The sequence below is a fragment of the Vicinamibacteria bacterium genome (genome assembly GCA_035570235.1).
Taxonomy (GTDB): domain Bacteria; phylum Acidobacteriota; class Vicinamibacteria; order Fen-336; family Fen-336; genus DATMML01.
The window spans coordinates 1-57,671 of the sequence record DATMML010000001.1 but is presented as its reverse complement, the minus strand read 5'-3'; the positions used below and the strand labels follow the sequence as shown (position 1 = coordinate 57,671).

At 68.8% G+C, this 57,671-nt stretch carries 48 protein-coding genes (1 of these 48 running past the window's edge); 14 read left to right on the top strand and 34 right to left on the bottom strand.

Annotated elements, in window-relative coordinates; translation table 11 throughout:
* A protein-coding gene (locus VN461_00240; GenBank protein ID HXB53183.1) for an FIST N-terminal domain-containing protein crosses the window boundary here: on the bottom strand, nt 1-873 show its 5' portion. 312 nt of this gene lie to the left of the window's left edge; the window shows 873 of its 1,185 coding nt (coding positions 1-873); the start codon lies at nt 871-873; its stop codon lies beyond the left edge, outside the window.
* 742 nt (nt 874-1,615) lie between these two features.
* On the opposite strand from VN461_00240, the gene VN461_00235 reads away from it, so the two are divergent.
* The 3 genes from VN461_00235 (at nt 1,616) to VN461_00225 (ending at nt 3,753) form a co-directional block, all read left to right on the top strand.
* Nucleotides 1,616-2,734, top strand: a complete 1,119-nt coding sequence (locus VN461_00235) for a sialidase family protein (protein ID HXB53182.1) — start codon at nt 1,616-1,618, stop codon at nt 2,732-2,734.
* A 7-nt stretch (nt 2,735-2,741) separates the two neighbouring features.
* On the top strand, nt 2,742-3,062 hold the full coding sequence (locus VN461_00230) for a MoaD/ThiS family protein (protein HXB53181.1): 321 nt from the start codon (nt 2,742-2,744) through the stop codon (nt 3,060-3,062).
* Nucleotides 3,063-3,219: 157 nt separating this feature from the next.
* Entirely contained in the window at nt 3,220-3,753 is a 534-nt protein-coding gene (locus VN461_00225; GenBank protein ID HXB53180.1) for a hypothetical protein, read from the top strand.
* Nucleotides 3,754-3,802: 49 nt separating this feature from the next.
* Here the strand turns inward: VN461_00225 and VN461_00220 are convergent, their stop codons facing one another.
* The 17 genes from VN461_00220 to VN461_00140 all read right to left on the bottom strand — a co-directional run bounded on the left by VN461_00220 (nt 3,803) and on the right by VN461_00140 (nt 25,682).
* Nucleotides 3,803-4,903, bottom strand: coding sequence for a sugar kinase (locus VN461_00220; protein HXB53179.1), 1,101 nt, complete (start codon nt 4,901-4,903; stop codon nt 3,803-3,805).
* Between the two features lie 61 nt (nt 4,904-4,964).
* Nucleotides 4,965-5,597, bottom strand: coding sequence for a bifunctional 4-hydroxy-2-oxoglutarate aldolase/2-dehydro-3-deoxy-phosphogluconate aldolase (gene eda, locus VN461_00215; GenBank protein HXB53178.1), 633 nt, complete (start codon nt 5,595-5,597; stop codon nt 4,965-4,967).
* A gap of 46 nt (nt 5,598-5,643) precedes the next feature.
* Nucleotides 5,644-7,095 (bottom strand): glucuronate isomerase, encoded by a 1,452-nt coding sequence (gene uxaC / locus VN461_00210; protein ID HXB53177.1) that lies wholly within the window; start codon nt 7,093-7,095, stop codon nt 5,644-5,646.
* Nucleotides 7,096-7,097: 2 nt separating this feature from the next.
* The gene (locus VN461_00205) at nt 7,098-8,393 is read right to left on the bottom strand and encodes an MFS transporter (GenBank protein HXB53176.1); all 1,296 of its coding nucleotides are present in this window, start codon (nt 8,391-8,393) and stop codon (nt 7,098-7,100) included.
* Nucleotides 8,394-8,417: 24 nt separating this feature from the next.
* On the bottom strand, nt 8,418-9,707 hold the full coding sequence (locus VN461_00200; GenBank protein HXB53175.1) for an L-fuconate dehydratase: 1,290 nt from the start codon (nt 9,705-9,707) through the stop codon (nt 8,418-8,420).
* Nucleotides 9,704-10,480 (bottom strand): SDR family oxidoreductase, encoded by a 777-nt coding sequence (locus tag VN461_00195; GenBank protein ID HXB53174.1) that lies wholly within the window; start codon nt 10,478-10,480, stop codon nt 9,704-9,706. Before VN461_00195 ends, VN461_00200 begins: the two co-directional genes overlap by 4 nt.
* A 109-nt stretch (nt 10,481-10,589) precedes the next feature.
* Entirely contained in the window at nt 10,590-11,612 is a 1,023-nt protein-coding gene (locus VN461_00190; GenBank protein HXB53173.1) for a Gfo/Idh/MocA family oxidoreductase, read from the bottom strand.
* Nucleotides 11,613-11,655: 43 nt separating this feature from the next.
* Nucleotides 11,656-12,633, bottom strand: coding sequence for a dihydrodipicolinate synthase family protein (locus VN461_00185; GenBank protein HXB53172.1), 978 nt, complete (start codon nt 12,631-12,633; stop codon nt 11,656-11,658).
* 10 nt (nt 12,634-12,643) lie between these two features.
* On the bottom strand, nt 12,644-13,567 hold the full coding sequence (locus VN461_00180; protein HXB53171.1) for a dihydrodipicolinate synthase family protein: 924 nt from the start codon (nt 13,565-13,567) through the stop codon (nt 12,644-12,646).
* Nucleotides 13,564-15,294: an L-arabinonate dehydratase gene (araD, locus tag VN461_00175; protein ID HXB53170.1), complete on the bottom strand. Its 1,731-nt coding sequence runs from the start codon at nt 15,292-15,294 to the stop codon at nt 13,564-13,566. Before araD ends, VN461_00180 begins: the two co-directional genes overlap by 4 nt.
* Entirely contained in the window at nt 15,291-16,499 is a 1,209-nt protein-coding gene (locus VN461_00170) for an MFS transporter (GenBank protein HXB53169.1), read from the bottom strand. Before VN461_00170 ends, araD begins: the two co-directional genes overlap by 4 nt.
* Nucleotides 16,500-16,540: 41 nt before the next feature.
* Nucleotides 16,541-17,977 carry an NADH:flavin oxidoreductase gene (locus tag VN461_00165; GenBank protein ID HXB53168.1) on the bottom strand — a complete coding sequence of 479 codons (1,437 nt, stop codon included), beginning with the start codon at nt 17,975-17,977 and terminating at the stop codon, nt 16,541-16,543.
* Between the two features lie 90 nt (nt 17,978-18,067).
* Nucleotides 18,068-18,760: a GntR family transcriptional regulator gene (locus VN461_00160; GenBank protein HXB53167.1), complete on the bottom strand. Its 693-nt coding sequence runs from the start codon at nt 18,758-18,760 to the stop codon at nt 18,068-18,070.
* Nucleotides 18,757-20,034, bottom strand: coding sequence for a Gfo/Idh/MocA family oxidoreductase (locus tag VN461_00155; protein ID HXB53166.1), 1,278 nt, complete (start codon nt 20,032-20,034; stop codon nt 18,757-18,759). The genes VN461_00160 and VN461_00155 overlap by 4 nt, the downstream gene beginning before the upstream one ends.
* The gene (locus tag VN461_00150; GenBank protein HXB53165.1) at nt 20,031-20,549 is read right to left on the bottom strand and encodes a DoxX subfamily; all 519 of its coding nucleotides are present in this window, start codon (nt 20,547-20,549) and stop codon (nt 20,031-20,033) included. The genes VN461_00155 and VN461_00150 overlap by 4 nt, the downstream gene beginning before the upstream one ends.
* 109 nt (nt 20,550-20,658) lie before the next feature.
* A complete protein-coding gene (locus tag VN461_00145; protein ID HXB53164.1) occupies nt 20,659-24,003 on the bottom strand; it encodes a carboxypeptidase regulatory-like domain-containing protein in 3,345 nt (1,114 codons plus the stop codon).
* 293 nt (nt 24,004-24,296) lie between these two features.
* On the bottom strand, nt 24,297-25,682 hold the full coding sequence (locus tag VN461_00140) for a putative oxidoreductase C-terminal domain-containing protein (protein ID HXB53163.1): 1,386 nt from the start codon (nt 25,680-25,682) through the stop codon (nt 24,297-24,299).
* A gap of 156 nt (nt 25,683-25,838) precedes the next feature.
* Between VN461_00140 and VN461_00135 the strand changes: the two genes are divergently transcribed.
* Nucleotides 25,839-26,849, top strand: a complete 1,011-nt coding sequence (locus VN461_00135) for an aldo/keto reductase (protein ID HXB53162.1) — start codon at nt 25,839-25,841, stop codon at nt 26,847-26,849.
* A gap of 81 nt (nt 26,850-26,930) precedes the next feature.
* Here the strand turns inward: VN461_00135 and VN461_00130 are convergent, their stop codons facing one another.
* The gene (locus VN461_00130) at nt 26,931-28,175 is read right to left on the bottom strand and encodes a DUF2264 domain-containing protein (protein ID HXB53161.1); all 1,245 of its coding nucleotides are present in this window, start codon (nt 28,173-28,175) and stop codon (nt 26,931-26,933) included.
* A 156-nt stretch (nt 28,176-28,331) separates the two neighbouring features.
* Between VN461_00130 and VN461_00125 the strand changes: the two genes are divergently transcribed.
* Genes VN461_00125 through VN461_00110 form a run of 4 tightly spaced genes read left to right on the top strand, consistent with a single transcriptional unit; the run spans nt 28,332 to nt 33,021 of the window.
* Entirely contained in the window at nt 28,332-29,759 is a 1,428-nt protein-coding gene (locus tag VN461_00125) for a Gfo/Idh/MocA family oxidoreductase (GenBank protein HXB53160.1), read from the top strand.
* Between the two features lie 10 nt (nt 29,760-29,769).
* Nucleotides 29,770-30,855, top strand: coding sequence for a PmoA family protein (locus tag VN461_00120; GenBank protein ID HXB53159.1), 1,086 nt, complete (start codon nt 29,770-29,772; stop codon nt 30,853-30,855).
* Nucleotides 30,852-32,003: an Ldh family oxidoreductase gene (locus VN461_00115; GenBank protein ID HXB53158.1), complete on the top strand. Its 1,152-nt coding sequence runs from the start codon at nt 30,852-30,854 to the stop codon at nt 32,001-32,003. Before VN461_00120 ends, VN461_00115 begins: the two co-directional genes overlap by 4 nt.
* A 7-nt stretch (nt 32,004-32,010) precedes the next feature.
* Nucleotides 32,011-33,021, top strand: coding sequence for an FAD:protein FMN transferase (locus VN461_00110; GenBank protein HXB53157.1), 1,011 nt, complete (start codon nt 32,011-32,013; stop codon nt 33,019-33,021).
* A gap of 34 nt (nt 33,022-33,055) precedes the next feature.
* On the opposite strand, the gene VN461_00105 is transcribed toward VN461_00110, so the two are convergent.
* The gene (locus VN461_00105; protein ID HXB53156.1) at nt 33,056-33,565 is read right to left on the bottom strand and encodes a hypothetical protein; all 510 of its coding nucleotides are present in this window, start codon (nt 33,563-33,565) and stop codon (nt 33,056-33,058) included.
* Nucleotides 33,566-33,689: 124 nt separating this feature from the next.
* Nucleotides 33,690-34,022 carry a hypothetical protein gene (locus tag VN461_00100; GenBank protein HXB53155.1) on the bottom strand — a complete coding sequence of 111 codons (333 nt, stop codon included), beginning with the start codon at nt 34,020-34,022 and terminating at the stop codon, nt 33,690-33,692.
* 230 nt (nt 34,023-34,252) lie between these two features.
* Between VN461_00100 and VN461_00095 the strand changes: the two genes are divergently transcribed.
* The gene (locus tag VN461_00095) at nt 34,253-34,801 is read left to right on the top strand and encodes a putative metal-dependent hydrolase (protein HXB53154.1); all 549 of its coding nucleotides are present in this window, start codon (nt 34,253-34,255) and stop codon (nt 34,799-34,801) included.
* A 76-nt stretch (nt 34,802-34,877) separates the two neighbouring features.
* Here VN461_00095 and VN461_00090 read toward each other — a convergent pair whose 3' ends face one another.
* From VN461_00090 to VN461_00065, 6 genes are all read right to left on the bottom strand, one after another.
* The gene (locus VN461_00090) at nt 34,878-35,351 is read right to left on the bottom strand and encodes a hypothetical protein (GenBank protein HXB53153.1); all 474 of its coding nucleotides are present in this window, start codon (nt 35,349-35,351) and stop codon (nt 34,878-34,880) included.
* 128 nt (nt 35,352-35,479) lie between these two features.
* A complete protein-coding gene (locus tag VN461_00085; GenBank protein HXB53152.1) occupies nt 35,480-36,838 on the bottom strand; it encodes a HEAT repeat domain-containing protein in 1,359 nt (452 codons plus the stop codon).
* 6 nt (nt 36,839-36,844) lie between these two features.
* Entirely contained in the window at nt 36,845-38,539 is a 1,695-nt protein-coding gene (locus VN461_00080; GenBank protein ID HXB53151.1) for an Hsp70 family protein, read from the bottom strand.
* A 145-nt stretch (nt 38,540-38,684) separates the two neighbouring features.
* Nucleotides 38,685-39,071: a hypothetical protein gene (locus tag VN461_00075; protein ID HXB53150.1), complete on the bottom strand. Its 387-nt coding sequence runs from the start codon at nt 39,069-39,071 to the stop codon at nt 38,685-38,687.
* A 111-nt stretch (nt 39,072-39,182) separates the two neighbouring features.
* On the bottom strand, nt 39,183-40,001 hold the full coding sequence (locus tag VN461_00070) for a 3-ketoacyl-ACP reductase (GenBank protein ID HXB53149.1): 819 nt from the start codon (nt 39,999-40,001) through the stop codon (nt 39,183-39,185).
* 11 nt (nt 40,002-40,012) lie between these two features.
* Entirely contained in the window at nt 40,013-41,395 is a 1,383-nt protein-coding gene (locus tag VN461_00065) for a glycosyl hydrolase (protein ID HXB53148.1), read from the bottom strand.
* 131 nt (nt 41,396-41,526) lie between these two features.
* Between VN461_00065 and VN461_00060 the strand changes: the two genes are divergently transcribed.
* On the top strand, nt 41,527-42,978 hold the full coding sequence (locus tag VN461_00060) for an aldehyde dehydrogenase family protein (protein HXB53147.1): 1,452 nt from the start codon (nt 41,527-41,529) through the stop codon (nt 42,976-42,978).
* A gap of 102 nt (nt 42,979-43,080) precedes the next feature.
* Here the strand turns inward: VN461_00060 and VN461_00055 are convergent, their stop codons facing one another.
* The 3 genes from VN461_00055 to VN461_00045 are packed head-to-tail and all read right to left on the bottom strand — an operon-like array spanning nt 43,081 to nt 46,308.
* On the bottom strand, nt 43,081-44,427 hold the full coding sequence (locus tag VN461_00055) for an MFS transporter (GenBank protein ID HXB53146.1): 1,347 nt from the start codon (nt 44,425-44,427) through the stop codon (nt 43,081-43,083).
* 37 nt (nt 44,428-44,464) lie between these two features.
* Complete coding sequence (locus VN461_00050) at nt 44,465-45,250, bottom strand: glucose 1-dehydrogenase (protein HXB53145.1); 786 nt, start codon at nt 45,248-45,250, stop codon at nt 44,465-44,467.
* Complete coding sequence (locus VN461_00045; protein ID HXB53144.1) at nt 45,247-46,308, bottom strand: galactitol-1-phosphate 5-dehydrogenase; 1,062 nt, start codon at nt 46,306-46,308, stop codon at nt 45,247-45,249. The genes VN461_00050 and VN461_00045 overlap by 4 nt, the downstream gene beginning before the upstream one ends.
* 126 nt (nt 46,309-46,434) lie before the next feature.
* Here VN461_00045 and VN461_00040 point away from each other — a divergent pair, with 126 nt between their 5' ends.
* Nucleotides 46,435-47,481: an SMP-30/gluconolactonase/LRE family protein gene (locus VN461_00040; GenBank protein HXB53143.1), complete on the top strand. Its 1,047-nt coding sequence runs from the start codon at nt 46,435-46,437 to the stop codon at nt 47,479-47,481.
* 74 nt (nt 47,482-47,555) lie between these two features.
* Here VN461_00040 and manD read toward each other — a convergent pair whose 3' ends face one another.
* From manD to VN461_00020, 4 genes are all read right to left on the bottom strand, one after another.
* On the bottom strand, nt 47,556-48,764 hold the full coding sequence (gene manD / locus VN461_00035; GenBank protein ID HXB53142.1) for a D-mannonate dehydratase ManD: 1,209 nt from the start codon (nt 48,762-48,764) through the stop codon (nt 47,556-47,558).
* Between the two features lie 213 nt (nt 48,765-48,977).
* The gene (locus VN461_00030) at nt 48,978-50,168 is read right to left on the bottom strand and encodes an FkbM family methyltransferase (protein ID HXB53141.1); all 1,191 of its coding nucleotides are present in this window, start codon (nt 50,166-50,168) and stop codon (nt 48,978-48,980) included.
* A gap of 34 nt (nt 50,169-50,202) precedes the next feature.
* A complete protein-coding gene (locus VN461_00025; protein ID HXB53140.1) occupies nt 50,203-52,536 on the bottom strand; it encodes an FkbM family methyltransferase in 2,334 nt (777 codons plus the stop codon).
* On the bottom strand, nt 52,533-54,995 hold the full coding sequence (locus VN461_00020) for a glycosyltransferase (GenBank protein ID HXB53139.1): 2,463 nt from the start codon (nt 54,993-54,995) through the stop codon (nt 52,533-52,535). The genes VN461_00025 and VN461_00020 overlap by 4 nt, the downstream gene beginning before the upstream one ends.
* A gap of 264 nt (nt 54,996-55,259) precedes the next feature.
* Between VN461_00020 and VN461_00015 the strand changes: the two genes are divergently transcribed.
* The 3 genes from VN461_00015 to VN461_00005 all read left to right on the top strand — a co-directional run.
* On the top strand, nt 55,260-56,027 hold the full coding sequence (locus VN461_00015) for a hypothetical protein (GenBank protein HXB53138.1): 768 nt from the start codon (nt 55,260-55,262) through the stop codon (nt 56,025-56,027).
* Between the two features lie 82 nt (nt 56,028-56,109).
* Nucleotides 56,110-57,084, top strand: a complete 975-nt coding sequence (locus VN461_00010) for a Gfo/Idh/MocA family oxidoreductase (GenBank protein ID HXB53137.1) — start codon at nt 56,110-56,112, stop codon at nt 57,082-57,084.
* Between the two features lie 38 nt (nt 57,085-57,122).
* Nucleotides 57,123-57,671 (top strand): alpha-L-fucosidase (locus VN461_00005; GenBank protein ID HXB53136.1); only part of this gene is annotated, 549 nt, incomplete at its 3' end.

Here is a 57,671-nt window from a genome sequence, read left to right as displayed (position 1 = left end):
CTCGCCAGCGCAGCTGAGGGAGCCGTCCGGGCCCACCGCCAGGGGGGCCCGAGCCCGATGAAGGCGGTCGAAGAAGTAGATTCCCAGCTCATTGCCGATAAGGAAGCTCCCCGCCGACTCCGGGAGGAGCGTGACCCCCCGCTTCGCCGCGTACTCGCGGTAGATCTCGAATGCGGGCCGGCCATCGATCTGGTGCACGACGTTCTTTTCCGCTTTGGTCACCACCATCTTGCCGGTGGTGGGTCGCAGCCCGTGGTCCACACCGACCCCCCAGGGTTTCGGTGAGAAGACGTGCAGTGCGGCGGCGGCGTCCGCGGTCGCTTCGAGGCCGGCCCCCACGTGTGTGGCTCGGAAGGCCCCGTCATCCCCGGCCGCACCGCCAACGACTTGTTGAAAGCGCCGGGTCGCGCTGAGCACCGCGTCCACCAGGCCCTCGCCCGCACCGTTCAGGCCGTCGACGAGAAGCACGGTGCTGGAAGAGGCCCAGCCGCGGTCGGCCGCCTGGCGCGATGTCTCCGCGTAGCCCTGGCACAACTCGGCGGCGGCGCGCGATGGATCGGCCTTGACACTCTTGGCCGTTCGCAGGTCGAAGAGCATCTCATCGGAGACCAGGAGCAAGACCGCCAACCCGCCGCGGGTCAGGCCGCGCTCGGTGATCTCTCCCGCCGTGGTACAGCCCACGAAGGCAGCGTCAGGCGCGGCGCGTCGTGCGGAGGCAAGGGCGGTTACGAGATCATGGCGGGGCGAGGCAAAAATCACACCCAGGGTCGGTGACGAGCCACCGAGTGCGGTCGAGGCCATTTTGAGAGCCTCGGCGATGGCGCCGGCGGTGTCGGGGCGGGTTGAGACGCCTGTAGCAGCGCGAGTGGGCATGAATTCTCCTTATCCAGGGAGGGAATCTATAGCAACCGCCGTGCCAGGCCGCCCTAGAGGCGGTCCTTGACGCAACATGGCCTTCGGAGGGAAGCCGAGATCACCGCGTTTCCGAACTGCCGCCATCTGTCGCTCGGCGCCCTCCAATGGCTGTAGTCGACTCTTTCAGAAAGGCTTAGAGCAGCGACCGGGATGGGGCGGGGCCCGTTACCCGACAGCGTATATTGCGGGGTCAAGTTGCCGAGAACGAACGAGCATCGTGAAGCGAGGGTCTGGAGGCGGGCGGGCCGAGTCTCCTTACCGATAATGAAAGGGCTTACGGCTCTCGTGGGTGTTCTTTGGCCGTGCCCGCGAAATCCAGCCATTTGAACGCCCCTGTGCCACGACTTCGCTGAAAAGCGGGTCGGCGTCAGGTCCTGGAGCATATGTGAGCACTTCAACTGCCCGAAATGTGTGCGTTCCTCGGCGTGCCTACCACTCTACACGGCAGACCGGGACTTCGCTCGCTTTCCCAGTCCTCAAGTGGACGAATCCCCTCCCGAGTCGATGAGCGACCGCCCTGGCGCTGTGAGCCGCTACGTGAAGAGGTCCCAAGGGGGGCCCTACCGCATTTATAATGAGTGGGGGACGAACTCAGATCGAAAAGAGTCCCCGGACAACAAGGACTCCCTGCTTCCACGATTCAAGCAGAGCGACACCGCTGTCTCCTAGTGAATGTGCCGGGTTCTAGGAAGGATAAGGGATGAGCAACGTACGAGTCCTCGTCGGTACACGCAAGGGCGCGTTCATCCTCACGTCGGATGGCAAGCGCGAACACTGGGATGTCAGCGGGCCGCACTTCATAGGATGGGAGCTCTACCACGTCAAGGGATCTCCCGTCGATCCGAATCGGCTCTATGCGGCGCAGTCGACCAGCTGGTTCGGGCAGATGATCCAGCGCTCCAACGACGGGGGGAAGACGTGGGAGCCGGTGGGCAACAAGTTCACCTATGACGGCGTCCCCGGCACTCATCAGCACTACGATGGCACTCTCCGCCCCTGGGAGTTCAAGCGCGTCTGGCATCTCGAGCCCTCGCTCACCGACGCGGACACGGTCTACGCCGGGGTGGAGGACGCTGCGATCTTCCGCTCGACCGACGCCGGGCAGACCTGGCAAGAGCTCCCCGGTCTGCGGGGTCACGGCTCGGGACCGCGCTGGGCGCCCGGCGCGGGCGGGATGTGCCTGCACACCGTTCTTCAGGACCCGAAGGAACCCGGCCGCATCTTCATCGCCATCTCCGCCGCGGGCGTCTTCCGCACCGATGACGCCGGCAAGACGTGGCAACCCATCAACCGCGGGCTGAGGTCCCAGCATATCCCCGACCCCGAAGCCGATGTCGGCCACTGCGTTCACCGCATCGCCATGCACCCGTCGCGGCCGCACACGCTCTTCATGCAGAAGCACTGGGACGTCATGCGCAGCGACAACGCCGGCGACTCCTGGCAGGAGATCAGCGGGAACCTGCCCACCGACTTCGGGTTCGTGATCGACGTTCACGCGCACGAACCGGAGACCATCTACGTGGTCCCGATCAAGAGCGATTCGGAGCACGTTCCGCCGGACGGGAAGCTGCGCGTGTACCGCAGCCGCACGGGCGGCCACGAGTGGGAGGCGCTCACCAAGGGCCTGCCGCAAAAGGACTGCTACGTCAACGTGCTGCGCGACGCCATGGCCGTTGACTCGCTCGATTCCTGTGGCGTGTACTTTGGCACCACCGGCGGGCAGGTGTACGCATCGGCCAATGCCGGCGACAGTTGGGCGCCCATCGTCCGCGATCTTCCGGGTGTGCTCTCGGTCGAGGTCCAGACCCTCCCTGGTTAGGCCGGTGATGATCCGAGTCTTACTACCGGCACCCCTGCGAACGCTGGCCCAGGTCGGCAGCGAAGTGGCCCTCGAGGTCAAGGTCCCGGCCACGCAGCGCTCGGTCCTCGACGCCCTGGAGGCCCGCTATCCCATGCTGCGCGGCACCATCCGCGACCACGTCACCCAGCAGCGCCGACCGTTCTTGCGCTTTTTTGCGTGCGAGGAGGACCTGTCCCATGAGTCGCCGGACGCCCCCCTGCCGGACGCCGTCGTGTCGGGGGCAGAGCCCTTTGTCGTGATTGGGGCCATTGCCGGCGGCTTGGGCGAGGGTGAGTGGACTCCCTGAGCCTGCCGTGGATCGGGGTTGCTCGGCGTTGAATCGCAGCTTCGCGGCGTAGTCAACCGCGCCTTTTGGTTGGTTGGGTCGCTCTGGGCAGTTGAAGCATGGACTCCCTGAGCCCCGCCTGACACTCGTCCACCGCAGGAGTCTAGAGGAGGCGTCCATGGACAATCCTCAACCTCGATTTCTCTCTCTCGCTGCCAAGACCATGGTTTGCCACACCGTCACCTACTTGATCATGGGCGCCCTGGCCGCCTATTTTCTCGACTACGCCGCCTCCATGGCCCGCCCCGACTCTGGCATGCGGCATATGAGCGATCCCTTGGTCATGGCGGGTCCGCTCTTCCAGCCGCTGCGCGGTCTCGTCTTCGCCTTGGTCTTCTATCCCCTGCGGGATCGCCTCTTCGGCCGGAAAGATGGCTGGCTGCTCATGGCCTGGATGCTTTTCGCGCTCGGGATCCTGTCCACCTTTGGCCCCGCCGCGGGATCGATCGAGGGCCTGATTTACACTCCGGTGCCGATCGCGTCTCAGCTCCGAGGCTGGGTGGAAGTCGTGCCGCAAATCCTTCTCCTCTCGGCGCTGCTTTGCTATTGGGTCAATCACCCGGCGAAGAAATGGGTGGGCTGGCTGCTCGGAAGCCTGTTCTTCGTCGGCACGGCCCTGCTGATCCTCGGCCTGCTGACGCGGACGAGATAGAGCGACGAGGGTGGTCCCTACGGCCGGGGACCGAATCTCGGGGCCGGTCCTAGCGCTGGACGCGCGCCCCCCCGCCCTTGATCAGGCTCTCGACCTCAGAGAGCGTGGCCATCGAGGTGTCGCCGGGGGTGGTCATGGCCAAGGCCCCGTGGGCGGCCCCGTACTCCACCGCCAAGGCCAGATCACCCTTCTCCATCAGACCGTAGATGAGCCCGGAGGCAAAGCTGTCACCCCCCCCGACCCGGTCGTAGATCTCGAGGCCCCGGCGGAGGGTGGCCTCGTGGAACTGTCCGGCGCCCCAGGCCACCGCACCCCAGTCGTTGATGGAGGCGGACTTGACCGTGCGCAGGGTGGTGGCGATGACCCGGAGGTTGGGGAACTCACGAGTGACCTCGACGATCATCTTCTTGAAGTTCTCCGTCTCCAGCGAGGACAAGGCGGCGTCGGTGCCGGGAACCTCGAAGCCCAGGGAGGCGGTGAAGTCCTCCTCGTTTCCGATCATGACGTCCACGTAGCGGGCCAGCTTTCGGTTGATCTCCCGCGCCCGCTTCTGGCCGCCAAAGTTCTTCCACAGGCTGGGCCGGTAGTTGAGGTCGAAGGAGATGATCGTTCCGCGTTGCTTGGCCGCGCGCATGGCCTCCTCGATGACCTCGGGGGTGGTCTCGGAGAGGCCGGCGTAGATCCCGCCCGTGTGGAACCAGCGCGCGCCACGGCGGGCGAAGACCTCCTCCCAATCGATGTCGCCCTTGCGAAGCTGGCTGGCGGCGGTGTGGCCCCGGTCCGATACCCCCACCGCCCCCCGCACCCCAAAGCCACGCTCCGTGAAGTTCAGGCCATTGCGGACGTTTCTCCCCAGCCCGTCGTAGGGGATCCACTTGACGAAGGAGGTGTCGACGCCCCCCTGCAGGATGAAGTCCTCGAGGAGGCGACCCACGTCGTTGTCGGCGAAGGCGGTCACCACCGCCGTGCGCAGGCCGAAGCACTTGCGCAGGCCCCGCGCCACGTTGTACTCGCCTCCCCCTTCCCAGACCCGGAAACCGCGCGTGGTCCGGATCCGCATGTCGCCGGGGTCCAGGCGGAGCATGATCTCGCCCAGCGAGACTTGGTCGAATTGGCACTGGTCCTGGGGCCGGATGGTCAGAAGACTCATGGTTCCTCCCCGCGCTCAGGGGGCGGGCGCGTCATGCCGACCGGGGCCCCTTCCCCTGGCCTCACGACTTCTCCCGCACGCGGGCCGTGGCTTCCCCGGCCAGACGGGTGACCTCGGCCAGGTTGCCCGCCTCGAGGAGCTTCGCCGCCACCATCCAGCTCCCCCCCACCGCCAGCACCGTCTTGACGGCCAGGTAGTCGAGGAGCTTCTCGGGACCGATTCCGCCCGTGGGGATGAAGCGCACCATGGAGAAGGGGGCGCTCATGGCCTTCAGGGTCGGCACCCCCCCCAGGGCCTCGGCGGGAAAGAACTTCACGACCTCGATGCCGGCGTCCAACGCCATGGAGATCTCGGTGGCGGTGGCCACTCCCGGGAAGACGGGCACCGACCGCTGCTGGCATCGCTGAACCACCTTGGGATCAAACCCGGGGGTGACGATGTAGGTCGCCCCCGCGTCCAGGGCCCGGTCCACTTGGTCGGGCTTCAGGACGGTGCCGGCCCCGAGGAGGATGTCCGGGTCGCGCGCGATCTCGCGGATGGCCGCCTCCGCGGCGGCGGTGCGGAAGGTGACTTCCGCACAGGGCAGCCCCCCCGCCTTGAGGGCCTGGGCCAGGGGCCAGGCCCCCTCCGCCCGATCGATGACGACCACGGGCACGAGCCGCAGTCGCGCGAGTCTCTCTATGACGGTAGGCATGCTGTGCTGCCCTCCGGCCGCTCCCGGGAGGCCAGGGTCCGCTGGGTCAAGGCCGCTCCCCGGCCGGGGGGCTGGCCCCGCTCCCCAAGGCCCCGAGCTCGAGCCCAAAATAGGCGCGGGCGTTGAAGAAGGCGACGTCCGCAACCAGCCGTCCGAGGAGGGCCCGATCGTCGGGTATGAGCCCCAGGCGGATATCGTTGCCGAGAATGTTGCAGAGCAAGCGCCGGAAGTACTCGTGGCGAGAATAGGAGAGGAAGCTCCGCGAATCGGTGACCATCCCCACGAAGCGGGATAGGAGTCCGATGTTTGAGAGGGCGCGCAGTTGGGCCTCCATCCCGTCCTTCTGGTCCAGGAACCACCAGGCGGTGCCATATTGCATCTTGCCGGGCACCGAGCCGTCCTGGAAGCTCCCGATGATGGTGGCGAAGAGTTCGTTGTCGCGGGGGTTCAGGTTGTACAGGATCGTTCTTGCCAGCTCCTCGGTCTCGTCCAGCCGATCCAGGAAGCGCACGAGGGGACGCGCCATCTCGAAGTCGCCGATGGCGTCGAAGCCCGCGTCCGCGCCCACCTGCCGCCTCAGGCGCGTGTTGTTGTTCCGCAGCGCCCCCAGGTGGTACTGCTGCACCCAGCCCCGGGCGTGATCCATGACCGCGAAGCGGTGCAGGAGGGAGGAGCGGTAACCCAGGACCTCGTCCGCCTCCGGCACCCGCCCGCGGCGCGCCTTCTCGAAGGCGGTCTTGGCCGCGGACTCCAGCGCGGGCGCGGCCAGGAGCTGCTCGAGGCCGTGGTCGGAGGCCCGGCACCCGGCGTCGTGGAAGGCGGCGTGCCGCTTGTCGAGGGCCTGCAGGAGCTCCTCGTAGCTCGCGATCGAAACCCCGGCCGCGCCTTCCAGCCGCTTCACCCATTCGTTGAGAGCGGGCGGGTCGTCCACCCCCAAGGCCCGGTCGGGACGCCAGGTCGGGTAGACGCGGGTGTCGGGGCCCGCGCGCTGGGCCAGGGCCCGGTGGTGCTCCAGGGAGTCGGCGGGGTCGTCGGTGGTGCACACGACCGCCACCTTGAACTGCCGCAGGAGGCCCTGGGTCGTGAACTCCGGCCTCTGCAGGGAGGCGTTGCAGCGGTCGAAGATCGTGCGCGCCGTTTTCTCCGAGAGGAGCTCCTCTACCCCGAAGGGCCGCTTCAGCTCCATGTGCGTCCAGTGGTAGAGGGGGTTGCGGAGGGTGTGGGGCACGGTGCGGGCCCAGGCCTCGAACTTCTCCCAGTCCGACGCCCCCCCGCTGCAAAGCCGCTCGTTCACCCCGTCCGCCCGCATGGCCCGCCACTTGTAGTGGTCGCCCTCCAGCCAGATCTCCGTCAGCGACCGGAATTGGTGGTTTCGGGCAATCTGCTCCACGGGCAGATGGCAGTGGAAGTCGATGATGGGCAGGTCCTTCACGCCCCGGTAGAGCTCCCGCGCCGCCTCTGTCTCCAGCAGGAAGTCGTCGTCGAGGAAGCGTCCCATCGTCACCCCTCCTCCAGGGCGGGGCCGGACAGCCCGGGGGCCAGGAGATGTATCACGAGCAGGGCGAGCAGGTAGGCGGCGGCGGCCATGAGGAATACGGTCAGGTAGCTGCCGGTCCACTGGAGGACGTAGCCCACGACTTTGGCCACCAGCATGCCCCCGACGGCCCCCGCGGCGCCGCCCAGCCCCACCACCGATCCCACCGCGTGCCGGGGGAACATGTCGGAGGCGGTGGTGAAGAGGTTCGCGGACCAGCCCTGGTGGGCGGCCGCGGCTAAGCTCACGATGGCCACCGCTCCCCAGAGGGTCGTCACCCGGGAGGCGAAGGCGATGGGGGTGACACAAAGCGCGCAGAGGAACAGGGTCGTCTTCCGCGCCGTGCTCAAGCTCGCGCCCCGGGCGAGGAAGACGCCCGGAAGCCAGCCCCCCCCCACGCTGCCCACGGAGGAGAGGACGTAGATCGCGGCCAGGGGCAGCCCGCGCGCCCTCAAGTCGAGGCCGTAGGTTCGCTGCAGGAAGTCGGGGACCCAGAACAGATAGAACCACCAGAAGGGGTCGGTCATGAACTTGCCCAGGGCGAAGGCCCACGTCTGGCGGTAGGTGAGGAGCCGCCCCCAGGAGACGCTCCGCGCCGGAGGGTCGGGGGGATCGCTCCGGATAAAAGCCATCTCCGCCGGCGAGAGCCGCGGGTTCTCGTCCGGCCGGCGGTAGAGCGTGTGCCAGACCACGACCCAGAGGAAGCCCAGGGCGCCGGTGAGGATGAATGCCGCCCGCCAGCCCCAGGCCAGGACGATCCAGGGGACGAGCACGGGAGTGACGATGGCGCCCACGTTGGTGCCCGAGTTGAAGAGGCCGGTGGCCAGGGCGCGCTCACGCTTGGGGAACCATTCCGCGACGGTCTTGATGGAGGCCGGGAAGTTCCCCCCCTCCCCCAGCCCGAGGGCGAAGCGGGCCAGGCCGAAGCCGAAGGCGGAGCTGGCGAGGGCGTGGGCCATGGCCGCGAAGCTCCACCAGACGACGGAGAGGGAGTAGCCGAGGCGGGTCCCGATGCGGTCGATCAGCCTCCCCACCAGGAGGAGGCTGATGGCGTAGGCGACGGTAAAGGCCACGACGATGTTCGAGTACTCGATCTCGTCCCAGCCGAGGTCCCGTTGCAGCTCCGGCTTCAGGATCCCGATGATCTGGCGGTCGACGTAGTTGATGGTGGTGGCGAAGAAGAGGAGGGCACAGATCACCCAGCGCACGCCCCCGACGCCGGTGCTCGAGGGGGGCGCGCCTCCGCCCCCGTTGCCTTCCATGCTCTACCTCGCGTCCGCCGCCCTCTAAGCCACCCGCCAGACCTTCCCGGTGGGGAATTCATAGGCGTCGACCGACTCCGGCCTCATGGTGATGCTGTAGCCGGGCCGGGTCGGCGCCATATAGCGGGCATTCCGGATCGTGCAGGGGTCGACGAAGTGCTCGTGCAGGTGGTCGACGTACTCGCACAGGCGGTTCTCGAGGGAGCCGCTCACCGCCACGTAGTCGTAGATCGCCAGGTGTTGCACGTATTCGCAGAGCCCGACTCCCCCCGCGTGCGGGCACACCGGAACCCCGAACTTCTCGGCCAGGAGCAGCACGGCCAGCACCTCGTTCACGCCGCCCATGCGGCAGGAGTCGACCTGCAGGAAGCCGATCGCGTTGGCCTGCAGCAGCTGCTTGAAAATGACCCGGTTCTGGCACATTTCGCCCGTGGCTACGCCGATGGGCGCGATGGCCTTCGCGATGGCCGCGTGCCCGAGCACGTCGTCGGGGCTGGTCGGCTCCTCGATCCACCAGGGGTCGAAGCGGGCGAGCCTCTTCATCTGGCCCACGGCCTCCCCCACATCCCAGCACTGGTTGGCGTCCATCATGAGCTTGCGGGAGGGTCCGATCTCCTCCCGCATCAAGGCCGCCCGGCGCTCGTTGTCGGCGAGGCTCTGGCCCACCTTCATCTTGAAGGCCGTCCAGCCCTGGCCCACCGCCTCCCGGCAGAGCCTCCGCACCTTCTCGTCGGGGTAGCCGAGCCAGCCCGTGGAGGTCGTGTAAGCGGGATAGCCGTCGCGCCTCATCTCGGCTTCCCGGGCCGGCTTGCCGGCCGCCTTCCGCTGGAGGATCTCCAGGGCCTGCTCGGGGGTTAGGGCGTCCGTGATGTACGAGAAGTCGATGGCGGCCACGATCTGCTCGGGAGTCAGGTCGACGAGCAGCTTCCAGAGCGGCTTTTGGGCGCGCTTGGCCCAGAGATCCCACACCGCGTTGATCACCGCCCCCGTCGACATGTGCAGGATTCCCTTCTCGGGACCGAGCCAGCGGAGCTGCGGGTCGACGACGAGATCTCGGTAGAAGCGGCGGGGGTCGGCGGTGATGGCCTCCAGCTCGCGGCCCACCACGTGGTGCTTCAGGGCCTGCACCGCAGCCACGCAGATCTCGTTGCCGCGCCCGTTGGTGAAGGTCAGGCCGTTTCCTTCCAGCCCCTGGTCGGTCTCCAGGATGACGTAGGTGGCGGAGTAATCGCCCAGGTTGAGGGCGTCCGACCCGTCCTTCTCGCGGGAGGTGGGGAACCGCACGTCGCGTACGCGGAGGTCCTTGATCCTCACTGGTTGACCGCGCTGGCCAGGAGCCCTCCGTCCACGCACAAGACCTCGCCGTTCACGAAGCTGGCCGCCTCCGAGGCCAGGAGGACGCAGGCCCCCTGCAGCTCCTCCACCCGCCCGAACCTCCGCAGGGGCGTCCGGAGCAGGAACTCCCGCCCCCGATCGGTTCCCTCGAGGAGGCCCGCGTTGAGGGGGGTGGGGAAGACGCCGGGCGCGATGGCGTTCACGTTCACGCCCCGCGGCCCCCACTCCAGGGCCAGCGATTTGGTGAGGGCGGCCACCGCCGCCTTGCTTGCGGTATAGGCCGCGACCTCGAGGAGGGCGGCGAAGGAGGCGAGGGAGGCGATGTTGACGATCCGCCCGTAGCCTCGGTCCAGCATGTGGCGGCCGAAGACCTGGCAGGCGCGCAGGGTGCCGGTGAGGTTGGTGTCGAGGATGGCGGTCCACTCCTCCTCCGGAAGGTCGAGGGTGGGCGTGCGCTTGGTCCGACCCGCGCTGTTGACCAGAATGTCGACCTTGCCCAGGCCGGCTAGGATTCGCTCCCGAGCCGCCTCCAGCGAGGCGCGGTCGGTCACGTCCGTGGTCAAGCGCAGGGTTCGCCGGCCAAGGCCTTCGATCTCCGCCGCCGCCGCTTCCACTTGCTCGCGCCGGCGCGAGCTCGGGACCACGTCGGCCCCGGCCTCGGCCAGCCCCCGGGCCAGGGCCAGCCCGATGCCGGAGGTCCCCCCCAGCACCACCGCCACGCGGCCCGTCAGGTCGAGGGCCCGGAGCGTCATGGGCGCGCGTTCCCCCTCTGCTTTCGAAGTGATGGTCGCATCGGATTATTTGAGACGACTAGCTATCATCCCTCCCGGGGTTGGTCAAGCAAGCTCGCGGCCACCCCGCTCAGGGCAGGCTCACCACCTCCCCCCGGGCCGCACGGTAGAGCGCCTCCACCACGGCCAGGCTCCGCCGCCCCTCGCGCCCGCTGCACCGGGGTTCGCCCCCCTCGCGTATCGCGCGGAGAAAGTCCTCGAGGGCGGCCCGGTGGCCGCGCACGTCTCCCACCAAGGGTGAGCTCGCGCTCTCGTCCCTGCTCCTTTCGCCGCTGCTCAGAAGCCCCGGCCAGGGCCTCCGCAGGTCGACCCGGAGCAGCCGGTCCTGCTCGATCACCACCGTCCCTTCCGACCCCGTCAGCTCGAGCGCGCGGGGGTAGCCCGGGAAGGCGGCGGTGGTGGCCTCGAGGGTGGCCAGGGCTCCGCCCTCGAATTCCAGGGTGGCGACGAGGGTGTCCTCCACCTCGATGCGATGCAGGGCCGTGGCCGCCCGCGCCCACACCCGGCTCACGTCCCCCAGCAGCCAGAGGAGCAGATCAAGGGTGTGGATGCCTTGGCTCAAGAGGGCCCCTCCACCCTCCAGGGCGAGAAGGCCGCGCCAGCGCGAGTGAGAGTAGTACTCGGGCGGCCTCCACCACTTGACCCGCGCCGAGGCCAGGAAGGGTCGCCCCAGGGCGCCGTCGTCGACCGCTCGCTTGAGGCGCTCGAGGTCCGGCGCGAAACGACCCTGGAAGAAGACCCCGAGCTTGACGCCCGCGTCCTCGCAAGCGGCGATGAGCTCGTCCGCCCGGTGGAGGGTCACGTCGATGGGCTTCTCGACCAGCACGTGCAGCCCCTGCCGGGCGGCGGCGATCCCCTGCTCGGCGTGCCGGCCGGGTGGGCTCCCGATGAGGACCAGGTCCAAGGGACGATGTCGGAGCAGCTCCGCGGTCCCCTCATAGGCGGCCGCGTGGTAGCGGTCGGCCAGCTCCTGGACCTTGGCCGGGTTCTCCCCCGCCACGGCGGCGATCTCGACCCCCTCGATCTCGTGGGCGGCGCGAGCGTGCGCCTCGCTGATGCCGCCCCCGCCCAGGATGCCGACGCAGATGGGCATGGTGAACCCTAGAGGCTCCCGGAGGGAGCCAGAGACGCCCCTATCATCGCCTTTCCTCCGTGGCATTGAGGCGCGCCGCTGGGCGCAGCGCGGCCTCTTCCGCGAGCAGCCCCCGAACGATGGGGAGCAGCGGCCCGCGCTGGTCGTCGCGGAGCGCGGACACGAAGGGCGGTATCGGCCCCGTCCTCGCCACCCCCGCCAGCTCCAGGGCGGCGTGGAGGACGCGGGCCGGACCCCAGGCGTCGCGCCGGTCCTCCAGGGGCAGGAAGGCGGCCCGGATCTTCTCCGCCCGCGCGAAATCGCCCAGGGCGCAGGCATGGAAGAGCTCGCCGCTCAAGCCGGGCGCGAGGCAACCGGAGCCGGTGGTGAAACCGGGGAGGCCGAAGGTCCGCATGTGCGTCGGGGCCGGACGCTCACCGATGCCGCTGATCACGAGGCGCTTGTCCACGCGCGCGAGCAACCGCTCGAGATAGGAGTCCTGCCCCGGGGAAGGACGCACGATCGCGTACTTGATGGCCACGCAGATCTTTGCCTCCACCAGGCGGGCCACGGCGTCCAGGCCGGCCTCGAGGTCGCTCCCAAAGTTGGCCTCCTCTTTAAGGTAGAGGATGAGGGGGAGGCCGGCGGCCTCCGCCACCTCCCGCAGCCCCGCCTCCAGGCCGAGGGCGTCGCGGGGATCGCCGCAGGGCAGGGCCAAGGCACAGGGAAAGCGGTGGCGGCCCAGGAGAGCCGCCTGGTCCCGGGCCCGCCCGTAGGAGGGGCCCAGGCTGGGGATCGCCCAGCAGCCATCGGGAAAGGCGGCCAGCCAGTCCAAGAGCTCCTCGTACTCGGCAAGGCTCAGGTGGTAGAGGAAGGCGTTGCCCCCGTACAGGAACCGGGTGATCCCGCCCGCGATCATGTGGTGCAGAAGCCGGTCGTTCTCGGGGAAATCGAGCGGGCGCGAGGGGGCTTGCTTGCGGGCGAGGGGGGGCACCGCCATCACGCCCTTTAGGTCCTCTGCGGCAACAGCCGTCGTCTTCATCGCGACCCCCTTAGAGCACCGGCTGCCACTTCCGGAGCAGGGCCGCAACCTCCGCCTGGTCCTCGGGGGTCAGGGCGGGAAGGGGGGGGCGCACCGGACCCGCCGCCAGGCCCAGCCCGTTCATCATCTCCTTCATGACCGAGACCTCGTACCCCCGCCGCCGGCTTCGAAGGGCATAGAGGGGCACCACGTAGAGCTCCATGAGGCGGCTCAGGGTCGCGGCGTCACCCCCGGAGGCGGCCTCGTGGAGCTGGAGGGAGAGGCGGGGCGCGACGTTGGCGATGCTCGAGGTGTAGGTTCGGATGCCGATGCTGTAGTAGCCGGGCACGCAGTCGTCGCCCGCGCCCCCGATCCAGTGGAGCCGGTCGCCTAGGCGGGCCATGATCTGCTGGCAGCGCCGGATGTCGCCCTGCCCCTCCTTCCAGGCGGCGAGGGTGGGAACGCGGGCGGCCAGCCGCTCCACCCATTCCGGCCCCGGGTTGACCCAGTCGCGGCTGTAGACGAGGAGCGGGTGGGGGGTGGCTCGGCCGATGGCCTCGTAGTACTTGAGGAGCCCCTGCTCGTCCGCGTTCGGGTAGTAGGGGGGCAGGGCCAGGATGGCCTCCGCCCCCGCGCGCGCGGACGCCTCCGCCATCTCCACCGCGAGGGCGTGGCCGAATCCCACCCCCGCGATGACGGGCACCCTCCCGCGGGTCTCCTCCACCATGGCCGCCACCACCTGGGAGTGCTCGACGGGAGTGAGCGAATAGAGCTCGCCCGTGCCCCCCGCCGCCACCACCGCGCGCACGGGGTGCTCCACGAGGGCCCGGAGGTTGCGGCGCAGGCCGGCAAGGTCGAGCGAGAGGTCCTCGCGGAAGGGCGTGACCGGGAAGGCGATCACCCCCACGAGCTTCGACCGGAACGGGCCGGGGTCCGGGGCGCTTAGCTCCTTCAATGGATCTCCGGCTCGGGCACGGGCGCCGTCCCCTCGAGGAAGTCGAAGTCACATCCCCGGTTCGCTTGGGTGACGTGGCGGGCGTACAGGGCGCCGAAGCCTCGGGGGTAGGGGAAATCGCGGGGCCTCCACTCCGCCCGCCGACGGGCGAGCTCCTCCTCCGGCACCTTCAGGGTGAGCTGCCGGGCGGGAACGTCGAGCTCGATGACGTCTCCCTCCCGGACCAGGGCCAGGGGGCCTCCCACGAAGGACTCCGGGGCCACGTGGAGGACGCAGGCACCGTAGCTGGTTCCGCTCATCCGCGCGTCGGAGATCCGGACCATGTCGCGCACGCCCTGCTCCAAGAGCTTCTTGGGGAGGGGCAGCATCCCCCACTCTGGCATCCCCGGCCCTCCCAGGGGGCCGGCGTTCTGCAGGACGAGAACCGAGTCCGCGGTGACGGCAAGGCCGGGGTCGTCGATGCGGGCCACGAGGTCGTTGTAGTCGCGGAAGACAACCGCCTTCCCCGCGTGCCGGAGGAGGCGCCTCTCCATGGCGGTGTGCTTGATCACCGCCCCGTCGGGGGCGAGGTTACCCCTGAGGACGGCGAGTCCACCTTCGGGCCCCAGGGGCTGCTCCCGGGGGGCGATCACGTTCTGGTTGAAGACCTGCGCTCCTTCCAGGTTCTCGCCCAAGGTGCGGGAGTTGGCGGTCATGGCCCCGAGGTCGAGGAGATCCCCCATCGAGGCCATGAGGCCGCGCAGGCCCCCCGCGTAGTAGAAGTCCTCCATCAAGTACTCGCCCGAGGGCCGGATGTTGGCGAGGAAGGGCGTGCGCCGCGAGAGGGCGTCGAAGCGGTCGAGGCCGAGCCCCACCCCCGCCCGACCCGCCATCGCGACCAGGTGAACGATGGCGTTGGTCGACCCCCCAAGGGCCATCACCACTCTGATGGCGTTGTCGAAGGCGGGCGGGGTGAGGATGTCCCGGGGCTTCAGGTCCGCGAACACCATCTCCACGATCCTCCGTCCGCTGGCGGAGGCCAGCCGGGGGTGGCCGGAGTCGGCGGCGGGGATCGAAGAAGCGCCGGGCAGGGTCATGCCCAGGGCCTCCGCCGCCGCCGCCATGGTGGAGGCCGTCCCCATGGTCATGCAGGTCCCGAAGGAGCGGGCGATCCCTTCCTCCATCTCCCGCCAGGCGCACTCGTCGAGGTTGCCGGCGCGCTTCTCCGTCCAGTACTTCCAGAGGTCGGTCCCGCTTCCGAGGACGCCGCCGCGCCAGTTCCCGCGCAGCATGGGCCCGGCGGGAAGAAAGAGGGCGGGCAGGTTCATGCTGGTGGCGCCCATGAGCAGGCCGGGGACGGTCTTGTCGCAGCCGCCCAGGAGCACGACCCCGTCGACGGGGTTCGCGCGGAGCACCTCCTCCGCCTCCATGGCCAGGAGGTTCCGGTAGAGCATGGGGGAGGGCTTCATGAAGGTCTCTCCCACGGAGAGCACCGGCATCTCCAGGGGGAAGCCGCCCGCCTGCCAGACGCCGCGCTTCACCTCCTCCGCCCGCATGCGGAAGTGGGCATGGCAGGGATTCGCGTCGCTCCACGTGTTGAGGATCGCGATCACGGGCTTGCCCAGGAAGTCCTCCCCCGCAAACCCTTCCTGCTTGGCGCGGGAACGGTGGCCGAAGGAGCGCATGTCGCCCCGGCCGAACCAGCGTTGGCTCCGCAGGTCGGCCACGGCCTTCTTGGGCCCGTTCACGGGCGGACCATCGCTTCCTCCCCCGCCGCAGGCGCGCCGTCCTTGGGGGCAGACGCGGCGACGGGCCGCGGCAGGAGCGCCACCGCCAGCGCACCCAGGGCGGCCAGCCCTACCAGGAGGAGGAAGCCGCTCGCGTAGCTGCCCGCGCGGTCGCGGATCCCGGCCACGAGGACGGGGACCACGGCCTCCGCCACCCCGTCCGCGGTGAGGATGACCCCCATGAGCCGCCCCAGGACCCTCACTCCGAATAGCTCCGCCGCCATCAGGGGGATGATCATATAGTCGCCGCCCAGGCCGATGCCAAAGAGGAGGGCCGCCGCGAGGAGGGCCGGCGGCGAGGCCGCGAAGGCGAGGAGGGGGATGGTGGCGGCCACGATGGCGTAGATGAGCAGCATCACGCGCTTCTTGGCCCAGACGTCGGCCAGCCAGCCCATCAGGAGGCGGCCGGCGATGCTCCCGGCGAGGATGACGGAGAGCAGGGCGGCCACTCGACCCTGGGCGAGCCCGCGGTCGAGGCTCAGGTAGAGCTTGAGGTTCTGCATGGTCCCCCCCACGGCGCCGATCGAGCACATGCTGCCGAGGGCCAGGAGGTAGAAGGCCGGCCGGCGCAGGATGACCCCCAAGGAGACGATTACGACCGCGGGGCCCCCCGCAGCTGGGTCTCCCAAAGGCTCGCGAACGAAGAAGGCGGCGGGGAGAGCGATCACGAGCATCAGGAGGCCCAGGGTTCCCATCGCCCCCCGCCAACCCAAGGACTCGGTAAGGGCGTGGGCGACGAGGGGGACCAGGGCACCGCCCAGACCGATCCCCAGGTAGGCGACGCCCATGGCCTTGCCGCGGCCGGCCTCGAACCAGCGCGAGAGCAGTACCTGGTTGGGGAGCGGTCCGCCGCAGACATAGCCCAGGGCGTTCAAGAAGTAGAAGCCGTAGAAGGCTCCCAGGCTCGTGACGCCGGAGAGGCCCACGAGCGCACCCCCCGCCATCAAGATCCCCACCATCATCACCCGGCGGGGCCCGACGGCATCGATGATCGCGCCGGCTAGGAAGCCGAAGAGCGGCCCCACCAGCAGCTTGCTGAGACCGTTGCCCCACGTCACCTGCGCGCGGGTCCAGCCTAGATCGCGGACCAGGAAATCGTAGAAGAAGGGGAGGCCATAAAGGGCGCAGCCCACGACCGAGAAAAGGGCCAAAAACGCGGTCGCCACCGCCAGCAGCCGGAAGCGGCGCTGGTCGTCCGCGGGCTGGCTCAGACTCGTAGGGCCTCCTTGGCGCGGCGGAGCCGCTCGGCGTCCGGGTGGTCCACATAGAAGGGATCGAGCGGATAGCAACCGGAGACGAGGCCATTGCGGGGGCCGCTGGTGCAATCGCTGAAGGTCCGGCAGAGCTTCTTGCGCCGAAGCGGCACCCCCGCCAGCACGTCGGCGGGCAGCTCCGGGTAGGACAGGACCAGCCGGCCCAGGCCCACGAAATCGGCCCCCCCCGTGCGGATGGTGTGCTGGGCCACGTGGGGGAGCCACTCCTGCAGGTAGCTGTAGGCCGATCCGACCACGGCCAGACCCGGGAACTCCGCCTTGAGGAGGGCGGTGGCCTGGATCTGCCGGGCCACGCCCCGCAGGGGATCCTCGGGGGGCTCATAGCCGTCGCTGGGGGGAAAGAACGCGGGGCGCTGGACGTGGGGGTTGTAATAGGGGCTCCCCGCCGTCGCGCAGATCCAGCGGACGCCCAGGGTTTCCAGGAGGCGAAGCAAGGTGCGAGCCTCCTCGAGGGCCTCCGGGAGCCGCTCGTCCTCCAAGAGGCCGAAGGCCCAACGGTAGCCCGCGGGATCCGCCTCCGGATGTCCCAACCCGTCGCCGCCCTTTCGAAAGGGGACGGTGTCGAAGATCGAGACCCGCACCCCCACCCCCAGCCCCGGGGCCTCCGCCCGGATGCCCGCCACCACCTCACGAAGGAAGCGGGTCCGGTTCTTAAAGGAGCCCCCGTAGGGGCCCGGCCGGTCCCGCGCCGAGAGCAGCTCGTGGCCGAGGTAGCCATGACAGTGCTTGATGTCCACGAAAGCAAAGCCGATGGAGCGGGCCAGGCGCGCGGCCCGCACGAAGTCGCCGGTAAGACGGTCGAGCTCGTCGTCACCGAGCATGCGGATCTCACCGGGGAAGCGCCGGTCGAGCCAGGGGTGCGCATAGGCGGTGCGGGGTTCCGGGCGGTCGGTGGCAAAGGGCCGCGCGAAGCGCCCGGAGTGGGTGAGCTGGAGCCCGACATGGAGGTCGGTCTCCGCGCCCGGCCCGAACTTTTCCAGATGGGCCCGAACCAGCGTTTCCCGGAGCCGGGCGAGGCCGGGCAGCGTCCTCTCCGTGATCAGGAGCTGGTTGGGGTTGGCCCGGCCGTCGAAGCGCACGGCCACCGCCTCCCCGCCCCAGATCAGCTTGGCCCCGCTCACCCCGAAGTTGTGCCAGCGGCGTCCGGTCAACTCGCTGGGCTCGCCTTCCCGGGTTCCGTCCCACCCCTCCATGGGCAGTATGCAGAAGCGATTGCCGACCCGTACGCCCCCGAGCTCGAAGGGGCGGGCCAGGGGCGAGGAGGCGCCGGGCGCCAGCGCCTCGTCGAACTTCAGGAGGATGCCGCTCCGCTCAAGATGCGAGCGAAAGGCGTCCGCGGTCTTGAGCGAGGCCACGCGCGGCCAGTTCAAAGCCCGCTCCTTTCCGTGCCCGAGCCGGGCCGCGGGGGGCGGAGGGGGCCCTGTGCGGGGTCGGCCCCGGAAGGCCCCGCGGGAGACTCGTCATTGCGCGCCTTCCTGCAAGTACTCTGCGTAGGCGAGGAGCGCCCCCTGATTGTGCTGCTTCACCGTCCGCTCCAGAGCCACCAGGTCCTTGGCCTTCATGGCCCGAAGCAGGACGCGGTGCTCCTCCTGGGCCTGCTCGATCCGGCGGACGAGCACCCCGCTGAAGTAGAACCGGCGCACTCGGTCCCAGTGGTCCAGCACCCGCTCCGTCATCTCCTGGAGCATCGGCATCGCGCTCAGGCGGCTGATGGCGAGATGGAAGCGGGAGTTCAGGTCCGCCCACTCCTCGTTGCGACCCGTTTGCAATGCCTCGTCCATGGCGACCGTGATCCCCTCCAGGGTCGCGGCATCCGCGCTCGTGAGGCGAAGGGTGGCGCTGCGGGTGGCCACGATCTCAAGGCCTTCGAGGACGGCGAAGACCTCGTCGATAGATTCCCGGGAGATCAGGCTCACGGTGGCCCCCACGTGGGGGACGCTCGTGACCAGGCCCTCGGACTGGAGGAGGTGGAGGGCCTCCCGGACGGGGATCGCGCTGACCTCGAGCTGTCGGGCCAGCTCGTCGATGACCAGGCGCTGGCCGGGGCGGAGGTCGCAGCGCATGATGGCGCTGCGGAGGGTCTGGTAGACGAGCTCTTGCTTTGTGCGGTAGCGCACCGTGCCGGGTAGAGACAGAGGCGTTCCCGCGGTCATGCCAGAAGGACCCGCGCTTTCTTCTCGATGGCCTCATGTGCGGCCAGACACGCGCGCGCCGAGCCCAGGGCCTTGTCGGGGCCGCAGCGCAAGGGCCGGCCCACGCGAATGGCCGCACAGAACTCGGAAATCTCCAACCGATAGGAGAGCCGCCGGTCGGTCCGGTCCGTGGCCATGACCCCCCGCTTCCCCGCCGCGTCGGGGGCCCGGGTCTCCGAGGCCTCGAGGGCGGGTCCCGAGCCTTTGGGGGTGACCTCGAGTCCGGTCGCTCTCTTGTCCCCCTCCTCGAACAGGTAGACCTCGGTCTCCGCCCGGAGGATGAGCGTGGCCTTGGTCCCCATGAACATCTCGTAGTAGTCGTCGTAGGCATTCGACTCGATCGTCGAGAAGACGGCCGTGCGTCCCTGCGGGTACTCGAAGGTGGCGAAGAGGTGGTCTTCCACCTCCCGCCCGTCCTTGAACCGGTAGACACCTCCCGTCGCCATCACCGCCTCCGGCACCCCCCCGAAGAACCAGTTGGCGGTGTTCAGCTGGTGGCTGCCGAGCTCCGCCAGCAACCCCTTCGAATAGCGCCAGTAAAGCCGCCAGTTCAGGAGCTTCTCGAAGGTGGGATAGCCCCAGCGGGAGGGATCGTAGCCGGGAGCGGGCGGCTCCTCCTGGCGCCGCCAGTTGCCGTTGCGGTGCCAGACGAGGCGGGCCACGTAGACATCCCCCAGCAGGCCGGGCTTGATGATGCCTTCGTAGGCGGCCTGGTAGACCGGGTTGTAGAAGCGCTGATAGCCGATCTCGAGGATCCGGCCGCTCTTCCGCGCCGCCTCCTGCATGCGCCGGCAGCCGTCCAGGTCCCAGGCCATCATCTTCTCGCAGAGAACGTGCTTGCCCGCCTCCAGGCAACCCGAGGCCATCTCGGCATGAAGCCAGAGAGGGGGGGCCATGACCACCGCCTCCAGGTCCTCTTTCTGGAGCATCTCCCGCCAGTCTTCGTAGTGGCGAGCCTGCGGCTTGCCCGCCTTGGCCAGAATCTCGTCCGCCCGGGCCAGGTGCGCGGGGTTGATGTCGCAGAGCGCCCGCACCTCGCCGAAGGCGGGATCCGCCGCCTGCAGGAGGGTGCGGCCCTGGGCGCCCAAGCCCACGAAACCCAGCCGGACGGGGCCCCCGCGTACGGGCCCCTTGAGGGCGGCGGCCGCTCCCAGCGCGACGAGGGCGGGCGTCCCCGCCAGCGCCCTCAGAAAGTTGCGCCGCCCCAGCTCCTGTTGTTCCGGGGTCAAGTTCATGTAGCCGTTCCCTCCGCTTGCCCCCGGGGACGCGCTCGGCCCTCCCAGAGCAGATCCAGGCCCGCGATGCGCTGGGTCCCGAAGGCCATGAGCACGAACACCGCTGCGCCCTCCACCAGGTTCTTGTTAACGAGAAGATAGGCCCCCTCCGTCCCCGCCTGGGGCACGCCCGCGGTCGGGATGGCGGAGACATAGAAGAGCCCCAGCAGGAGCAGCGCCCCCACGCAGCCCGCCCTCGTAAAGACACCGAGCAGGAGCGACAGCCCGACCGCCAGCAGGGCCAGGGGTAGGATGCGGTCTACGGCGGGAAGCAGCCTCGAGCTCGCGAGGCCGTGCAAGAGACCGGCCAGGGGGCCGGTGGCCGCGTGCAGATAGGCTGCGGAGCTCCAGCGCGCGAGGGGCACGCCGTCGCGGCCCCAGGCCGGCCAGGAGAGCTTGAACAGGCCCTCGTAGAAGAAGTGCCACCCCACCAGGGTGCGCAGCAGCACGAGGGCGAGCTGTTGAGGGCCGGTCACGGGGCTCCTTCGGGCCGGGGGTCGGTCAGGGTTGATCAATGGGCCCCCGTCCCAGTACTCCCCTCGTCGGGAGTGTTGCTGGGACGGGGAGCCGTGGGGTAAGCGCCGCCTAGAACCTGAGCTTCATCGACAACTGGATCTGCCGCTCCGTGGTCCCGCACGTGGCGCATGCCGGGTTGGCCAGCATGGCGGAGATGACCCCGAAGCTGGAGGTGCCGAACGTGGTGCCCGGGTCGGCGAACGCCGGGTGGTTCAGGATGTTGAAGGCCTCGACTCGGAGCTCGTGCTCGACGCGTCCGAACTTCGTGAGCTTGACCAGGTTGAGGTCGATGTCGAAATAGCCCGGCCCCCGCATGATGTTCCGGCCCGCGTTGCCATACGTCGCCGTGGTCTCGGGCACCATCTGGAAGGCGGTCGGGTCGAACCACTGGTCGATGGTCGGATTGGCGGCGCGGCCATCGCCGATGCGGTTCGGACGGTTGTTCTGTTGCTGGCTGGCGTTGGTTCCGGTGGACAGTACGGCCTGCGATTGTGTGATGGTCAGGGCGCGGCCGGTCCGCGCATACAGGATCCCGCTGACCTGCCAGCCCCCCCACTTGCTCTCTTTGCCGAAGGGAAGCGCGTAGATCCAGTTCGAGACGAACGTGTGCTTGACGTCGTAGTCCGCGGGGCCGCGGTTGTAGGCCGGGTTGTAGGTGTTGGTCAGGGCCACTCCGCCGTCGTTGTCGGAGGCGAGGTCGATGGCCAGACCGTAGGTGTAGGAGTTCATGAACGAGAAGCCGTTGGCGAAGCGCCGCTGGAACTTGACGAGCAGCCCGTTGTAGTTGAGGAAGCCGATGCTGCTGACCGTCCCCAAGTCGCCCAGGGCAGGATCGATGCTGAAGAAGGGCCGGTTGATGTTGGGGTTGGTCACGCCCAGGACGGGCGGGGCCTGGTTCTCGTTCGTCTTGACCAGCATCTGCCGGGCGCGCGAGCCCACGTAGGCGACCTCCAATACGTAGTCCCGACCGAGCTGCCGCTGCACGTTGATGTTGAAGTTGGTCGAATAGGCGTCGCGGAAGTCGCGATCGAAGACCGACCGCGTGGAGCCGGCGGGGGGAAGGTTCGGGTTGACGCCCGGAGGCAGCGGCAGGCCGTCCGAGACCTTCAGGTTGATCCCGAAGCTGCCATTCCGCAGCGCGGTGGACTGAAGGAACGGCGGATTCTGGGCCTTCGACGAGGACGTCCCTCCGGGCGTGAAGTTCCAGAAGACGCCCACACCTCCGCGGAGTACGGTCTTGCCGTCGCCGGTCAGGTCGTAGGCGAACCCGAAGCGCGGCCCGAAGTCCGTGTTCGAGTAGGTCTGGAGGTAGCGGCCCACGTTGACGCCACCCATCACGGCGTTCGGGGAGGCGAGCACGAACTTGCCGGTGGTCACGTCGAAGTTGGACTGCCGGTCGTTCGCTTCCACCCAGGGCACGAAGAGGTCCCACCGCAATCCCATGTTCAGGGTAAGTTTGCTCGTCGCCCGCCAGTCGTCCTGCGTGTAGAGGGCGTACTCGGGCCGCTTCTCGGTGTAGGTCTTGGCGTCGAAGAGGTTCCGATTCTTCTGGCTGGCGTATCCGAGCAGGAAGCTGGCCACGTCGAACCCGGTTGCCGAGTTCACCTTGCACCCGCTCAGGATGCCGCCGCAGTTGGACGTCGGGTTGTTGTCGAAGACGAACTGGCCGACGATCGTGTCCGCGTTCAGGATCTCCCGTGAGCGCCAGGTGATGCTCCCGCCCGCCTTCATGGTGTGTCGTCCCGAGACCCGCGTGATGCTGTCGAAGATCTGGAAATCGTTCTGGTTCGTGATGAGGGGCACGTTGCTGTTGGCGCCGAGGTCGCGCGCCCCGCCCGAGCCGCGGAAGAGCAACTGCGTCATGGCGGACGTGGACTGGTTGAGGTTGATGCCGGGGATGCCCACCGCGGAGGCGGGGTTGGTCCCGTAGTCGATGGGGGTGTTGAGGAAGCTCACCGCGCTCCAACCGAAACGGAATTCGTTTATGAGGCTCGGGCTGAACGAATGGGCGTCGTTGAAGGCAAGACTCTGGGCCTTGATGTTTCCGTTGCCGGCTCCGAAGGTGAAGCCGGCGTCGCCGTGGGGCAATGTGGCGGGCAGGAAGCGGTGTGTCTTCTCGAAGCTGTAGCGGACGAAGGCGTGGTTGTTGCTGGAGATGTTGTCGTCGAGCTTGACATCGAATTGGTTGTCCTGCCGCTCCAGCACGGGGTTGATGACGTAGTTGCTGATGGTTTGCCCGTTGCTGGCGCGCGTTCCCGCCGAGTTGGCCTGCGGGTAGAGCTGGTTGATGATGTTGGCGGAGGCGGGGTCGAACCTGCTGGTGGGAATGATATTCCCCGGGAACGGCTGGCCCGTGAGGGGGTCGTAGATCACCCGGTTGATCTCCGAGAAGTTTCCCTGCCGCATGAGGTCTGAGGGGACGGTCGAGACGTAGGTCTGGCCCTGGTTGATTCGGGTGCCCTGGTAGTCGGCGAAGAAGAAGGCCCGGTCGCTGATGATCGGCCCCCCCAGGGTCGCGCCGAATTGGTGCTGCTTGAACTCGGGTTTGGCCCGTCCCGCGCGGTTGTTGAAGAAGTTGTTCGCGTCCAGGGCGGAGTTGCGCTCGAAATCGAAGGCGTCGCCGTGGACCTGATTCGCTCCGGACTTGATCTGGATGTTCACGACGCCGCCCAGCGACTTGCCGAACTCGGCCGAGTAAGTGCTCGTCTGCATCTTGAACTCGTCGAGGGCTTCGATGCTCGGGAAGACCACGACGGTTTGGAGCCAGGTCTCGTTGTTGTCGACGCCGTCGAGCAGGTAGCTGTTGTCGCGCGCGCGTTGGCCATTGGCCGAGAAGCCGGATCCCGCCCGCCAGGCCAGCGAACCCGCGCCGTCGATGTTCGCACCCGGGGGCGGCCGCAGCACGCCCGGGATGGTGCGCGTCAGGCTCACGAAGTTGCGCCCGTTCAAGGGGAGGGCCTCGATCTGTGTGTTCGCGACCGTAGTCCCCAGTTCGGAGCTGCTCGTCTGGATGAGGGGGGTCTCGGCCTGGATCGTGACCGCCTCCGACATCTGGCCCAGCTCGAGCTTGACGTCGGTTTTTACCTTCTGGTCGACGCCGACATGGACGTTGGCGACGGTCACCTTCTTGAAGCCGCTCATCTCGCAGGTAACGGTGTAGTCGCCCGTCGGCATGAGCGGGGCTGCGTACTCTCCACTCGCGTCCGTAACGACGGTCCGCGAGAACCCCGTCCCCTCATTGACCAGGGTGACGCTGGCGCCGGCGAGCGCGCCGCCGCTGGAATCCCGCACCGTGCCCAGGACGGTGCCGGTGACCGCCTGCGCCCCCAGCGGAGGGGGCGCGAGGCACAGCACCGCGGCCACCAGGGGCAAGCCAAGGACGAGGAACCTGCAGGCCCATCGGCTTCTCTTCATATCGCGTCCTCCACCGTTTACGTGCGTGATCCTGCGCCGACCCACGCGGGGGCCCCGCGAGAGCTTCTTCCAGCTTGCGTCTCGCCCGGGCCGTATCGCGGCCGGGTCGATGTCATCCGTTAGCGGCGGCATTCACTTTCGGCGGAACTTGTGGGGCGAACCCTAGCGCGAACGGTGGGAGGACGTCAAGGATTTTCATATATCATATCGGCTCGCTTCCAGCCGTAGTGGACCTTGGCGGCAAAGCGTTGATTGCGCTGCTGTTACCGTGGGGTCGTGGTGTCGAGAGCCCCTTAAGGAGCTGCGGAGCGGCTCAGCTCCGTGCCCCCGGTGGTGACGAAGTACTTGGCGAGCATGTTGGCCTTCTCCCAGGCGGGTACGCTCCGGGGGTCCTTTAGGTAGGCCAGGAAACGGGCCGTCACTTGTGCGAAGTGGGACTCGTGGTTCGTTCGCAGGCCGTCGGGCACCAGGACCCGGATCTCCTGGCCCTGATCCTCGATCCCCAGGCCGGGGAAGCGCGCTTGAAGCTGGGCGAGCCTCCTCTCGAGGGCGGTCCGCACCACTCCCTTGTCCGCCGCGCGCGCGGGGACGACGTAAAGCTCGGTCCGGTATTTCTGGTCGGGGCCCTGCCGCACCTCGAGCCGGGCCCGGCTTCCCCGGACGACCGCGAAGTGAGTGTCGCCGGAGCCCTCGGGAGGCTCATAGTTCCAGCGCACCCGAAGCTGCACGTGGACGCCGCGCAGCGTGTAGGACACGTGCGTGTTGGCGCGGTATCGAAGCTCATCGCCCTTGAGCCAGGGGGCCAGGATGGGGGGAAAGCCTCTATCCCCCGTTACCCGCTCGAAGTCGGCGCGGGTGAGGACGGTTGGCCAGCCCCGGGCCGAGAGCAGACGGATATCCCGACGATAGTCCAGGGGCTGCTGCGGGAATAGCATCCACGGAACTAGGTCCACGAGATGGGTGCCGACGTCGGCCAGGGCCTCTCCCTGCTCGCCCGTGTCGAAGAACCAGGCCGGGCGCAGGTTGGGCACTCCGGCCACGGTCTTCATGAGCTGGTGGACGCTCTCCATGAAGACTGCCGGCTCCTGTTCGGTGCCGCTCACGATGCCTCCGCTCACCGCGGCATCGGCCAAGAGCTCCTTTTGTAGGATGGTCGTGATCTCGTACCGCTCGGTCATCACGTCGTAGGCGACGAGGCCCTTCGCTTCCGCGGTGTCCAGCGCCGCCTCCAGCTTGGGAAGGTTGGCGGCCGCGATGATCCAGGGCTTGTCTGCGAGCACGTTGAGCCCCGCGTTCAGGCAGGCCAGGATGCGGTCGATCTTGCCCTGGTTGCGACCGGAAAGGACCACCACGTTACCCGGGCGTTCTTTGAGCATCTTCTCCTGAAAGTCCGGGCCGGTGTGGATTTCCATGCGCCAGCGGGTGGGGTGCTCCCCGCGTTGGTTGAACTGGGAGATCCGCGAGAGGTGCGCGATGAGGTCCGGGCCGAGGGGGGCGTACACGTGGACCGTATCCGACACCTCCGGATACGTGTCCTTCTGGATGAGGGCCGCGTGAAAGTGCCCGGGATCGAGGGTGATGAGGCGGACGGGCGCCTCGGGCCCTCCTTCCGGACCCGCAGCACCGGCGGCGCCCAAGGCAAGCGCGGGCATCGCGGTCAAGAACACCCAGCGGCGCATTGCTCCGCCCATGTTCGGCGCGGAAGCTATATCAGCGACCCGCCTGCGTCAAACGGCTGCCGACAGGCGTGTTGCCGCGGTCCGCCGGGCCCCCTCGCCCCCTCGCTCAACGGGCGAGGTCAGGCCGAGGTAATATCCGGCTCCACGGGGAGGAACCTGACCCTGAAGAAGCGGCGACTCGGGAAAAGCGATCTCGAAATCACCGCCGTTGGCTTCGGGGCTTGGGCGGCGGGGGGCGGGGGCTGGGCCTTCGGTTGGGGGCCCCAGGATGACGCCGCCTCGCGCGCCGCCATGCGCCGAGCCGTGAGCCTCGGCGTCAACTGGATTGACACCGCGGCCGTGTACGGCCTCGGGCACTCCGAGGAACTCGTGGGCCAGGTCCTCCGCGAGCTGCCCGGCCGCGAGCGGCCCTACGTCTTCACCAAGTGTGGCCTGCAGTGGGACCCCCAGCACCCCATGGTGCAGGCCCGGCGCAGCCTTCATCCTGACTTGATTGCCCGCGAATGCGAGGACTCCCTGCGCCGGCTCGGCGTGGAGCGGCTCGACCTTTTCCAGTGCCACTGGCCCGATGCGGGCGGGGTGGCGACCGAGGATTCGTGGGCGGCCATGGTGAAGCTGGTCGAGCAAGGCAAGGTGCGCGCCATCGGCGTCTCCAACTTCCGCGTCCCCCTCCTCGAACGGTGCGCTTCCTTGCGGAGCGTGGACTCTCTGCAGCCCCCCTTCTCGCTCATCCAGCGCGCGGCGGCCGCGGAGGAGATTCCCTGGTGCGCCGCCCACGGTACTGGCGTCATCGTCTACAGCCCCATGCAGTCGGGCCTCCTCACCGACCGCTTCACCGCGGAGAGCGTGGCCGCCATGGCCGCGGATGATTGGCGACGCCGGGGGAGCGAGTTCCAGCCCCCGCGGCTCCATGCGAATCTCGCCTTGCGCGACGCCCTCCGACCCCTGGCCGCGCGGCTCGGGGTCTCCGTGGCTGCGTTGGCCGTGGCCTGGACCCTCTCCTGGCCGGGCGTCACCGGCGCCATTGTGGGCGCCCGCTCCCCGGAGCAGGTGGACGGCTGGATCGGAAGCGCGGACCTCGCTCTGCACGCCGACGAGCTGGACGCGATCGCCGCCCTCGTCGCGGGCACAGGAGCGGGAAAGGGGCCGACCCGGCCCCCGTCCTGACACGCCTCGCCGGCGGTAAAGGCCCGAGTGAGCCGCAGCACACCGCCGGCCGCGGTGGCCTTCTCGTGCCGAAGCCCGAGGTCACTCGGAGAGGGCAGTGTCAATAGGGAACTCCTGCCCCGACCACGCCCGCTTGGAGGTCCATGCCTGGGAGGGCGCGGACCAGAAGACGTCCCCGGGCGGGAGGCCGAGGGGAAGGAGGCCGACCGCGCAAAGATAGAGGCTTCCCGTCGAGATGTACCGCTCGCCAACACCGGGCTGATGCCCGCTGAAGCCAATCCGCAGCCATCCCTGGTCATCGAACGTGCCGGCCGCATCCAGCGAGCGTCGCATCACCGCGGTCAAGGCCGACCGGACCTGCGGAGGGGCAACCGTCGGAGGCAGCTCGCGGCGGAGGGCGACCTGGGCCAGCAGGTGGAACGCCCCCACCCGGTAGGCCAGGGAGCGGCCGATGGCGGGGAAGGTCCCCTCAGGGCAGATCAGCCGCTCGAGCTGGACGGCGTGGCGTCGGGCCCGGGCCAGGGCCGGGCCTTTCATGGCCTGCCAGGCGGGGGCCGCCGATCCACGCGCGTCGAGGATGTCGAGCAGCATGGGCTGGATGACGAAGCTGTTGTAGTAGTCCCAGTGGAAGTCGGGCCCGTCTCCGTAGATGCCGTCGCCCTTGTACCACTGCTGGTGCTCGTGCAGGGCGTAGTCCACCCGCACCGGGTCCCACCATGCCCCCAGCTGGGCCAGGCCCGCCTCCACCATGGCCGGGAAGAGAAGCCAGTTGCTGAAGGCGGGCTGGATGCCGCGCGTTGACTCGAGCGCGCGCACGAGGTTCCCCCGCACGGCGGAGTCGAGGCTCTCGGTGAGGGCGCGCGGCGCGCGCAACAGGCCCTGGGCGAGGAAGGCGGCGTCCACCAGCGGCTGGCGCTCGCGCGTGAAGTTCAAGAAGTCGGGGGAGGAGGGGTCAACGGCGCTGGCCAGGGCGCGCCGGGCCAGGCTCGCGTACTGTGCGCGGAGGGCGCCCTCCGCACTGCTGTCGTCCGCAAGCTCGAGCCAGGGGGCCAGGCCCGCAAGCAGGCGGCCGAACGCCTCCAGGTGCGTCACCGCGCCTCGTCCAGAGCCCGCCGCCTCCTCCACGGGCATCCGCGCCCTCAGGGTACCGTTCGCGAGGTTGGTGAGAATGGGATCGGCGAGCCGTCGGGCCAGTCCTACCCAGTATTCACGGTCGCCCGCCTCGGTAGGCGGGGGGACCCCAGGGACCACGGGCGCGCGCGCCGCGGAAAGGGCAACGCCCGCTAGGGCTCCCAGGAATCCACGGCGGGGGAAAGGCTCACTCATGGGGGGACTCGCGAGGGGCGTCGGGCCGAGCGCGATCCATCCTAGTCGCGGCAACGCTAGTCCCTGGGCGCCGCTCGGTCAAGGCCGCCGGGAGCGCCACCCCCGTCTTGCCATCCTCGATCAGCTCTGCCAAGCTCTGCGGCGCAAGGAGGCGGTATGACGGCACGACGCGATTTCCTGAAGACCACGGTGCTGGGAACGGCGGGCGTTGCCCTCGGGACTACGGCGCGCAGCCAGGCCCGCGTGCTGGGGGCCAACGACCGGGTGGTGGTGGCCTCGATCGGGATCCGCGGGCAGGGCAATGCCCTCAAGCGGGGGTTCGCCCGCCTTTCCGGGGTCGAGATCAAGACGCTCTGCGACGTGGATGAAAACCTCTTTGCCTCCCGGGCGAACGATCCCCGGCTGGCCGACGTTCCCACTTTCCGCCCCCGCTACGAGAAGGACCTGCGCCGGGTCTTCGACGACAAGGACGTGGACGCGGTGATCATCGCCACCCCCAACCATTGGCACGCCCTGGCCACGATCTGGGCCATCCAGGCCGGCAAGCACGTTTTCGTGGAGAAGCCGTGCTCGCACAACGTCAGCGAGGGCCGCCGGATGGTGGAGGCGGCGCGCAAGTACAACAAGATCGTCCAGGTCGGAACCATGAACCGCAGCCGGCCGGCGGTGCGGGACGCCATCCGCTTCCTCCACGAGGGTGGCCTGGGCAAGGTCTACCTGGCCCGCGGGCTCTGCTTCAAGCCCCGCCCGCTGATCGGCCGCTACCCGGACGGCCCCCTCGCTCAAGGAGAGCGCTACCGCTTGAACGTCGAGTCGAAGGAGTACGAGCCCGCCTGGGACGCCGCCTACCTGGCCAAGGTCGACTACGATCTCTGGCTAGGGCCCGCGACCGCCCGTCCCTTCAACCGGAACCACTTCCACTACAACTGGCACTGGCACTGGGACACCGGCAACGGCGACACCGGCAACCAAGGCCCCCACCAGTTCGACATCGCGCGCTGGGGCCTGGGCATCGCCACTCATCCTTTGCGGATTTCCTCCTCCGGCGGCCTCTACGAGACGGGGGAGACCTCGCAGGAGACCCCGAACGTCCAGACTGCGCTCTTCGAGTACGAGGACGGTCGGGTGCTCGAGTTCGCGACCCGGGGGACGGCGACGAACGCGGAGGGCGGCCAGCGCATCGGAAACCTCTTCTACGGGACAAAGGGCTGGCTCTCCATCGACGGCGACGGCCGGGATTGGCAAAGCTATCTGGGCAGGAGCGAGGAAAAAGGGCCGGGCTCGAAGGGCACGGCATCCCCCGGGGAGAGCGGCAGCGACCCCCTGACGCCAACCAGCATCGAGTCCCCGCACTACCGGAACTTCATCGACGCCGTGCGCGCGGGAGACCCCAAGAAGCTCAACTGCGACATCGAGGAGGGCCATATCTCCTCCGCCCTCCCCCACCTCGCCAACATCGCCTACCGCGTCGGAAAAAGCCTCCGGTTCGACGGGAAGACGGAGACCTTTCCGGGGGAGGCGGAAGCAAACCGCCTCCTCACCCGCGAATACCGGGCGGGGTTCAAGGTGCCGGACAAGATCTAGCGAGACCGACATGGCCCCGGAGCGGCGCACCCTCGGTCTTCCCATCGCTCTCATCGCGGCCCTGACCCTTGTTTCCGGCTCCACGCGGAGCCCGGCCGGGGAGGGGGGGGTGAGCGTCGTGGTCCGGGAGGGCGAGCGTCGGGTCGACATCCTCGTGGACGGGCAGGCCTTCACCTCCTACGTGTGGCCGGAATCGCTCACCAAGCCCGTCCTTTTTCCGATCCGAACCGAGCGGGGAACGGCGGTGACCCGCGGCTTTCCCCTCGAGCCGCGGCCGGGGGAGCGGACCGACCACCCCCATCACGTGGGTCTGTGGCTGAGTTACGGGGACGTGAACGGCGTCGATTTCTGGAACAACTCGACCGCGCTGCCCGCCGCCCGCCAAGCGGGCATGGGCCGGTCCCGGCACCGGCGGGTCGTCTCCGCCCAGGGTGGTGAGCGGGACGGGCGCCTCCGGGTCGAGGTGGAGTGGGTCATGCCCGGAGGGGCGGTGATCCTCGACGAGGACTCAACGTTCGTCTTCCGCAAGACGCCGGGCGGGCGCCTCATCGACCGAATTACCCTCCTCACCGCGAAGGACGGCCCGGTCCGCTTTTCCGACAACAAGGAGGGCTTCCTCGGCCTGCGGGTGGCGCGTCCGCTCGAGCAGCCCTCGACGGAGCCCGCCACCTTCACCGACTCTTCGGGCCAGACCACCACTGTAGCCCGCCTCGACAACACGGGCGTCACCGGGCTCTACCACAGCAGCGAGGGCAAAGAGGGCGACGCGGTCTGGGGGACGCGGGGACGCTGGGCGGCCCTGTCCGGCCGCATCGGGAACGAGGATGTGACCCTGGCCATCCTGGATCATCCCAAAAACCCCGGCGCGCCAACCTATTGGCACGCCCGCGGCTACGGGCTCTTCGCCGCGAACCCCCTCGGCCAGAAGGCCTTCAGCAACGGCAAGGAAGCACTCGATTTCACCCTGCCTCCGCAAGGGTCCGCTCTCTTCGGCTATCGGGTCGTGGTTCTCTCCCGGGCCTTCGCGGCCGCGGAGATCGAGACCCTGGCGCGGGAATTCGCCCAGACCGCCCTGCCGCCTCCCGATGGTCGATGAGCGGATCCCGCCGAGCGAGACCGGCCCCCTCCTCCCACCCCCAGAGGCGCAAGGCCGGCCGCGAGGTCGAGGTTCGCTTCTTTCCCGCCCCGCGCTTGCGCGAGTTCAGCATCCGCGTCTTCTCCCGCTTGGGCGTGCCGGAGGCGGAGGCTCGGATCGCGGCCGACGTCCTCGCCTGCGCGGATAGCCGCGGCGTCGATTCGCACGGTGTCGCTCGCCTGCGCAGCTACGCCGAGCTCCTGGCGGCGGGAAAGATCAACCCCCGGCCGGTCCTGCGGCTGGTCCGGGAGACGGCGAGCACGGCCACCGTGGACGGCGACAACGGTCTTGGCCTGGTGGTGGGGCCCAAGGTCAACGAGATCGCCATGGAGAAGGCCGAGCGGGCGGGCACGGGCTGGGCGGTCGTCCGCAACAGCAACCATTTCGGCATCGCCGGCTATTACCCTCTGCGGGCCCTGGAGAGGGGCATGATCGGCTGGGCCATGACGAACTCCTCGCGGGGGGTGGCGCCGCTCTGGGGGGCGGAGCGCATGCTGGGCACCAACCCCATCGCCATCGCCTTCCCCGCGGAAAAGGAGCCCCCGATCGTGATCGACATGGCCACCTCCGCGGTGGCCTACGGCAAGATCGAGATGGCCCAGCGGGAGGGGGCTCCCATACCCGAGGGTTGGGCAGTGGACCGCAATGGCCAGGCCACCACCGACCCTGGGGCCATCCTGGCGGGCGGGTCCCTTCTCCCCCTGGGGTCCGACCGCGAACGCGGCGGCCACAAGGGCTATTGTCTGGCCCTGATGGTGGACGTCCTCTCCGCGGTTCTCTCCGGGGCCAACTGGGGCCCCTTCACTCCCTCTTTCACCCTGCGCGGTGACCCTCCCCTCCGCAGCGTCGGCCAGGGCCTCGGCCATTTCTTCGGGGCCATGCGCGTGGATGCCTTCCGTGACGGATCGGAGTTCCGGGCCCAAATCGACGACTTCGTCCGCACCCTGAGGAATACCCGGCCCGCACCCGGTACGAAGGGGCCTCTCATTCCCGGCGATCCCGAACGCGAGGCCGAAGAGGAGCGCGCACGGGGTGGGATCCCCCTCCTGCCCGCGGTGGTCAAGGACCTGTGCGAGGTCTCCCGCCAGACCGGCGTCCCCTTCGAGTGAGTCACGGATGACGACCTCCCGGCCCCTGGGGCCCCTGACCCGCCGCGAGCTCTTCACTCTTCCCCGCCGCCAGGGAGGGGAGGAGGCCGGCCACTGGGTCCGCGTGCATCGGCAGGCCATGGCCTGCCGGTTCGAGATCATGCTCGCCGAGGAGGACGCCGCCCACGTAGCCGCCGCTCGCCAAGCCCTCGACGAGGCAGACCGCATCGAAGACGCCCTCAGTGTCTTCCGCGAGTCCAGCGAGGTGATGCGGGTGAACCGTGAGGGGGCCGTCGGTCCCGTCGCCGTCAGCCAGACCCTCTTCACCCTGCTCCGGCGGTGCCAAGGACTGCACGCGGACGTGGAAGGCGCGTTCGACCCCACCTCGACCCCGTTGAGTCGCACCTGGGGTTTCCTGGCCCGGGCGGGGCGGTTGCCGGGCGCGGAGGACATCGCGGCCGCCCTGTCTCTGGTGGGCCTCGACAAGGTCGAGCTCAATCCGGAGGAGCGGACGGTGCGCTTCCCGCTGTCGGGCATGTCCCTGAACTTCGGGGGCATCGGCAAAGGCTACGCGCTCGATCGCATGGTGGAGCGGCTCCGGGCGCGCGGCGTGCCCCGCGCCCTCCTCTCCGCCGGGGGTAGCAGCGTGCTCGCCTTTGGCGGCGGGCCAGGGTTTCGCGTGAATGTCCGCTCCCCGCTCACGACCGCAGTCATCGCGCGCCTCCGTATCCAGGAGGCTGCCCTTGGAACGAGCGGGGCCGGAGAGCAGTATTTCGAGACCGGGGGGCGACGCTATGGCCATGTGCTCGATCCCCGCACGGGATGGCCGGTGTCGGGGGTGCTGAGCGCCTCCGCGGCCGCGCCTTCGGCGGCCGATGCGGATGCCCTTTCGACGGCCTTCCTGGTGGGCGGCCCGGGTCTGGCCGAACGCTACTGCGCCGCTCACCCGGGCACCCTCGCGGTCCTCGTGCTCGAGGCGGAGCCCGCCCGACCCCTTCTCTTCGGCGGCTGCGAGGGCCTCCGCTTGGAGGAACCGTGAATGCACGGGCGGACGCCCCGCGGGCGGGCCGCCCCTATCCTTGGCGCTCCTTGGAGAAGCGCCAGAGCGCCCGATCAAGCGTTCTCATGTCGAGACCCGCCGAGCGCGCGAGCCTGCGCGCGAACTCCGTGTAGGCCCACCAGAAATCAAACGTGTAGGAAGGGGGACGGCGGAAGCCGAGCGACCACAATGCTCGGTAGTCGAGGATCGGGTAGGGGCGCCGATCGCAGAAGTGGAGGATGACCGACGCGGTCGGCCACCCGACCCCGGCGAGGCTGCGCAGGACGTACATCTTGGCCCGCTCATCCACGGTCGCGAGCGCGATCTCGGTCGCTTCTCGGATCTCCGCGGCGGTGTTGGTCGCGCAACGGGGCTGGGAGCGGGGCGTCTTCCAATGACACAGCTCGAGGAATTCCGTCCGCGTGAGATAGCCACGGGCGCGCGCACGTCGTGACAGCTCGTCGACCGCCTTGTCCCCCTGCACGTACGCGTACCCCTTCGCCCACCGGGGGAGCTCGGAAGGAGGAAAGCGCAGCTTGAACACCTGACTCCCCTGCCGGCTTAGCAGTCTGGGGCCCGAGAGCCGGCGCTCCCGTGGCCGCCGTCCCCGGCGTCATTCCGGAGTTGCGGGGCCGGCGTCCCCGCCGCCGCGACGCGGGTTCTCGGAGTCACCGGCCCTTGGCCTGGCGGGCGAACCCATACGCTTCTCTCGCGAGCTCGAGCCAAGAGATCGATCGGCTGCTCACCGCTAGCCACTCCTTCATCAACCGGCCACGGCCGGGGTCGAAGTATTGGCCGTGCCCGCGCCCCACGAGCTCATCGACGCGCTCTCGCGGAAGCTTGACCACGAAACCGCCCTTGGAGCTCAACATGGCGAAGATCCTCCCGTCGAGCTTGAGCGCGGAGGAGCCGAACCCTTTTCCACCGTAGACGACCCGCCGCTCGCCGCTGAACTCCCGTACGACGGCCGCGAACTTTGGGTTCGGCTCACTTGCGCCCATCGGAGTCTTCCTCGGCTTGCCGCTCCGAGACCGAGTCTTCTTCATCGCACTCCCCCGCCACCGGTAGGGCTGCCTCCGACAGCTGGCGTTTTCAGCGACTTCGCTCCCGCGCTTCCAGGTCGCCATCCAGGCGGCCCCAGGGCGCACTGAATTCCACCACAAGATCCGGATGGTCAGCCAGCACCCTCATGCGTAGAGTTCTTATGGAGCGAGTAAGGGGAGGCAGGAGCATGCTTGATCCGGTTGTAGACCAACCCGACAAGGTCCGGTATCCAGTGGGTGACTTTGGGCTCGACCCCGAGGTCACCACATCCAAACGCGCGCGCTGGCTTCAGCAGATGGCGGAGATGCCGGCGGGCCTCGCGGCTGCCCTCAGCGGGCTCGACGATAGGCAGCTAGGGACCCCCTATCGAGAGGGCGGCTGGACTCCCCGACAGGTGGTCCATCACCTCGCCGATGCCCACATGAACGGCTTCGTGCGGTTCAAGCTCGCGCTCACCGAAGACCTGCCGCCGATCAAGACGTACGAGGAGACTCTCTGGGCCGAAACCGCGGACGGCCGTGACGCCCCCGTGGAAGTCTCGGTTCGGCTCCTGACGGCTCTCCACCAACGCTGGACGATTCTCTTGGCGTCTCTCTCCGAGCGGCAGTTTGACCGCGCCTTCACCCATCCCCAACGGGGCCTCATGACGATCGACAAAGCAATTCAGCTCTACGCCTGGCACGGTATTCACCACACTGCGCACATCGCCGGCCTTCGTGCTCGTCAGGGGTGGTGACGATCCGTCTCCCCCGGGGGTGACGTTGACCCCGGGGCCTGCTGGTCGTCTTTGGCTGTGGTCCGAGTGCGCCGGGTCAGCGCGATCCGGTTGTGGGACCGCGCGCCAAGTCACTCTCCTCCGCCGCTCCACCTCTCAGCGCTGTGAACCACGCTGGTAGGCCATAGAGCAGAACCCAGGACCGCCAGGCAAAGCCGGGCAGACAATTGATCCAGACGATTCGATCGCCGAACAGAAAGAACACCACAATCAAGACCAGGATCCCGTGCGACAGAGCCCGATAGGCGCGGTAACTGGCGTCTTGCGCTTGCCTGCCCACCTTCCCTTCGGCCAGGGCGACGATCACGATCGTGAGAGCGGCAAGAACAAAGGCCACCACGACGTCGAGAATTCCCCACCATTTTGGGAAGAGCGCCGTATTCTGCGAAAGGCCGGCGCCCACCGGAAACACGGCCGATATGCAGAAGACCACCGCTGCCGTTAGAGCCAGCGGACGAGCCCATCGATTGGCTGGTTTGGTCTGGGTTGGTACGTTGCTTTGGTCTGTCATTGAAAGCGTCTAGGACGCTCTATTTCTGCGGGTCGACCGCCCTTCACTGCCGCGGAAGAGATCTCCGTCGGTATTGGCTCCAACCCTATCGCGCAGACCGATCACCCTCAAGGGGACCCCCTCCGTGCTCAGCCCTGCTTCCGATAAGAGACCAGCGACAGCTGCCCGGGCCCCGGGCCCGGCGGGGCCACGCTGAGCCATCCACCCCCGGGCGGCGTGGCCGCGAGCGAGAGCTGACCGGCCGCGGCCCCGGCGAGCCGCGACTGGATGGCTCCGATTGCATTCCGAATCATTAGGCGGGTCTCCACATCAAGACGCCGGCTCGCCAAGAAGGCGAGAAGGGGCTCGACCGACCCCGCACTGCCCACCGTTCCCAGCGCTCGGACCGCTGCCAGCCTGAGCTCTCGGGCGTCGCTCTCCATCGCCTTCAACAGTGCTGGCTCGACGGAGACGTCGCCGTAAGCGCCCAGCGCGGCGGCGGCGGCGGCGCTGGTCCGCGGATCAGCGTGCTCAAGGAGCACCATCAGGGGGCCCCGGGCCAGCCCAAAACGGATGCGACCGAGTTCCTCCACCGCTTGTCGCCGCGCCTCGCCCGAGTGTGTCTTCAGCGCTGTCACGAGCAAAGGGCCCGCCCGTGCGGCGGGATAGCGGGCCGCGAGCAGCGCCAGAGCTTCCGCGGCAGCGCTCTCGGGGATGGAGCGGTCCTGAGCGAGGTGCTCAAGGACAGCCAGGCCGTCCTCCTTGAGGAAGCGAGCCGCGGCAAGCCTTACCCAAGGGCTAGGATCCTTCAGATCCTCCTGGCTGGCCTCGCGTGCCTCGGCCGTCTCCGGGAACTGCTCCAGCAACTGGGACAGGCTCAAGAGGCGCACCCCTGGGTGGGGATCCAACTTTGCATTGCGCGCGAGACGCTCACAGACCCCGCCGCCCGGCGCGGATAGCGCGCGCGCCAGCCACAGACCCAGGCGCAGTGCGCGCACGATCGCCCCCTGCGAATAGTCGGTGGGGGCACAGCACGACAACTGACCAGCCTCCAGGCGGCCACGGCCGCGGACAAACGCACCCACCCTCTGGCGGATCTCCCTGTCCAGCAAGGCCAGGAGGATGCTGGGCTCCCCCCGCACCTCGACCATATCGTCGAAGGCCGTGTCGCCGGTGAGCACGTCGTCGCCCGACCCGCCTTGCGCCGCGAAGGCGAGCCCCTGGGGGATTCGGGGCCCGCCGATGAAGAAGCACAGCAGGGACCGGTGGGGAAGGAGTTCCGCTGTGCTCCGCCACTCCAGCTGGACACGAACAGAGAGATCACCGCTCGTTCCGGAGGCAGATGGGGACGAGCGTGAGCGCGGCGCGAATTCGATCCCCAACTCGCGGGACACTTGTTCGAGTTCGGCGGCGAACCACTGGAAGCTGGACGGGTCCTCCCAGCCCCCTGTAGTAGGCTGGAACAGGATGGAGAGAAGGTTTTTCAGGAGGACAAAGAGATTGATCACGGTCCCCTAAAGCAGTCGCACGACGGGCTGAGCGTCCAGTAGAAGACGTCGCGTCTGGAGGTCGAGAACGGACGCCACCAGCCACCGGTCCGCGTCGACGCCAAAGGAAATCTCGAGCCTCGGCCGGTGGTCGCGAGGAGAATGGGGGGGATCCAGGTGGCCGAGAGTAGGGCTCGCCTCATTCAGGGGCACGACCACTCTACCGTCGGAGCCCGCCTCGCCGCCGACCTTGTAGAGGTCACCCGCGGCGTCCCACCCGAAGCGCCGACCGCTTCCATCGGCGCGGCCGATCTCGCACACCACGAGCCTGAAGAGGGTCTCCGGCGCACCCAGGGAGCACGTGGGGACCAGCTGTCCCTTCCAGAGGTCGAGGGGGGTGGGGAACGGCGTCCCACGAGGGACGACCACTGTGTAGACGGGCTCATGAGTGCGCGCGTCGTGGGTGAGAAAGGCATAGTCGTGCACGATGAAATCGAGCTGGCTGTACTTGTCGGCCGCGAAGGACGCCGCCCCGAAGGCGACCGCCTCGAACGGCTGCCAGGCCCGGACGCGATGGCGTCCGAAGCGCTCCTCCAGGATGGGGAAGACACCGGGCAGAAGCGTGGATCCGCCCACGACAAGGATGTCCTGTACGGCCTCGACGGGGAGGGGTCCGGAGGGTGCTTCGGCAAGCACGCGCTCGATGCTGCCGGACAAGGCCGTGTAGAAACCGTTTTCCCGAAGGACCTGGACGAGGTCGTCACGCGTGAACTGAGCGGGCCGGACCCCGGGCGCACCGGGTCGGAGGCGGCGGCTCAGACCCGGGGGCGTGAGCAGGAACTCCGCCGACGGCTCCACGAACACGGCCTCCTTGACCCGGCAGGCCTCGGCCAGCATCAGCCGGCGCCACAGTCGCATCTCCTCCTCATCGGACAGCTCTTCCAGCGCAAAGCCCATGCGGCGCCCGACGAGCTCCAGGATCCAGCTGTCGACCGTGTTGCCGCCGCACGTTAGGCCCTGCTTGGCCAGGACCTCGGCCCTTCCCTGCTCCATCCGGGCCGCCTCCAGGCGCACCAGGGCGACGTTCATGGTTCCGCCGCCGATGTCGACCACCAGCACGGTGCGCTCGGCGGCCAGCCGGAGACCGTAGCCCAGGGCGGCGGCGAGCGGCTCGTCCAAGAAGCGCAGTCGTCGCACGCCGACCGCCCGCAGGATTTCCTCGAGGTGCGCGCGGTAGCCTTCATAGGCGTCGACAGGCATCGTGACCACGAGGTCCCGGATGCGGCGCCCGGTTTCCCGCTTCACCTCCGCCAGCAGCTCCCGCAGGAAAGCGCGCGCGGCTACGTGAGCGGTGATGACCCGGTGTCCCGCTCGCGCCAGGGGGCGGAGCGGCTCAGAGGACAAGGCGGCCTTGAACCCCGGCACGAATGCGGGATCGGCAATGCCCTGGTTCCGCTCGAGCGCCGGTCGACCGATGAGCGCCGTGCGCCCGAGGAGCAGGTGGCGCTCCAGGGGCGGCCAAGTCCCCAGGCGGTCGAAGAGCGAGGACGGGGGCAGGATCTCTACGACCGAAGGAACGAGAAGGGGCGCTTCCAGCCGATCATCGCCCCGAGGCTTCCGGCAGATCCCGGGCAACTCCACGAGCTGCGGCTGGCCGCTCGCCTCGTCCCATCGCGCGAGGCCGGTGTTGGTCGTGCCGAGGTCCAGAGCCCAATGGCTCATAGGGGCGTCCTGGGCCAGCGCAACCGCAGACTCCTACTTGGCCCCCCCGTCCGCTGCTGGAGCGGCCTCACGCGCTCAGCTACGGACGATGTGCCGGTCGCTTCACCAACACAATTGCGGGTCAACCGTAGGCTCCGGTGCGATGTTAGACAGCGCGGCGGCTACCGGCAACGGCAAAGGCCAAGAAGACACCGATCGCCAACGCAAGCGCGGCGCCCACGCGTATCAGCACGGAGCCCTGGCTCAACTGCCAATCTAGAATCGCTTGCGCGCGCTCCGCCCCGAGGAGTGGTGTCGCGAGTCCCGCAACGAGGGCAACGGCTCCAAAAACACGCAGGGTCCTGGGAGCACGAGATATTAGCGCGGCAAGAAGGAGCGCCAGCCCAATGCCGACTCGAACCGCAGCGACTACATAGAGTCCGACCGGCGTAACCGCGTATCGCGCCAAGGTCATGAGGCTCTCGGGGGCGAGGACGCCCGCCACGCCGACAAGCATGATGAAAACGGCGACGAGCAGTGCGAGTGATCTCATCTGTGTCCTCGCGGTCTAACAACGGGCTCGCGGAGCGCAGCGTTCATGGCCGCCTGATAGTTTGCCCCATCCCCCGCCTGCACGTATCGACGGAACCAGCGCCGCGTGCGCTCACAGCCGGGGAATCGACAACCCGCCGTCCACGGGAATGACAGCGCCGGTGGCGTAGGGGAGGTCTCCGCGCAAAAGCGCGGCCACCACGCGGCCCACGTCCTCGGGGCTGCCCCAGCGGCGCTCGGGAACAAGGCCCTCCGCGATGAGCCGGTCGTACGCCTCCCGCGCGGGTGCGGTCATGTCCGTGGCCACGATCCCCGGCCGCACCTCGTAAACGGCGATGCCGTCCTTAGCCAAGCGAGCGGCAAAAAGGCGTGCCGCCATGGTGAGGCCGGCCTTGCTCACGCAATACTCCCCCCGGTTTGTGGACGCCATCTCCCCGGAAACGGAGGTCACAAACACGACCGCCGCGCGGGTAGTGGGGTGCTCGCGTTTCCGCTCGAGCATCAGCCGGGCCACGTGCTGGGTCAGGAAGTACGGGGCCTGGAGGTTCGTGCGGAGGAGCTCCTCAAAGCTCTCTTCGCTGGCATCCAGGATGTCCGCCCGTACGCGCGGCGCCCGGCCGGCGTTGTTCACGAGGGCGTTCAGCCCGCCGTAGCGGCGGACAACCGCCTCCACCAGCCGCGTCCTCTCCCGTGCGTGGGCCAGATTTGCGGGGCAGTAGAGAACATCGGCACCGACGCCGCGCAACTCCTTGAGGACTTCCCGCACCGAAGATTCCGGGCGAACACCGCCGAGGGCCAGGTTCCAGCCCTCGCTGGCCAGAGCGCGGGCGATGCCCAGACCAATCCCGCGCGTGCCCCCCGTGACGAGGGCGACCCGATCGGGGGCCCGGTTCTTCTTCCGTGTGGGTCGCTCCTTCTTCTTCACAGCCATGGTCGGCCCCCTCAGGGAGGTCCGAAAAAGGCGAGGTAGGGTCCCTTGCCCGCGAGCCGCTGCAGGTAGAGAGCAGCCTCCCGAGCATGGTAGTCGCCCCATTGGCTCGACTCGCCGCGCGGGGTGCGCGCCCGGGGCGGGACGTGGTCCCAGGCGTTGGGCCAATGGTAGACGGAATGGAGCAAGAGGCCCTGGTGCCCCGGGTCCGTGCTCAGGTAGGGACCGCTCGGGTCGAAAAGGGCGTCGAGGGTCCGCAGGCCTGCCTGCTCGTAGCGCGTGCCGTCCTCGCCTCTGCGGGCGAGGTACCGCCCCAGCCGGAGCAGGCCCTGAGCAGCAATGACCGCGGCCGAGCTGTCCACGGGCTCGTGGTCGTTGAAGGGGTCGGCGGGGCGGGTGCTCCACTCGGGAACGGCGAGGAGGCCGGGCGCACCCGTGTCCCAATAGGGGACCCCGTCCGCGGCGGCTGCGGCTTCCACGTAAAAGTCGCTGGTGGCGCGCGCCGCGTTCAGCATCAACACCTCGATAGGGGCGCGCCCCCCCAGGGAAGCGAGGTCGTCGTCGGCCAGCGTGGCCAGAAACTCGAGCTGCTCAGCGAAACCGAGCATCGCCCAGGCCAAGCCGCGCGTCCAGGTGGTGAAGGGCGAATAGCCCTGCTGCGTGCTCGGGCCCCGGTAGGTCCCGTTGGCGGGGTTGAAGAGGCTCTCGTGGGCCACCCTGCCCCGCACGTCAAAGCGGTCCCGCCCCCGGCCGTAATAGACGCTGTACTCGGCGGTGGTGCGGGCGTGCTGGATGAGCCGCTCCAGCAGGCTCACGCTCTCATCCTGGTCCTCCCGCAGCTGATGGCCGAGGAGATGGGCCAACCCCAGGGCGCGCAGAGAGCGGACGGTGTCCACAAATAGCGAGTGGGCGCCGTTGAAGGAATGGATAAAGCCGCCGCCCCGGATGCGAGTCCAGCGCCGGGCCTGCACGGCACCGCTGACCTTGAGCGCCAGCTCATAGAAGCTTGCTTCCCAGGCCCCCGCCTCCAGCCGTCCTTCCCTTGCCAGGCGCCAGAGAGTCCCGTAGGTGCTCACGTTGTTGAAACCGTGGTCGTGCACCCCCATGTGCGTGAGGTGGGGCGCCATCCGCTCCACGGTTTGGGCCCGGCCCAGCTCGAGGAATTCCCGCTCCCCAGTGGCGTCGAACTGCAGCAGCGCGGAGCCGAACTGGAAGCCCTGCGTCCACTCCGTCCATCCCCGCGCCCGGTAGCGCCCGTCCACCGTGAAGACGGGTGCCCCCGCTGCGGGATCCCAGGTCTTCTCCAGGGAACGGATCTTCTCCGCGGAGAGCGCGAACAGCCGCTCGACCTTCGGCAGCAGTTCCGACGGTGTGCGGGGGCGATCAAAGCGGAGCATGTTCCCTTTGGTGGTCGACGCGATTATAGGCTCCCCTACGATGCCCTGTAGACGGGGCCCATGGGCCGGAATTGCTTCCGGGGCCCGGCCGACGGCACCATACAGGAGCCACCTACATGGGGGAGGAGCCGATGACGGAGACATTCCTGAACCTGATCGACGGCGAGTGGCGGCCGGCCCGCAGCGGCCGAACCTTCCCCGACACCAACCCCGCCGACACCCGCGACGTCGTGGGTTGGCTTCAAGACTCGGATGCCGGCGACGTCGAGGATGCGGTGGGGGCGGCGGCGCGGGCCTTTCCGGACTGGGCGGCCCGGCCCGCGCCCCTCCGCGGGCGGCACCTGCTGAAGGCGGCGAACCGCCTCGAGGAACGCCTGGATGAGCTCGCCGACCTCTTGAGCCGGGAGGAAGGCAAGACCATCGGGGAGGCGAAGGGCGAGGTGACGAGGGCGGTGCGCATCCTCGAATACTTCGGAGGGGAGGGGACGCGCCTGCGGGGGGAGGTGGTCCCCTCCGAGCGCGAGCGGATCTTCATGTACACCCTCCGCCAGCCGGTGGGCGTCGCCGCGCTCATCGCCCCCTGGAACTTTCCCATCGCGATACCCGCCTGGAAGATCGCCCCCGCCCTCGTGTGCGGCAACACGGTGGTCTTCAAGCCCGCCTCTCAGGCCCCCCTGACCTCGCTCCGGCTGGCGGAGATCCTCCAAGCCACCGGGCTGCCCCCGGGCGTCCTCAACTACGTGAGCGGCTCGGGGACGGGGGCGGGCCAGCCTCTCGTCGCCCACCCCCAGGTGCGGGCCATCTCCTTCACGGGCTCGGACGTGACCGGCCGCGCCATCGCCCAGGTGGCGGCGCAGCGCCTGGCCCGCGTCCAGCTCGAAATGGGAGGAAAGAACCCGACCATCGTCCTCCGCGACGCGGATCTGGACAACGCGGTGGAGTGCGTGCTCAACGCCGCCTTCTTTTCCGCCGGGCAGCGGTGCACGGCGACGAGCCGGGCCATCGTAGAAAAGCCTGTGACGGGGGCCTTCCTGGAGCGGCTGGTGGAGCGGACGCGGTCGCTCAAGATCGGCGACCCCCGCGACCCCGCCACCCAACTCGGGCCCGCCATCGACGCCCAGCAGTTGGAGACGACCCTGCGCTATGTGGAGCTGGGGCGCGCGGAGGGCGGGCGTGTGATCTACGGCGGGGAGCGGCTCACCGAGGGCGCTCTGGCCCAGGGTCACTTCATACGGCCCGCCATCGTGACCGGGGTGCCCCCCTCCGCGCGCCTGGCCCAGGAAGAGGTGTTCGGCCCGCTCCTCACCGTGCTCGAGGTCGAGGACTTCCCGGACGCGGTGCGCGTGGCCAACGAGGTGCGCTTCGGCCTCTCCGCCTCCATCTGCACCCGGGACCTCTCGCGCGCGCTGGAGTACGTCCAGAGCGCGGAGGCGGGCGTGATTATGGTCAACCTGCCCTCCGCGGGCATCGAGTACCAGATCCCCTTCGGGGGCCTAAAGGACTCCAGCTGCGGCCCGCGTGAGCAGGGCCCCGCCGCCATGCAGTTCTACACGGAGACGAAGACGGTCTACGTGAAGTACTGAACCTCTTGACCCGGATGATCGCCGCGCGGAAGCCGGCGGTCGGCTGGTGGCGTGCTCGGCGAGGGCAGAGCCTCAGGAACGGAGGCGTCGCCCTCCCGCCGCCTACTGAGGAGGGTCTCCCTTCCCCAGCCCAAGCCGCAGAACGGCGACGGTGGCCAGGCTCATGGACGCGCCCAGGAAGAGCAGCCCCCCCTCGAAGGATCCCGTGAGCGACTCCAGCGTGCCCAGTACGTAGGGCCCCATGAAGCCGCCGAGGTTTCCAAGGGAGTTGATGAGCCCGATGCTCCCCGCCGCCGCCGCTTCGCTGAGGAAGAGGCTGGGCAAGGACCAGAATGCCGGTAGGTAGGCCTTGAAGCCCGCGAAGGCCAGCATGAAACAAAGGACGCTCAACACGAGGTGGCCCCGGCTCTGGGTGATCAGGAGCAGACCCAGCGCGGAGCAAGCCAAGGGGACCGCCGCGTGGAGCTGTCGCTCTCGGGTTCGGTCGGAGCTCCAGCCCACGAAGAGTTGCCCACCCAGGGCGAGCAGGGGGGGCAGGACCACGAGCCAAGTTAGGGTGCCGAAGTCGAGGGCGTACCACCGCTGAAGGATGCTGGGCATGAAGAACTCGATCCCGTAGCTGCCCGTTACGGCCAGGAAGTACACCGTGGCCAGCAGGAGCACCTTCGGATGGCGAAGGGCCTCCCCGACGCCCATATGGGGCCGGGCCAGTCCCGCGGCTTTCTCGCGCGCGAGCTCGGCCAGGAGCGCCTCCCGTTCCTCCGTGGTCAGCCAGCGGGCCTGCTGGGGCCAGTCGGTGAGGGCGAACAGAGCCGCGATCCCCAACAGCACCGCGGGGATCCCCCAGGCGACGTAGATCCACTGCCACCCGACGAGGCCGAGCCAGGCCGGGTGGTGCACGACAACTCCGCCCACCACTTCGTCGGTGCCGATCCGCAGGAACACGTTGGACAGCTTCGGGCTCACGGCCTGGGCAATGGGGGTGGCCACGAAGAAGTAGGCCAGGGCGCGGGCCCGGTCGCGGCTGGGGAACCAGTGGGTCAGGTAGACGATGACCCCCGGAAAGAAGCCCGCCTCCGCCAGCCCGAGCAGGAAGCGCGCGAGGTAGAACTGGGAAGGGGTCTTGACGGCGGCGGTGAGGGCGGCCGTGATTCCCCAGGTGATCATGATGCGGCTGATCCACTTGCGGGCGCTCCATTTCTCCACGATCAGAGTGCCGGGGATCTCGAGGAGGAAGTAGCCGAGGAAGAAGATGCCCGCGCCGAACCCCACGACCGCGTTGTCGAAGCCGGGCAGATCCCGGCTCATGGTCAGCTTGGCGATGGCCACGTTGGACCGGTCTACATAAGCGACGACGTAGGAGACGAAGCAGAAGGGCAGTAGCCGGAGATAGGCTTTGCGGCGGGCGCGATCCAGCGGGCTGGGAGGGGGCCGGGAGTCGCCCTTCACCTTGGGGTCGCTTCCTCCGGGATGCACCCGAGCTCTCTCACTCCGCGGTGGCCCGGGTCGCGCCCGTCGAGATCCCGCCATCCACGAGCAGGGTCTGGCCGGTGACATACGCGCTGGCGTCCGAGGCGAGGAACACCACTGCCCCTTCGAGGTCGTCCGGTAGGCCGGGTCGGCGGAGCGGGATGCGGTCGCAGATGTACTCGACCCAGCGCGGGTTCTGGTAGAGAGCCTCCGTCTGCGCGGTCCGGAACCAGCCCGGGGCCAGGCAGTTCACGGTGATGCCGAACGCCCCCCACTCGTCGGCCAGGCTCATGGTGAGCTGCTTCACCCCCCCGCGGCTCGCGCAGTATGGGGCGATCCCCGCGTAGCCGAACACCGAAGTCACGGACCCGATGTTGATGACGCGCCCCCGGCGCCGCGGGATCATGTGCCGCGCCACCGCTTGGGCCACGAAGAAGGTCCCGCGCAGGTTCGTGTCCAGCACCTGATTCCAATCCTCCCAGGTCACCTCCAGGGCGGGCTTGCGCACGTTGCCACCCGCGTTGTTGACCAGGATGTCGATGTGGCCGAAGGCGGCCTGCGCTTCCGCGGCCAGGCGATCTATGCTGGCCTGCTCGCGGACATCGAGGGGAAGGCCGAGGACGCTCCCCCCCAGGCCAGACAGCTCCTTTACCGTCCCCTCCGTGTCCTCCCTCTTGCGCGCCGTGACCACCAGGTCCGCCCCCGCCTGGGCCAGGGCCCGCGCCATGCTCTTTCCCAGCCCGCGGCTGGCCCCGGTAACGATCGCCACTCTTCCCGAGAGGTCGAAAGGATTTCTGTTCACCCCTGGCCTCCCCGGCCCGATTCCTGGTTCGGCTTGAGGAGGACCTTCAGCAGGCCCCGTTCCTTCCGGTAGAGCCGACCGAACCACAGCGGCCCCTCCTCGAGGGACGCGGACGCGGAGATGAAGCGATCGACGTCCACTTTTCCCGACCCGATCAGCTCCAGGCACTCTGGATACTCCCCGCTGGAGGCACACGAACCCTGCACGCGGATCTGCCGGGTCACCACCGCCTGCAGGGGGAAGGACACATCGGGGGCGAGGTTGCCGAGGAGGATCACACTGCCGCCCTTGCGCACGGCCAGGATGGCCCCCCGCACCGTGGCCTCGATCCCGGCCGCCTCGAAGGCCACGTCCGCCCCCCGCCCCCCCGTCAAGGCTCGGACCGCCGCCACCACGTCGTGGGCCCGGGAGTTGACGACCTCGTGGGCGCCCAGGTCGCGGGCCAACGCCAGACGATCGTCCTCGACATCCGCGGCCACGATGCGCACCCCCGGGGTCTGCCGGATCACCTGGACCGTCATCAGGCCGATGAGACCCGTGCCCATCACGAGGACGGTGTCCCCCGCCGCCACCACCGTGAGCCGGCGGGCATGCGCCGCGATAGCCAAGGGCTCGACCATGGCCGCTTGCTCGAAGCTGATTCCGGGGGGCAGGTGGTAGGCGATGTGCGAGGGCACCGCCACCAGCTCCGCGAAGGCCCCATCCTGTCGGTAGTCCGCGCAGGAGACGCCGAGCACTCGGCGCTCGTCGCATAGGTTGGGAAGGCCGCGCCGGGAGAAGAAGCTCTCGGGATTGTAGATCGTCGAATCGAGGGCAACCCGGTCGCCGGGGGCGAAAGCGTCCACTCCCGCTCCAACCTTCTCGACCACCCCCGCCGCCTCGTGCCCCATCACGAGGGGGGGGATCCGCCGCCCCGTGCTGCCGTCCAGCCCGTGGACGTCGCTCCCGCAGATGCCGCAGGCCATCACCCGGACGAGCAGATCGCCCTGACCGATCTGGGGGGAGGGGACGTCCTGGACCTCGAGTTCTCCGGGGGCCTTGAGCACCAGCGCCTTCACGGTGCCTTTCCTATCACTTCGGCGACGGGTCCGCCAATCCCGCCCCCGGACCCGGGGGTATACTGGCCCCCGCTACCGTTGGACATTGCCGGGGCGACGATCCTTGCCCCAGAAAGTAGTTTCCTGATGCCCATCACCCGGCGTGACCTCGATCGGCGCACGTTCCTGGCCGCCGCCACGACCGCAGCCGGCGCCCTCGCCACCTTCGCCCGCGGCGCGGATCGGGACTGGAGCGGGCGCCAGCCCCTGCGTTACCCGGACCCCGACATCATCGCCCTCGACAAGCGCTTTGAAAAATACATGGTCGGCAACGCCGCCATCCAGCGCTTGCACACCGGCATGGCGTGGGCGGAGGGGCCGGCCTGGTGCGCGGGGGGCCGGTACCTACTCTGGAGCGACATTCCCAACGATGTCCAGCTGCGGCGACTGGACGAGGACGGCCACGTGAGTGAGTTCCGGCGCCCCTCCGGCAACGCCAACGGCAACACCTTCGACTTCGAGGGACGGCAGGTCACGTGCGAGCATGCCAACCGCCGGGTGGTGCGCTACGAGCTCAACGGCGCGGTCACCGTGCTGGCCCAGGAATGGAACGGAAAACCCCTGAACGCCCCCAACGACATCGTGGTGCATCCCGACGGCGGCGTCTGGTTCACGGATCCCGGCTACGGCAGCATGAAGAACTACGAGGGGAACAAGGGTGAGCTCTACATCAAGGAGGCCGTTTATCGCGTCGATCCCCACACGGGGAAGCTGGAGCTGGTCAACGACGACCTCCACAAGCCGAATGGCCTCTGTTTCTCGCCCGACACCAAGAAGCTCTACATCGTGGATAGCGCGGGCCCCCACATCTTCGTCTACGACGTCGTGGACGGCAGGCGACTGCGCGATGGGCGGCGTTTCTGCTCCATGGAGCTGGACGGCCGGCAGGGTCACGCGGACGGTCTGCGCCCGGACGTTGACGGCAATCTCTGGGTGGCCGCCGGTTGGGGGGGAGAGGGGTACGACGGCGTCCACGTGTTCACCCCGGAGGGACAGCGCATCGGCCAGATCCGGCTCCCGGAGATCTGCGCCAACGTCTGCTTTGGGGGCGCTAAACGCAATCGTTTGTTCATGACCGCCAGCCAGTCCCTCTATGCGGTCTACGTGGAGACGCAGGGCGCGCACGTATCCTGAGCCTTCGGGAGGGCGGGTCTCGAACAAGTGCCGCGCCGTGGGGCAGAAGCGCAACCTAGCGCCCCCGGTGCCCTCTACCAGCTGTGGACGGTCCCGTCGAGCCGCCGCGCCACCGGCAGGTAGGCTCGCTCGTAGGGATAGGTAGCGGCCAGTTTCTCGTCGATGTCCACACCCAGGCCGGGCGACTCCCCCGGATGGAGCATCCCCCCCTCGAAGCGGTAGGCGTGGGGGAAGACTTTGTCCGTCTCCGGGCTGTGCCGCATGTACTCCTGGATTCCGAAGTTGTGGACGGCGAGGTCGAAGTGGAGGGCCGCCCCCAGGCAGACGGGGGAGAGATCGGTGGCCCCGTGGCAGCCGGTGCGCACGTGAAACAGCTCGGCCAGGGACGCGATCTTGCGGAGGTGGGTGATGCCCCCGGCGTGGACGACGGTGGTGCGGATGAAGTCGATCAGCTGCTCCCGGATGAGCCGCTCGCAGTCGTAGATGGTGTTGAAGACCTCACCCACCGCCAGAGGGGTGGTGGTGTGCTGACGGATCAACCGGAAGCCCTCCTGCAGCTCGGCCGCCACGGGATCCTCCAGCCAGAACAGGTGGTGCGGCTCGAGCTCCTTGCCCAGGCGGGCGGCCTCTATGGGTGTGAGCCGGTGGTGTACGTCGTGGAGCAGGGGCAAGTCGGGCCCGAATTCCTGACGCACGCGCGCGAAGAGCCCGGGCGCGAACCCCAGGTAGCGGTCGGTGCTCCAGGCCGCCTCGGGGGGGAGGCCCTTCTCCGCCGGCTCGTAGTAGAGCTTGCCCCGGCCCACCCCGTAGGTGGCGGGCATCCCGGGGACCGCGCACTGCACGCGCACCGCCTTGTAGCCGCGGCCGACATAGTCGTGAACCGCCGCCAACACCTCCTCTACGGTTTCGCCGCTGGCGTGCCCGTAGACGAGCACCCCCTCCCGCGAGGCCCCCCCCAGCAGGCGGTAGAGAGGGACCCCCAGGGACTTGCCGAGCAGGTCCCAAAGGGCGGTGTCCACGGCCCCGATGGCGGCCATGGTCACGGGTCCCCGCCGCCAGTAAGCCCCTTTGTAGAGATACTGCCAGGTGTCCTCGATGCGACGCGCGTCGCGGCCGATGAGGAGGGGAATCACGTGTTCGGTGAGGTAGGCAGCGACCGCGAGCTCGCGACCGTTGAGGGTGGCGTCGCCGAGGCCGTGGAGGCCGTCCTCCGTCACCAGCTTCAGGGTGACGAAGTTGCGACCGGGACAGGTCACGATCACCCGAGCTTCCACGATCTTCATGCGCCCTCCTCGTTCCGTAGCCGACGATCCTACCGTCTGACTCCGCGCTTTTCCAGAACCTCCGGACAACCGCCGCACGGTCTCGGAAACTGTGCGACGCCACGGAGGGCGTCAAGGGAGCCCCCACGACACCTTGGAGACGAGCCGGGTGGGCGAAGTGGTGCGGAGCTCAAGCGAGATAGCCCGCGGTTGGTGATTGCGGCCCAGGCAGGCTCAGGCCTGGCCGCGGTGTCCGCTCAGGACGCGCAGAGCCAGCCGGAGCGGGGCCTTCGCGATGGCCGCGACGGCGGCGTGGCGGCGCGACAGGGCCCGCAGCCTCCGCGCGAACTCAATACCGAGGGGCCCGACGTCACGGAGGAGGACCAGACGCCCGCACTCGGTCTCCGCCGTCTCGCGGGCCTGCTCCGCCTCCCGGGCCAGCCGCGCGCAGGCGACCTGGGCGTCGGCCATTCCCGCGCGTAGAGATTCGTATTGTGGCCGCAAGGTGAGTAGCACCCGGCGAGCGCGTTCCGCGCGCAACGCGAGGTCCTCCGACTGCACAGCCAGGGCGTCGAACTCGGCCCGCATCTCCGTGAGCTCCCGCTCGGAGGCGCTGTTCAGCGCGCGGGCGGCCGCGAGCTGCCGTTCCGCGACCTCGGCCCGGTCGCGCAGTCGCTCACACTCGAGCTGTGGCTCTAGGAAAGGATGGGGCACGAAGTTGTCCAGGATGGAGATCGGGGCGGCCAAAGCCTCTGCCAGGCCACGATCCTCCTCCCGGACGTAGTATCGGTTGAGCCCGTCGAAGGCCGCGAAGGAATAGCCGGCCCCGAGCACCTTTGCTTCCCAGCGGTGATGGTTGGGGACGACGTCTAGGGGCGAGCGTGGCATCGCGTTCAGGGGCTCGGTGGCTTCGATCACCAGAACGCGCGGCCGCCAGCGGCTCCAGTCGTTCCCCTCCAACACCTCGGCCTCATGGCCTTCCACGTCGATGGAAAGGAAGTCGATCCGGTCCCGGACATGTTCCTCGCAGATCCTGGCCAGGGTGGTGACGGCCACCGGCCGCTCCGCGAAGCTGAGGCCGGCCTCCCGGTGGCGAGCGGCGTCGCGGGCGGAGAACGTGGCCAGCCCGTGCGAGGAAGTGGACGGCTCGAAGAATGTGAGGGTGCCCGCCCGGCTGGAAAGGCCGATGTTCAGGTTGATGTCGCGGTCCCGCTCTGCGCAGAGGCGTTCGAACCCCCGGATGTTGGGCTCGATGTTGATGCCCCGCCATCCGCGATCGTAGAAATGTTTGGTGAGCGAGGCGAGCACGGGGTCGTAGGCTCCCACGTCGATGTAGAACCCGACCGCCTCCTCCGGAAACGCCCGGCGGAGGCGCACGTCCTCCCAATTGAGTCCGTAGGAAGTCATCGCGCCCGTGGCACCCATACCAACCATGCTCCTTCCCGGTTCCGCGTTCGCCTCAGCCGTCCTGCTCCTCCGCCGAAGACCACCAGGCGCAGGCCGCCCGGACGCTGGGCATCCCGTCGTTGAGCAGCCCGGTCAAAGCCTCCCTCACCGCGGGGTATGTGCGCAGCGGGCCCGCCTCGGCCAGCGCCCGGGCCATGTAGACGCGGAGGTCCTCGTTCGGGTCGCGGCAGTCAGCCACGATGCGCGCAATCTTCTCCTCGACGGTCAGGCCACCCTCCCGGTGCCGGCCGTTCAGCCTCTCCGGCCACTGCTTGATGGCCAGGCAATCCACCAGGGTCTGGGGCTGGAACTCCGTTCCCACCAGGCGGACGAGGCGGCGGGGCTCGACCAGCCAGCTCTGGTATCCCCGCGACTCGAGCTCCACGCGAAGGTGTTCGGGAGTAGCGCCCTGGAAGGCGAGGGTGTGCCCGTTGGACTCGTAGAGGATGGACGGTGCGTCCTGGCTGCCGAGGACTCGCGACATTCCCCGCAGGGCGCCGATCTCGGAACCCTCGATGTCCATCTTGACGAAGGCCACCGGCCCCCAGCCCAGCTCCAGAAGAAGCTCATCCACCGTCACCGCGGGAACCGCGATGGTGGGCAAGGGGATGAGAGGCGTGGCTACGTGCCCGTGGGGGCCACGGGGACAGAACTCGAGGCTCCCCGGGGCGGCGGCGGCGGCGGCCTGGATCACCTTTAGGTTGCGGAAACCGTTGCGGGTGGCGCTCGCCTGCAGCAAGGCGGCGGACTGCGGCGCGGCCTCCACGGCCAGGACCCTGCATCCCACGGCCGCCGCGGGCAGCGCGAAGCTCCCCAGATGGGCCCCCAAGTCCACCACCACATCGCCCGCCCGGACGAGATCGAGCATCAGCCGCACCAGCGTTTCGTTCAAAAGGGGCCCGGCCCCGGCAGCATAGGCAACCGTAAACGCGTCCTTGCTTGCGGGATCGATCACCACCTCGAACTCCGGTCCGCCCTCTAGCCGCACGTGGTTGGTGGTCCATTGCCGGCGACCCTCGGGCACGGCGGAGCGAGAGGCAGCGGGGGACGGGTGCGCGCGGGCGCGGGCGGATGCCCGCACCCCCTCCTCCCCCCCAAGCACCTTGCCGATCAGGGAGAGGGCATCATCGATCTCGGCCACCGTTCGTTCCAGCGCGGAGGCACGCTCCAAATGCTCCTGCCCTAGACGCGCGGCTTCGCTTTCCAAATGCCGCGCTTCCGTGAGGCGGGTCTGGGCCTGCCCGTTGCGCTCTTCCCAGGGACGTTCGAAGAGTCCGGGGGGCGGGGCGGGTGGGGGTGCCGCTAGGGGGGGCGTGGGAGCGACGGGGGCGGCTGCTTTTCCGTCCCCCTTCTCTTCCGGGGCGGGGGCGAAGGCACGTAGGGCTCGGCTGACCAGGTCTCGGTTCGTGCGCCGGATCGCCTCCTGCGTCGCGGCCGAGGGACGCGCCCAGTCATTGGCAACCAGCGGATGGCGCTCCGTCTTGCGCAGGGCCAAATGGACGGAGGTGAAGACGTACCCTTCCACGGCCAGCACGACCATGGGGAAGTCCCACAGCGCGTACTCTGTCTCCCGCCCGGCCTCACCCTTCTCGTCCAGTCGGGCGCGGTAGTCCAGAACCGCGCGCACGAGGTCCCGCCCGGTGGACAGGGTCTCCTCCGAGACCTCGGTGTGCAGCTCATCCACCGCCTCGAGCCCGCTGGCCTCGACAATGTAGCGCTGCAAGTGCTCGCGCGGGAAGATCAGGGTTTGGCCAGGCCAGCCGATGCCCCCCGGGGGGCCGCCAAGCTTGATGGTGGTGGAGATGGCGAGCAGGCCCCCCGGCTTCAGCACCCGCCCCATCTCATAAGCGGCGCTCGCAATGTCCTGCAGATCGCCGAAGTGCTCGATGGCGCAGGAGGAGAAGATGCCGTCGAAGGTGTCGTCCGGGAAGCGCAGGCTGCGGGCGTCCATGTGCTGGACAACGAGGCGGTTGGGGTCGCAGGCGTAAGGCGCCGCCAGCTCCGGCTGCACGAGCATGGAGAGGGGTGACGTCGAGCTCCAGTCGCCGGACCACATGTAGAGGTCCGTGGCGAAGACCTGGTGCACGTGCCGAGTCAGATAGAAGAGAGTGTCCTCCTTGCCCGCGGCCACGCCGAGGATCCGGCTATCCGGGCGGAGGGCGCCGAACTCCCGCAGGGCCCGGATGGCCATGGCCTCCTCCCAGTCCTTGGAGTGCTCTACGCCGTCCGGGAGGCTGGGGAAACGGACGAGTTTGTGCCGACAGACGTCACGGATGACGGAGGCCAGCTCCGGGTCGGCGAAGTCCTCGATCTCGCAGGCCTTGTTGAAGCCCAGGCGTCGGCTCATGCGGTCATGGCAGCAGGCGCGCAGACGGCGTCGATGACCCGCAGGTACCCGCTGGCCATGCCCTGCACGGTGCCCTGCTCCTCAAAGTAGGCGCGCGCTCGCGCCCCCATCGACGCCCGCAGCGCCGGATCGGCCGCCAGCACGCGCAGCTGGGCGGCCAGGACTCCGACCTCCGCGCTGCCCGTCGGCACCCGCCAGCAGAACTCCCGGGGCAGGTGCGACCACTCCCGCACGTCGCTCACCACTACGGGCTTGCCGGCCGCAATAGCGCGCATGAGGCTGGCCGAGATCTCCTTCTTGCAAGGGTGCCGGAGGCTCAGAACGACGTCGCAGGAGAGGAGGTGGGCCCGGAACTCAGGGGCGGGCACGTGCCCGGCAAAGCGCACGCGAGGCCCCAGGCCCAGCTGCCCAACCAGGTCGGCCAGCTCCCTCTGGAAAGAGGCCTCATACCAGAGCCCCACGAAAAGCAACAGGGAGTCATCATGGTGGTCCACTACCTCACGGAAAGCCCGGACACACTCCGCGAGCCTCTTGGTCGCGCTGAGGATGCCTAGGGCCCCCACCACGAAGGTCCCGGAGCCGATCCCGAGACTCGAGCGGGCCTGGGAGGCCTCCAGGGCCGGCCGTCCCCGGTAGGGGTCGGCCACTCCCATGGGAACCAGGTAGGGGCGTGCCTTTGGATAGCGACGCTCGAGTTCGCGGCCCACGCTCTCGAGCAGCACGACCTGAGCCCGACTGCGAGCGACCACATCCCCCAGCATGAGATGGTCGTCGAGGAAGACGTCGAGTGGCCGGTGGGCGCCGCTTCCACCCACGATTGCCCGATACTCGCGTAGGGCCTCCTCGCCCTCCAGGGCGCCCAGCTCGCCCTCGAATCCCGCCTCGTCACTGCTCTGCCGGCGATGCCAGAGCCGGAGATAGCTCCATGCGAGGTCATGCAGAACGACGATGCCTGGCCACTCGCGCAAGGCGTCCTGCATATAGAGGTGGAAGGGCGAGGCCCCGACCTGGTAGACGATCGTGTCGAAGGGCGCCAAGGCGTGACGGCGAGGGAAGGCGCGGAAATGGTGGACCGCGTAGCGGGCGAGGAGAGCCGCGGAGGGCAGCACTCCGTCGTCCACGAAGACCTCCAGGTCACACTCACGCCGCAGCTCGTCCAGCAGCTCCAAGCTGTAGTCCGCAACCCCGCTCGCCTGCGGTGGAAAGGGCGTCCACACGGCCACCCGCCTCCGGGAGTCGGCCGCCCAACCGGGGGCAGCGGCCGCTCGCCCATAAGTGGCTAGCGTCGCCTCGCCGAGTCGTCGGGGGGAGAATTCTTCCGCGCGGGCGCGGCCACGGTCGCCCATTTCTCGCCGGCGACCGGGGTCGCGGTACAGCTCCTCGATCGCGCGCGCCCAGGCCTCCGCGTCGTCAGGGCCGAGCAGCAGCACGGCCTCGCCCCCGACCTCGGGCAGAGCGCCCGCCCGGGCGGCGATCACGGGCTTGCCGCAGTGCATGGCCTCCAGCACGGGCAGTCCGAAGCCCTCCTGCCGGGAAGGGTGAAGCACCATGGTGGCGGCGTTGTAGAGCGCGGCCAGCTCGTCGTCGCTCACGAAGCCCGTGGCCACGACGTCGTCCGCAATTCCTGCCGCATCGACGAGGGTCCGGAGGCCTGCGTCCTGGGGGCCATCCAGGTCGCAGCAGACGACCAGGGGCAGAAGCTCGCGCAGGCGGGGATCCAGCAGCGAATAGGCTCGGAAGAGCGTGTCCAGGTTCTTGGAGTAATGAACGGCCACCACCGCCAGCGCGTAGCGCGAGGGCAGGGGGACACGCTGGCGGAGGCCCCGCAAGGTGGCCCCGACCTCGTCGTCCGCCAGGGGCCGGAAGCATGGCTCGGCGACGGGAGGAGCCACGTCGATCTTGTCCGCCCGGATCCCGAGGTGCAGGGAGGCGTCTCTCCGCGCGGACTCCGAGATGGCAAGGACCCGGGTGGCGCTCCGGAGGAACTCCAGCCCCCGTGCGTATGTCTCCCGGACGGCGGGGCCGGGAAGATACTGGTCCGGATAGAGCAGCGGTATGGCGTCGTAGAAGCTGGCCACCATCGGACACACGTCCCATCGAGGAAATACCGGCAGTTCCACAAGCACGGGCGTGGTGGCGTGGTAGAGATCGATCCCCTCCCGCCGCACCCAGTCCTGGTGCTCGGCGGCTAGGCGGAGCAGGGTCTCGGGGGCGTTCGGATCCTGGCCTGGGGTTACGGCCCGGGCCGGCCCCTCCCGGACCGAAACGTTGGCTCGTGAGCGGATCTCGGCCGGGATGAGCGCAGCGTCCCCGGTGCCCGCTTGGCAGAGGAGGACGTACTCGTTGCTCCGGTCCTCACGCAGGACCTCAATGAGTTGGCGATTCGTGTAGCGGCAGACCCCCCGCTTCAGGGCGCGCCGGCCAAGCCTCAGAAAGCTATAGTCGATTCCGACCCGCATGGTTCCTATCGAGCAGGCTCCCGGCCCTCCCTATCAAGGGCGGGCACGGCACTGGCTGACCGGATGGATCAGACTCGCCCGGGGCGACATTGTCTTACTCGCCGTCGGCGGCCGTCAAGCGGGCAGCGGGGAAGCGCGGACGCGGGCCTCGCCGGCGGAGGCACGGGTCTGCGGTTACGATGTGGCGGGGTGGGGCTCCCGGAGACGGGGCTTGGCTGGCGCGAACGTCCGCAGACGCCCTTTCTGCCGCGGGAAGGAGGAGCCGTGATCATACCGCCGCGGGCCGCACTGGATCTGCCAAGCCGTGCCGACGATCCGCTCCTCGATGGTTGGTACCAAACGATCGAGCTGGGTAACGGCCTCGTCTCTCGGGGGCATTACGATCATCGTCCAATCGTGGACCGCTATGGGATCCCGAACTCCCTGGCCGAGCAAACGGCCCTCGATGTGGGCACGGCGGAGGGATTCTTTGCCTTCGAGATGGAACGCCGGGGGGCCCGGCGGGTGGTCGCGACCGACGTCGCGCGCTTCGGAGACTGTGACTGGCTCCCGATTCGTCGCTCGCGGCTCCCCACTGCCGTGCTCGACGCCACCCACTGGCCGGCTCGCTTTCACATAGCGCAGGCTATGCGGAAGTCCAGGGTGGAGTATCGGTTCACCAGCGTCTACGATCTCCGCCCCGAAGTTGTGGGGATGTTCGATGTCGTTTTCTGTGGCTCGCTTCTCCTGCATCTCCAGAGTCCGCTTCTCGCCCTGCAGAGGATCCGTTCCGTGACCCGAGAAATGGCCATAATCGAGACCGCGGTGGACGTCCAGCTCGAATCTCTTGCACCCGAACGGCCCACCCTGTCCTTCGGGTTCCGGGGGAGCGAGAAGGAGCTCGGGGAGGCGAACTCGTATTGGCTGTTCACCTCCCGCGCCCTGGAGGACATGCTCCTCTACGCGGGCTTTGCGACCGTGGAGCGGCGAAAGCTCTTCGACCTCTCCCCCAAGGGGCCGACCGTGACCTCCGTGGTGGCGCGGGTTGCATAAAGAGGCGGCTTAAGAGGGCAGCTCGTCGCTCCTTCCAACGAAGGAGCCCTGTGGCAAGATACGGCCCACGCGGGGTGAGGTCATGCCGGCGCGGGCAGTCCGCTGGGGCTTGGTCGGGTGCGGCGACATCGCCGAGAAGCGCGTAGCGCGGGCGCTGCGCGAGTGCTCGGCCAGCTCACTCCACGCGGTCGCGGGCCGGCGGGCCGAGCAGGCCGCCGATTTTGCGCTCCGTCATGGGGCGGCCCGCTCGTACCCGGATTGGAGGGACCTGCTCGGGGACGCGGATATCGACGCCGTGTACGTCGCCACCCCCGTCCGCCTCCACGCCGAACAAGCCGTGGCCGCCGCCGAGGCCGGAAAGCACGTGCTGTGCGAGAAGCCGATGGCCCTCGACGTGGCCGGCTGCCAGCGCATGGTGGACGCCGCCCGAGGCAACGCCGTGAAGCTAGGCGTCGCCTACTATCGCCACCTCTATCCCGTCGTGATGCGTCTGCGGGAGCTGCTGGGTTCGGGCGAGATCGGTCGCCCCGTGCTCGGCCACGTCCAAGCCTTCGAGCTCTTCGCTCCCGCTCCCGACGGCCCCCGTTCCTGGCTCCTACGCAAGGCCGACTCGGGCGGGGGGCCGCTGATGGACTTCGGCTGCCATCGCATCGAGGTCTTGCTGAACCTGCTGGGGCCGGTGGAGCGTGTGCAAGGGTTTCCCGGCAAGGTGCGCTTCCCCGAGCGCGAGGTCGAGGACACCTGCGTCGCCTACCTCGGCTTCCCTTCCGGCGCCGCGGCCGTGCTCTCCGTCAGCCATGCCGCGCAGGAGGCACGCGATAGCCTGGAGATCTTCGGCACCAAAGGCTCCGTCCATGTGGAGGTCCTCAATCAGGGTGGGCTGCGCATCGTCACCCCCTCTCACACCCGGGAGGAGCGGCACCCCCCGCACCCCAACCTGCACCAACCCCTGATCGAGGACTTCGTGGATGCCGTGCTCAGCGGCCGAGACCCTGCGGTCACGGGCGAGATCGGCCTCGAGGTGAACCGCGTGATCGCGGCGGCCTACGCCCGATGAGGCGAGCCGCCTTTGCATCCGGTCTTAGGGGAGTCCCTATGCGACTGAGAGCTGCCGCCTGCTTTCTCTTCGGTATCATCCTCCTTCTCTCTTCCCAGGGCGTGAGCAGCGAAGCGCCCGACCCCGGCGCGGCGAAGAAGCGGTTGGCCTGGTTCCGGGAGGCCAAGTTCGGGCTCTTCATCCACTGGGGGCTCTACGCACTCCCCGCCGGCGAATGGAAGGGGAAGGTTGTTCCCGGGATCGGGGAATGGATCATGAATCGCGCCCGGATCCCCGTGCGGGAGTACGAGGCGCTGGCCCGAGAGTGGAATCCCGTGAAGTTCGACCCCGAGGCCTGGGTCCAGCTCGCCCAAGAAGCGGGCATGAGATACATCGTCATCACGGCCAAGCATCACGACGGCTTCGCCCTCTATGGCTCCCGGGCCAGCGCCTACAACGTGGTGCAGGCCACGCCCTTCAAGCGCGACGTGCTCAAGGAGTTGGCCGAGGCCTGCCGGCGCCACCAAATGCGGCTCGGGTTCTACTACTCGCAGGCCCAGGACTGGCACGAGCCCAACGGGGCGGGCAACGACTGGGATTTCGGCCCC

What these genes read in the sequence shown, in the direction of transcription:
- VN461_00235 (HXB53182.1), top strand. Translation starts at nt 1,616, where the DNA reads ATGAGCAACGTACGAGTCCTCGTCGGTACACGCAAGGGCGCGTTCATC.
- VN461_00230 (HXB53181.1), top strand. Translation starts at nt 2,742, where the DNA reads ATGATCCGAGTCTTACTACCGGCACCCCTGCGAACGCTGGCCCAGGTC.
- VN461_00225 (HXB53180.1), top strand. Translation starts at nt 3,220, where the DNA reads ATGGACAATCCTCAACCTCGATTTCTCTCTCTCGCTGCCAAGACCATG.
- VN461_00220 (HXB53179.1), bottom strand. Translation starts at nt 4,903, where the DNA reads ATGAGTCTTCTGACCATCCGGCCCCAGGACCAGTGCCAATTCGACCAA.
- eda (HXB53178.1), bottom strand. Translation starts at nt 5,597, where the DNA reads ATGCCTACCGTCATAGAGAGACTCGCGCGACTGCGGCTCGTGCCCGTG.
- uxaC (HXB53177.1), bottom strand. Translation starts at nt 7,095, where the DNA reads ATGGGACGCTTCCTCGACGACGACTTCCTGCTGGAGACAGAGGCGGCG.
- VN461_00205 (HXB53176.1), bottom strand. Translation starts at nt 8,393, where the DNA reads ATGGAAGGCAACGGGGGCGGAGGCGCGCCCCCCTCGAGCACCGGCGTC.
- VN461_00195 (HXB53174.1), bottom strand. Translation starts at nt 10,480, where the DNA reads ATGACGCTCCGGGCCCTCGACCTGACGGGCCGCGTGGCGGTGGTGCTG.
- VN461_00190 (HXB53173.1), bottom strand. Translation starts at nt 11,612, where the DNA reads ATGCCCATCTGCGTCGGCATCCTGGGCGGGGGCGGCATCAGCGAGGCG.
- VN461_00185 (HXB53172.1), bottom strand. Translation starts at nt 12,633, where the DNA reads ATGAAGACGACGGCTGTTGCCGCAGAGGACCTAAAGGGCGTGATGGCG.
- VN461_00160 (HXB53167.1), bottom strand. Translation starts at nt 18,760, where the DNA reads ATGACCGCGGGAACGCCTCTGTCTCTACCCGGCACGGTGCGCTACCGC.
- VN461_00155 (HXB53166.1), bottom strand. Translation starts at nt 20,034, where the DNA reads ATGAACTTGACCCCGGAACAACAGGAGCTGGGGCGGCGCAACTTTCTG.
- VN461_00145 (HXB53164.1), bottom strand. Translation starts at nt 24,003, where the DNA reads ATGAAGAGAAGCCGATGGGCCTGCAGGTTCCTCGTCCTTGGCTTGCCC.
- VN461_00140 (HXB53163.1), bottom strand. Translation starts at nt 25,682, where the DNA reads ATGCGCCGCTGGGTGTTCTTGACCGCGATGCCCGCGCTTGCCTTGGGC.
- VN461_00130 (HXB53161.1), bottom strand. Translation starts at nt 28,175, where the DNA reads ATGAGTGAGCCTTTCCCCCGCCGTGGATTCCTGGGAGCCCTAGCGGGC.
- VN461_00125 (HXB53160.1), top strand. Translation starts at nt 28,332, where the DNA reads ATGACGGCACGACGCGATTTCCTGAAGACCACGGTGCTGGGAACGGCG.
- VN461_00120 (HXB53159.1), top strand. Translation starts at nt 29,770, where the DNA reads ATGGCCCCGGAGCGGCGCACCCTCGGTCTTCCCATCGCTCTCATCGCG.
- VN461_00115 (HXB53158.1), top strand. Translation starts at nt 30,852, where the DNA reads ATGAGCGGATCCCGCCGAGCGAGACCGGCCCCCTCCTCCCACCCCCAG.
- VN461_00110 (HXB53157.1), top strand. Translation starts at nt 32,011, where the DNA reads ATGACGACCTCCCGGCCCCTGGGGCCCCTGACCCGCCGCGAGCTCTTC.
- VN461_00100 (HXB53155.1), bottom strand. Translation starts at nt 34,022, where the DNA reads ATGGGCGCAAGTGAGCCGAACCCAAAGTTCGCGGCCGTCGTACGGGAG.
- VN461_00095 (HXB53154.1), top strand. Translation starts at nt 34,253, where the DNA reads ATGCTTGATCCGGTTGTAGACCAACCCGACAAGGTCCGGTATCCAGTG.
- VN461_00090 (HXB53153.1), bottom strand. Translation starts at nt 35,351, where the DNA reads ATGACAGACCAAAGCAACGTACCAACCCAGACCAAACCAGCCAATCGA.
- VN461_00080 (HXB53151.1), bottom strand. Translation starts at nt 38,539, where the DNA reads ATGAGCCATTGGGCTCTGGACCTCGGCACGACCAACACCGGCCTCGCG.
- VN461_00075 (HXB53150.1), bottom strand. Translation starts at nt 39,071, where the DNA reads ATGAGATCACTCGCACTGCTCGTCGCCGTTTTCATCATGCTTGTCGGC.
- VN461_00070 (HXB53149.1), bottom strand. Translation starts at nt 40,001, where the DNA reads ATGGCTGTGAAGAAGAAGGAGCGACCCACACGGAAGAAGAACCGGGCC.
- VN461_00065 (HXB53148.1), bottom strand. Translation starts at nt 41,395, where the DNA reads ATGCTCCGCTTTGATCGCCCCCGCACACCGTCGGAACTGCTGCCGAAG.
- VN461_00060 (HXB53147.1), top strand. Translation starts at nt 41,527, where the DNA reads ATGACGGAGACATTCCTGAACCTGATCGACGGCGAGTGGCGGCCGGCC.
- VN461_00040 (HXB53143.1), top strand. Translation starts at nt 46,435, where the DNA reads ATGCCCATCACCCGGCGTGACCTCGATCGGCGCACGTTCCTGGCCGCC.
- manD (HXB53142.1), bottom strand. Translation starts at nt 48,764, where the DNA reads ATGAAGATCGTGGAAGCTCGGGTGATCGTGACCTGTCCCGGTCGCAAC.
- VN461_00030 (HXB53141.1), bottom strand. Translation starts at nt 50,168, where the DNA reads ATGGGTGCCACGGGCGCGATGACTTCCTACGGACTCAATTGGGAGGAC.
- VN461_00025 (HXB53140.1), bottom strand. Translation starts at nt 52,536, where the DNA reads ATGAGCCGACGCCTGGGCTTCAACAAGGCCTGCGAGATCGAGGACTTC.
- VN461_00020 (HXB53139.1), bottom strand. Translation starts at nt 54,995, where the DNA reads ATGCGGGTCGGAATCGACTATAGCTTTCTGAGGCTTGGCCGGCGCGCC.
- VN461_00010 (HXB53137.1), top strand. Translation starts at nt 56,110, where the DNA reads ATGCCGGCGCGGGCAGTCCGCTGGGGCTTGGTCGGGTGCGGCGACATC.